Source organism: Streptacidiphilus neutrinimicus (assembly GCF_000787815.1).
Lineage (GTDB): Bacteria > Actinomycetota > Actinomycetes > Streptomycetales > Streptomycetaceae > Streptacidiphilus > Streptacidiphilus neutrinimicus.
Window position 1 is genome coordinate 1 of record NZ_BBPO01000037.1, and the last position, 50,534, is coordinate 50,534.

Below are 50,534 nucleotides of genomic sequence, written 5' to 3' on the forward strand. Positions count from 1 at the left end.
CCGGGCCACAAGGACATCCTCAACCCGGTCGACAGCATCATCGCCGGCGTCCGCTACGCCAACGACCGCTACGGCTCCTTCGAGACCATCGCCTTCGGCAAGCAGGGCTACTGATCGTTCCCCCACCCCAACCGATCCGCGCGCTCGTTCGTATGAGGTGATTGAGGGGTGACGGAGGGGGACGAGTGGCCGAGTGGTCCGAACTGCTCGCGGAGCTGGTGGAGGCCCGCGGGACCGAGCTGAACAGGTACGGCTTCCTGCTCTGCGGTGATCGCGGGGAGGGCGCCGACCTGTTGCAGGATGCGCTGGTCCGCGTCTTCACCCACCCGCGGGGCGGGTGGACGGTCCGGGACGTGGAGGGGTACGTCCGGCGGACGATGCTCAACCGCTACCTCGACCTGTATCGCAGGCAGCAGCGCCTGCGCCTGCTGCTGCCGCGGCTGGGCCACGCGCAGCCGGAGTCGGTGCCGGACCACGGCGAGGGCGCCGACCGGCGCCTGGACCTGCTGGCTGCGCTGGACGCGCTGACGCCGCGTCAACGCGCCTGTGTGGTGCTTCGGTTCTACGAGGATCTGCCGGTCGCCGAGGTGGCCCACCGGATGCGGCTGAGCCAGGGCACTGTCAAACGGCATCTGAGCGACGCCAACTCCCGCATGTCGGCGGCACTGGACAGCCCCGAGCAGGTCCGCACGGTCCGCGTGGCGCACATGGGAGGGAACCGGTGAACCAGCAACCCATCGAGACCGGACTACGGGACCTCGCCGAGCTCGCCGGCCCGCACCAGATCGACCTGGAGCACGTCGCCCACCGGATCCGCCGACGCCGCCGCACCCGTGTCGCGGTCGCGTCGGGCGCGGCCTGCGCGCTGGTCGCGGTCGGCGGCTGGCTGCTTCCCGCCTTGCTCTCCGGCGGCACGGCCACGGTTCCGGTTCCTCCGGCCGCCTCCCCGGCCGCGCCGGCGCCCACTGCGGCCGCCTCCTTCCCGGATCTGCCGCTGCCCACGCCCGAACCTCTGGATGCGGGTGCGCAGCAGGTGGCGGACATCCTGGGGCGGGTCCTGCCCTCGGGTCGGCTCACCGTCATGGGCGGCCGGGGCCTGCATGACAAGGGCATGGCCAGCCCCTTCGGCAGCGGCACGTACGAGCCGACCGCCTGGGGCCTCTACGACGACGGCCACGGGCTGTCCGAGGTCTCGGTGGACCTGACCCGGTGGGCGAACCCGGACACCACCCGGTTCCCGTACGTCTGCAAGCCCGACCCGGGCACGCCGGCGCTCGGACAGTGCCAGGTGGTCCACCTGTCGGGCGGCGGGGTGGTCGGCATCAACACGGTTCCCGCCGAGGGCTTCTCCGCCGCGTCATGGTGGGCGACGTACGCCGCGCCGGACGGCGCCCGCGTCGTGCTCGAGGAGGTCAACGCCCCGGAGGAGAAGGGCTACAAGCCCACCCGCCCACAACCGCCCTTCAGTTTCACGCAATTGGCACAGCTGGCGTCGAGTCCGCTGTGGAAGCCGCTGCTGGAGGCGATCCGCGCCTCGGGCGCGCAGGGCGCCGACGTCAACACGCCGTTCGGCCCGGACGGCATCGGCGCCATCTTCTACCGCCTCATCCCGTCCGGCTTCACCCGCTCCGGCTTCGCGGGCGACCCGTCGCTCGGCAACACGATGGTGCTGTCCGACGCCCAGGGGAAGGGCAGCGTCTACGGCGGCGGCATGTCCGGCGGGCCGACTCCGTCCGCGGCGCTCGCCGCCTTCCAGCGGGACTACCCGAACGCGACCCGCCTCCCGGACGGCTCCTGGCTCGGCACCGAGGAGGTCCCCGGCGAGGGCGGTCCGGGCACCGAGCAATACTGGGTCGCCGTCCAGCGGGGCGAAACCCGGGTGGTCGTCGTGGCCCTGAACAGTGTCGGACTGAAGGGCCCGAAGACGCGGCCCACGCCAGTTCTGACGATTGCTCAACTCACCGCCATCGCCGAGAGCCCGACTTGGAGGGGCGCGATGTGACCGCCCCGCCGCCCCGCCGCCCGGCGCCGGCTGCTCGCCGATGGCACCGCCGACGAGTCCGCGGTCGACGTCGGTCAGCGCGCCGGCGCCGATCAGGGCAGCCGTCCTCAGAGCGGTCGCACGTATGTCGCCACGCCGGGCTGGCCGGTCCAGGTGGGGCCGGCGTGGGGGTCGGCGCCGAGGTGCGCGAAGGGGAGGGAGGGCGGTCGGTCGGCCGAGCCCTCGTGGCGCAGGAGGTGGCGGCGGGCGTCGTATCCGTAGCCCGCGCCGCGCAGGGCGCGCAGGACCTGTCGGGCGGCGGAGCGGCCGTCGGGGAGCCGGAAGGAGTCCGGGTCCAGGTGGCCGACGAAGAGCCCGTCCGACCTCAGCCAGGTGGCGACGCGGGCGAGCAGGGCGAGCTTGTCGCCGAGGTAGTGGAGGCCGTGGACGCAGGTGATCAGGTCGTAGCGGCGGCCCGGCGGAGGCGTCCACGTGCTCAGGGAGGCGGTGACCAGCTCGGCCCCGGCCGGGCGGGGGAGCCGGGCCGTCGGCCCGACCAGATCGACCCCCGTCAGGACCGCCCCCGCGGGCAGCAGCCCCGCTGCCGTCCGCAGGGCGTGGCCCTCGCCACTGCACAGGTCCAGCCAGCTCGGCCGCTCGAGCCCCGCGAGCCGGGCGACCGGATCGAAGCCCAGCTCGCGGGCGTAGCTGTTGACCCCGCTGAGCCCGCGCTCGCGGTTCATGGTGTTGTTCGCGACGACCGAGGTGCGCTCCAACTCACTGTCCCGCAGCAACGGTTGCTGGTTCACGGCCACCTCAGGGCCGCCACCCCGACCCCCGGCTCACGCCCACGTGAGCTCACGGCCACATCAGGCAGTACAGCTGGTGTCCCGCCTCGTGCAGCCGGTTCGCGAAGTTTTGCCACTCGTGCAGCTATCCGCGCGGCCACTGCGCTGACCTGGGGAAACGCACGGAAAGTGCCCCTGAGCTGCAAGAATCACCTTTCATGATTTTCGCTGTTCGGGGGCGCTTTTCGGTGCCGTGTGCCCTGAAAGTGCCCTGTGGCCGACTCGCGGCTTCCTTGATCAGCCTTGCCCGGGGCATCGGCGGAAGGCACTGACCGATCGCTCGGGTGAGGGGCCTAGCAATCTGGACAGTCCGGCATGTCGGGGACGTCCGGGAAGGTCCGGTGTCCCTGGAGCCAGTCGGCGAGCCACTCGGCGAACGTGAACTTCTCCGGGAAGAGACGATGGCGCTCGCAGAGGGAGTTCGGGTCCCAGCCCCACATCCTGCCTTCGGGGGTGCTGAGGTCGATGCACCACCAGATCGCGCAACCCATAGTTGCGAGCGGCAGGATGTGGTTCGGGTAGAGGTCGAGTTGCTCCTGGGGCGTTGACCACTCCTGATGGATCTTGATGAGAGATTCCTCGTCGCTGAACCATCTGCCGTTGTCGGTGAGTGACACCACGTCGCCGTCGACTCCGAAGCCGCCGTTCGCGACCTCGCAGTAGAGCCTGCGAAGCAGGGACGGCATCGGGTGTCCCACGGCGGCCTCCAGTTCGGCGACCGCCTCGACCGGGGCGGGCGGGGGCAGCTGCTTGGAGTCGGCGTATGCGCGGATCTTGGCGATGATCTCTTCGTCGGTCCATTCGGTCACGGTGAACAAGCTAGAGGTCACCACTGACCGTGCCTGGCGGTTCGCCCGGCTGTGTGCCGGGGTGAGTCCTGCTGACTGGGCCCGGAGTCCCGCGACCGCGTCTGCGCAAACGGTGGGCTCAGACGTCGGCGTTCGGTGCCAGTTGGAGGCCGGCCATGGTGAGGAAGGCGGCGAGTTCGATGATGCCGCTGCCGGTTCCGTCGTCCCACAGTGTCCAGAGACGGGAGTCCTCGCCGTCCCACGTTTCGACGTCTTGGCTGGGATGCTGTTCGACGCTTCCTTCGCCGTGGCGGTAACGGAGGTAGAGGTACTGGCCGCTGGTCGTCCACGCGTTCCATTGGGACGGGTGACTCGCTGATGTTTGCACGACGCGGGCGAGTACCACGTCCTCGTGGAGGTAGGCCTCGACTGTGCCCAGGTGCTGATCGCTGGCGATGACGAGCTCGTCGTCGAGGGCGAGCAGGCGGATGCTTCTGGCTGGGAACTGGAGTGTCAGGCCGGCCGCGAAGTCGACGTGGGAGTCCTTGTAGCGAATCTCCCGTACTGAGCGGATCCGTTGGCCGACGAATTGCGCTACGGGAACGTCAGGCGGTCCGTCGGTGACCGTCACGTAGCCGTACTCGTCCATTGAGTACGGCTCGTGGGGCTGGTCCTTCTGTAGCAACAGGCCGGTGCCGGGCGTGTGGATCTGGACTGGGCCGAGGCTCTCCAGGTGGAGCCACAGGTGCAGCAGTGAGGGTTGGTGCCCGGGGTAGTGGTGCCAGGAGGTGGTCACATGCAGCAACTGCTTGCCGACCAGCTCGGTGGGGGAGAGCTCCTCGTCGTCGGTCACCTGGCGATGCTCGCACGGCCGGCGTGGGCACCCAACCCGGTTTTCGGGCCGGTTTTGGAAGTGCCCTGGAGGACAGGTCTCAGCTGCCCGTAGGCCATGCTCCATCAGCCAGACGGAGAGCGCTCTGGCCGGGGGCGAGCCAGGCGATGTTCTTGAGGTCCGGATGGTGTCCCACGAGGTGCCCCAGCGTAGTTGTCACCAGTTCTTCGCGTCCCTGGGCGGAAGGATCCCCCTCGAACGTCCACACGCCGGCCTCCGACCGCTCGGCGCGCATGACGGGATTGGATCCGTCGGCGACGGAGGCTGCCGCGCGCACCTCGTGGTAGGGCAGCGTGGTAGTGAAGGGCCAGTTGCGCTTGGGGTCCTCGTCGGCCCAGGGCCCGGACGAGTCCTCCCGAGGGATCCACAGAAGCGGCTGCGTCGTGCGGCACGCCTCGTCTACGCCCTCGTCCCAGGGGAAGCGGCCCTGCTTGTCCGGCCAGAACATCTGCGTGATGGGGAGGGGCGGACGCTGGTAGTAGTCCAGTCCGGCGCCGAAGAAGCTCTGGTACCAGCTGGGGTGGACCGGTCGGATGGCGACCGGATAGCCGGTGAGCACGTCGTGGCGGCGCTGGTCCGGTTCGAGGGGGTTGCCCTCGCGGATCGCATCCCCGAGTACGTTGAGGATGCGCATGCCCGTCTGTGCAGGGACTCCGAACACGGAGATCTCGGGGCTGCGCAGCGAGTGCCAGAGGCCGATGGTGTAGGACCAGTCGCCGGGCAGGTCCCCGCCGGCCACCCCGGACACGCTCCAGCCATGGCGGCCCACGTTGTCCGCGGTGCGCTGATCGCGGGAGTCCCAGGTGGAAGGGTCGCTCGATGCGTCGCAGAGCAGGCAGCCGCAGTCAGGTGTGGTCACGACGGCAGGGTACGGCTGCCCTACGTCGCGCCCTCGGCTGGGGTCTGATCCTCGGCCTTAGCCGTCGCAGTCGGCGTGTCGGTGGCGGGTGCCACACTGCCGTCAACGATCGGTGGATCTCGTCGACCGCGAGGCCGGCTGTTGCGGTGGAGGGCTCATGGAACATCTGACCGTGGCAGAGGCCGCCGAGAGGCGCTTCGCCTGGATCGACGAGTTGGAGGAGGACTACATCCTGCCCACCATCGCTGTGGTTGCGGGCATGGGCCGAGACGACGTGATCCGGCGTCTCCAGGGCGATCCCACCTCTCCCCGGCGTCTGACGGCCAGGCAGGCTGCAGACGAAGCGGTCAACCGTGATCGCGACGAGGATCTAGTCGGCGTGGGCACTGTCGGTGACCTCGTCTTCGTCGTGGAAGCGAGCGGCTACACCACGGCGATCCCGGGGATCGTCCGTGACCTCTCGCATGGGGGACGCTGCTTCAGCGTGAGCATCGACATCAACGGGGGAGACCGGGTCGGCTATGCCGTGGACGGCAGCCTGGTCGTCTTCGAGGAGCACTGGGGGCCCGTCCACCCGCTGAGAGAGGGCGATTCCCGATGGGATCCGGAGTGGTGCCGCGATCTCATCGACACGGAGGATGAGAGCGAGATCTGGGGCGTGAAGATCTTCGCCCTGATGGACCGCGTGATGGGCGGGTCCGCCGACCCCTCCTGGTTCACACAGCCGTTGGACACCTTTGCCATACCGTGTGCGGCCAGCTACATGAACACGCCCGCTTGGGATGTCCCCTGATCGGAACCTGGGGCGCCACCGGTAGTAGCGACAGCCGTCCCGGCAGTGACTAGTCCAGCGTGCCGGGCTGGGGCATCAGTGCAGGTCGGCAGCGAACTGGTGGGTGTGGTCGCTCGGGCAAGCGAAGATCCGCAGTTCGCCCCAACAGCCGAATGTCTTCGACGACGACCGTCACATCGTCGCTGGTGATCGTGAACAGGAGCGTGCTGGGGGCGGCGTCGGTTCCTACCGGGGTAGCGGGGCAGAGAGGTGGTCAAGGTCGATCTCCTCGCTGCGCAGAAACCGCTCGTAGGTGAATTCTTCGGCTGTTAGGACCTCCCAGGCGAAGCCACCGCCGACAACTGCGTCGCGGGCAGAGTCCGGTGCGCCAGACTTGACGCGGCAGGCAGCTGCCAGGGCGTGACCGAATGCGTCCCACCACCACATGCGCTCCCCGGCCGGAGCGTCGGCGGGGAGTGCCAACAGCTTCGTTGCGATTTCAGCTGCGCTGCGTCGGAGCGTTTCGCCATCCGCTTGGTACAGCCAGGAGCTGACCCCAGTGCTTGGCTCCATGGGCTCGACATCGTCCAGGATTGGTAGCAAGTCAGGGCGAACGATCACAACGAGCGTGAGACGCCAAGGCGCGGAGGAGTCCCAAGACGGGTCACATTCAAGGCGAAGAGACTCGACCATTTCATCCAGGACCAGCCCTAGATCGCTGTTCGCGTTCCCGACCTTGTCCAGGACCACCCCCTTCAACGACTGAAGCCAGTAGTTGATGTCGTCGGGGAACGCAAAACGGGAGAACTTCCGGCCCACCCGGGCACCGAAGCGCTTCAGTTCCATTGTCGTCAACGCTCCCCGCTTCGGGGCGAAGGTGGCGATGTAGCGCTTGTCGACGGTGGCTACATGCTCCAAGTCTGCGAATACGCCGTCGCCTGCCCCAGGCACCCCCACTCTGCCCGGGACGGCACCCTTGGAAGCTTGCCTGGCCTCGTTGCCTTCAAGGTGCACAAGCGGTGCGACTTGGACGAAATGCTTCGTATCGACGACGATGTCGCAAGTCTGCGTGATCAACGCCACACCCTGCGGCGTCTCAATCCACACCTCTTGGCCATTCGCACCCTGGACGGGTAGGCGAACAGACTCGACGATGTCGCCTTGCTGAAAGTCATCCATCTGGGGAGCTGGTCCGCGCTGGGCGTCATCCATGTGCGGAGCTGGTCCGCTGGGGGACCCTCCCTTCTCGGATGTGTCTTCCGCGCGCCCAAAGGCGTCGCGAATCTTCTGCAAGGCTCGAAACACCCCTGGCCGCCTCACGTCAACGCTCCACGCACTTCTCAGCCCCGAGCATCAACGCCTAAGGCCGCCCTCGCTCATCCGCCATGATCCTCAGTCGTCGCTGATGTTCATGCCGAGCATCCCGGCCGGCGTGTACCCAGTGCCGGAGGCAGTCTGCTGGCCGTTGCGACGGTGAGTCGCCATGAACTCTTCCAGTGGGGTCACCCCTTCCCGATCTGGCGAGAAGAGCCACGCTCGACGTTCTTGAGGGTTGCCACCAGGAGCCTTGGAAACCAACTTCTCCAAGGCGCTCAGCAGTTCAATGTTACGGGCATTCATCTGCTTGCCCGATGCCCATAGATGAACTGCTCGCCGACTCACGCCGAAAAGCCGACCCAACTGATCCCACGTCAACCCCGTGTCGGCACGCAGCTGAGTCACACCCGCTGCCGTGCTGGTACGCGGATTCGGCGCTTCAGGGCGGGCCTGCTCAGGTGTCGGAAGTTGCACATCGCGCATCTGCGGGTTGACGGTGCCTGCCTCCAGGGGCACCGCGAACGCGGGCTGGGTGGCTCCCAGGGTCAAGGTACCGACCATTGTCGCGGCCAGTGCGGCCCCCGCGACCCAGCAGCGTACGCGGGTTCCAGAATCGAGGGGCCCTAGGAGGGGCATTCCCGATGGTTCCGGGTTTAGTGGACTGGGGCCGGGCCGGGGAGTGACAGGTTGCGGAGGGGTCAGGAGCATGTTCATAGCTGTGCTCCAAACTCTTGAAGGTAGGCATCCGTGACTGCCCAGCGAAAGAAGGTGTGCGCGTGCTCCGCGCAAGCCTCGGCCGTCTTGCCAACCTGGTCGAGAAGGAGGGCAGCACTGGCATCTGGGTACTCGATGAAGGCGTCCATGTCGAGTAGCCAGCTTGGCTCGCTGATTGGTGCCAGCGACGGGTCAATCGACGCGCCCGCAGGCATGCTGCCCCACTGGGCCAGCAGTCGCTGAGCTCCAGGTTCGAAGGCAAACAAGCCCTGCGACAAGGAGTAGAGCATCTGAGCGTTGGTGCTGTCTGCGGCCCCGACCACCCCTAGGAGCTCAGGGTGGATCATGTTCTGCAATTGATCGGCGCCGAAGCCCGTCAGTCGGTTGGTGTACCGGACGCCCAAGCGGGTGAAGGCAGGGAGCTTTGTCGCTGCCACCAGTGCGGTCGCAATGTCCTTAAGCTCCGCACAGAACGCTTCTCGGCCCTTGTAATCGGTGGTCTCCAGGGCGATCGAACCGTCGGTCAACGCCACTGACGTCCGCTGATCGGCAGACCGCAAGCGCCAGACACGCCCGACGTGGGACTGCTGGATCGGTTGGCCGATCGAGAACTGGATAACGGTGTCGGCGCCCTGCTCGCTGTAGGGGTAGCGATCGGCGAGTGCGCCGATGAACGACTGTGCTGCCTGATCCCCGGCCTGGAGCACGCTGAGTGCGCCGAACCGCAGCTGGCCGATGACTCGAACGATGGGCGGATTCGTCAGACGCACGTCTGGATAGGTTCGGCTGAACAACGTCTCCCGCTGACCAGTCTCCACGCTTCACACTCTACTTCCCAGTTTCGACGACGCTCAAGAGTGTTACACCAACCAGCGGAAGGTCTGGCGCACATCGCCGCGGCCCTGCTAGCGACCACCCGCAAGGCCTTATCGATGACCTGCGAGGCCAGCGACGGACGCCCCGGGGCGCTGTGATCTGCGTTCGGCGTCCTGTGGATCTTTGTTCTGGCGGGCAGACGCCCACTGGGCACGTGGGTGGATTTCTTGCCGCGCTTCGAGGTGCCTGGCCAGCGGACCCCGGCTTTCGGAGCTGAACACCAGTGCTGCAGGATGGCCGCCCATGGGATACACCTTTACGGGCGAACGCCAGGTCCGCGCCTTCGAGTGTGGCTGTTGCAGGACCCAGGCAGACCGCACCTGGGCCTACCTCGACCGTGACGGCGAGCCATGTGCGGTCTTCTTCGCCTCCTGCTACCACCACCAAGGCAGCCCAGAGATCTACTTCGACGTCATCCTCGGCACCTGGGGCACTGACGACCAAAGCGACCACGTCACCTTCGGCGCCCGCTACGGTGCAGTGCAAGGACAGCGGGAACCGGCGTGCTCCCTGGTGACAGGCGGCGCGGTCGCACCCGACAGTGCCATCTATGGGACCAAGCTGGACCGGGAAGGGGCTCTCGCCCATCCCCGGCTTGCCGAGTTCTGGCAGATCGTCGACTTCCTCATCGAGCACGACCCGGTAGTGAGCGACTTCATCGCCGCCCATTGAGTCTCGACCCAGCTCAGGGCTTCCGGCCAAGCAGGATGCCTCCGAGGCATGTGACACGGAATGCCTTGTGCTCGGTGATCACCGCGTCAGCCAGTTCCTCGGCCCTCATGACAGTGGTGTTGAAGGGGACTCCGAGTTGGTCTGCCCAAGCCTCGTAGGAAGCCAGGTGCGCGACGATCGGCTGGGACGTGGTGACCTCGATCAAGCCCGGCAATTCTTGGACGCGAACTTCCGAGAATGCGTTGCCGAGCAGGCGTGGTGCCGCTTCCATCGAGAAGCGCGAGCTGAGTGAGACGCGCGATGGCCCTTCAGGAAGCCCAAGTACGTCAGCGGCGGCTTGCCTCCAGAGCTGGTCGAGCTCGCGCTTGTCGGTGTCGCTGTTGGTGGAGGCGATCACGAGCCCGCCGGGCTTGAGGACGCGTGCCAGCTCATTGATCGCGGCCGGGATGTTGGGCACGTGGTAGAGCATGTGCATCGCCAGTACGGCGTCCATGGAGGCGTCGGCGAAGGGGAGCGCCTGGGCGTCGGCGACCACGACGGGGCGGGGGACGTCGGCGAGGATGCCGGCGGAGATATCCATCCCGATGACGCGGAGGTCGGGCCGGTCGTGGTGGAGGCGGGTGACGAACTTGCCGTTGCCGCAGCCGACGTCGAGGACGGTACCCGTGATCTCGGCGAGTTGCCCGACGACGATGCCGGGCAGGTCGTAGCGCGGCTGCTGCCACTGGTAGATCGACTGCCGTGCGGCGAGGTGCCGCTCGTCGGCGTAGGCGCTGGTGGCCAGACGGGCCTTATCGGTTACTGCGGCGTCCTGCTGTGCGGTGTTGCTCGTCACGTGCTTGGCTCCGAGGTGGTCGTGAGGGCAGGGCGAGAGCAGGCTTCCTGGACATTCTTACGGAGGCTCAGGAGCGCGGGCGATCCAGCGAAGGGCTGCGAGGCGAGGCTGCTGTTCAGGGCCTGGAGGCGCTTGGCGATGCTGGCGGTGAGACGCTCTGGGCCAGCCTGCATCACGACGTTGAGCGCTTCCTGCGCGCCGTCGGTGTCTCGGCTGGCGAGGTGCGCCTTGGCGAGGTCGAGGTGGGCGGCAAGCAGGTCACCGGACGATTGGTCGGCCTCTGGAGCCGCTTGGTAGAGAGCGATGGCCAGATGCGATGCCTCGATCGCTTGGGGTACCCAGCGCGTGCTGTCGAGAGCGAGCAGCGCGGTGCCGGCGTAAGCCCACTGCTTGGCCTCGGGGAAGTCGAAGACGCCGGGTAGATCCACGACTGCCGAGCCGGTGCGGGCCTCAGCAGCGGACTCGATGGCGCGCAGCGTTGCGGCCTGGTCGCCGACCGCGGCACAGGCGCGGGCTTCGAGGCTGAGGAGGCGGGCGCCGACGGTGCCGCCGTCGCTGTACGGCATTCCTGCTCGGGCGAGGTCGGCGGCCCGGGCATAGTCACGCTGCCAGTAGGCGATCAGTGACTGGATGGAGCGGACCCAGGCGCGTAGCCCGTTGTGGCCCGCGTGTTCGGCGCAGAGCCAGGAGGTGCGAGCGTGAGTGGCGGCGACGGCGTAGTGGCCGAGGTCGAGGGCGATGTGGGTGGCGAGTCCGCCGAGGCGGCCTGCGGCGAGGTAGAGCCGGATGGTCTGCTGCGGGTGCTGGCGGCCCTGGAGGAGATCGAAGACGCTGCGGCGGAGGCAGCTGATCTCGTGGATCAGGTCGGGGACCGGCTTGCTGACGTACTCCACCGCGAGGCGGGCGATGTCCGCCTCCAACTGCTCCAGCAGGATGTCGTCGACGTTGGTGCTGCTGGCGAACCGCAGGAACAGGGCTGATTCGGCGGAGTCGGTCGCGATGGCGGCGACCATGTCCCGTGGGCTCGCGGATCGCCGAGCTTCGGGTAACTGCACGGGAACGGCGATAGGTCGGGCTGCCTCGGTGTCCGTTCCGTCGAGTAGGTCAGCGAGTTGATCGACGGTGACGTCGAGAGTCCCGGCCAGCTTGGGGCGCATCCACGGTTGGGGCGCGGCATGGCCGCTCTCCCACCGCCCGACGGTGGTCCGGTCGACCTCCATCGCCTCGGCCAGCGACTCCTGGGTGTGTCCGACCGCCTTGCGGCGCTCGATGAGCCTGGGCCTCCTGGTCGCCATGCACGTCCTCCTCGACGAGCCGGACTCGCCTGGAGTGCGACGTCCCAGCTCAGCGGTCGGTTTGCAGCACGGATGCGTCCTGTGCGCATCAATTCTGCCGTGGTTCCGTGCTCTTGAGAGCGGTTTGGTGGAGACACCCGGGAGCGCCCGGGGTGAGAGAAGGCCGGCGGAAGTCGGTGCACGCTCCTCCTCGAAAGGCCAGCCATGTCCGTTCTTGCCCCTCCGCCGAGTCAGCTCGGTCCGGGCTTCCGCGTGGAGCCCGCCGCCGACGCGGTGTCCGCTGCGCGCCGGACGATCTCGGACCTGGTGATCGGGCGCGAGCTGCCGCTGACCGATGCCGCCCGCCGAGACGTGGCCCTGCTCTCGGCGGAGGTCATCACCAACGCCGCCCGGCACACGGGTGGTGCCTGCGTGGTGCTGGTCCTGTGGACCGGTGAGCGCCTGCGCGTCGAGGTCACCGACACCGACCCCGAACTGCCCACACCGAGGGGCTTCGACCCCACCGTGCCGCACGGTCGCGGTCTGCTCCTGGTGGCGGCCCTCGCCGCCGACTGGGGAGCCGAACCCGACCCCGCCGGCAAGCGGGTCTGGTTCGAGGTCGGCCCAGACTCGCGCCTCGACGGCGAGGAACGGCTCACCGCACTCGTGCGCGTGGCCGCGCCGATGGCCGCCGGCTTCACCCCGAAAGGCAGCACCTGACCCCCGGCTCCTGGCCCGGTCGCGACGCGGGCCAGGGAACGGAGCCCGGCCCCGGCCTGGGTTCCCGCACCACGCGGTGGCTCCCGGTTTCACGCTCCCCCGCGACGGGGCCGCCGCACACAACCCGATGGACCGGGCAACCGGCCCGGTCCGCACTTCTCACGCAGGAGGTCTGCGATGCACGAGCACCTCACCAGCGCCACCGAGCAGGAGAGCGACGGCCTGCTCATCGCCCGCACCCGGGTCGCCGCCGCCCGCTCGCGTGCGGCCATGCAGGAGTCCGACGGCGGCTCCACCGGCGTCAGCGACAGCAACGACTGACGGCTGATCCGATGACCACCGAGCCCTTCTCGGTGGCCCAGCGCCTGGGCGGGGACGACTTCCTCGCCCAGGCGTTCGGCCGCAGCTACCTGGTCGCGCGCGGCGAAGCCGCGTCCGTCGCCTCTCTGATCAGCTGGGACGACCTGAACTCGATCCTGGCCCGGCACCGGCTCGACGCCCCACGGTTCCGCCTCGCCGCCGACGGAGAGCCCGTCCCCGCCTACCGCTACACCCAGCCCGTCGTCACCCGCCGCAGCACCGTCTGGCAGCGCCTGCAGCCCGACGCCCTGCACCAGCAACTGGCCGCCGGAGCGACGCTGGTACTCGACGCCGTCGACGAGCTCCACCCCGGTCTGCACCACCTCGCCGCCCAGCTGGAGCGCTGGCTGCGCACCTCCTGCCAGATCAACCTCTACGCCTCCTGGACCGGCACTGAGGGCTTCGGCACCCACTGGGACGACCACGACGTGGTCGTCGTCCAGCTCGATGGCGCCAAGCGCTGGCGTCTGTACGGCCCCACCCGCACCGCCCCCATGCACCGTGACGTCGAGGCGCCCGAGCCCCCGCCGTCCGAGCCTGTCGCGGACCTGGTCCTGTCCGCCGGCGATGTCCTCTACCTCCCACGTGGCTGGTGGCACGCGGTGGCCGCGTCCGAGGGCCAGCACTCCCTCCACGTCACCTGCGGCCTGCAGTCCCACAGCGGAGCCGACCTGATCACCTGGCTGTCCGAGACGCTCCGCGCCCACGAGGGAGTCCGGGCAGAGGTGCCCCGCCTGGCTGGTGACGCGGACCAGCGGGCCTTCGTCGACGAGTTGCGCAAGCTGCTCCTGGAGGAGCTGGACAGTCCCGACCTCGTCGCCCGCTTTGCAGCGGCCCGGGATGCGACCGAGTCCCCGCGGCTTGCACCCTCTCTCCCTTTCGTCAACGGGGCCCCGCCGCAGCCGGATCTGCCGGTCCGCCTGCTGCCGTCGCGCCCGGCCCTGTCCACGGACAGCGATGGGAACGTCCACCTGGTCGCCGGGGGAGAGGACTGGACGTTCGCCGCCCCCGTGCTGCCGCTCCTGGAGCAGCTCGCCGATGGCGGCCAGCATCGCCTCGCCCTCCTGGCCGACCGCGCAGGCCTCACCCTCACCCAGGCGGCCTCCGTGGTCACCGAGCTCGTCAAGGGCAACGCCGCCGCCCTCGGGGGCAACAGGTGAGAACTCGCATGGGGCTGGGTACCTACCGCTGCCCCGACGTCCGCCGGGCCGCCTCGATGGCGGCCCGGTGTGGCGCCGACTGGCTCGACACTGCCCCCAACTACGCCGCAGGCCAAGCAGAGACAGCCCTCGCCCCCGTCCTGGCCCGGCACTCCCGCGTCCGGGTCTCCACCAAGGTCGGCTTCATCGCTGAAACCGACCGGTCCGTCGCCGTCGCGGCAGGGGTCCTCACCGAGGTAGAAGCCACGGAAGGCCACAGCCTCAAGCCGGACTATCTGCGCTGGCAGATCGCACGCAGCCGCCGCCATCTCGGCCGGATGCCCGACCTTGTCTTCCTCCACAACCCCGAGCACCACTGCCCACCCGAGCACGTCAACGAGCTGCTGTACACGGCGTTCACCGTGCTGGAGGAAGCCTGCGCCGACGGTCAACTGCGTGCCTACGGCGTCGCCACCTGGAGCGGGTTCAGCGGCGGCCTGTTCGACATCCCCACCCTCCTGGGCGCCGCCTTCCGCGCTGGGGGAGCCGACCACCGCCTGCGTGCCGTCCAACTCCCGCTCTCCATCGTGCGCCTCGCCCCCATCGCCCAGGCGCTCGAAGGACGCGGTGTCCTCGCTGACGCCCGCGCCGCGGGCCTGGCCGTCTTCGCGTCCGCGCCGCTGCACGGCGGCCAGGTCCCCGAGCTGTTCACCCCGGAGCTGATCGACCTGATCGCGCCGGGAGGCACTCCGGCCCAGGCAGCGCTCGCCGTGATCGGGTCCGCGCCGGGCGTGCGCCGAGTCCTCATCAGCACCGGCAGCCAGGAACACTGGCACCAGGCCGTAACCGCGCTCGACGGCCCTGTGTTGAGCAGGGACCAACTCCAGAGGATCACGGATGTACTCGGAACCTGACACCGCCACTGCCGACCGCATGCGCAAAGCCCACGCCAACGCCGCGCGGACCTTCAGAGCCCGAGTCGTCGGCGAGGGTGAATCATGGGGCTGGCGCGGACGCACCCTCAGCAGGCGCGTCACCACCGAGGAAGGCGAGCGCTGGCTCCGCCTCGTCTCGGCACCGGCCGACAAGGCCGGCGGCAAGCTATGGGAGGGCCCCACCGAGGCGGAACTCGCAATGCCCGCGAGCGTCCCCCGCCCGCGACTACGCGCCTCTTCCGCCTGGACGGACGACACGGACGCCTACCTGGCCGAGCTCTATGACGTCGTCGCGGACACGACGATCGCCACGGACAGCCCCGTCCTGCGCTCTGCTCCGCGCCTCTCGGGAGAGTGGTGGGTCGGGCTGATGATCGCGCTCGACGCGGTCCGTGACGTCCCCACCGCCCGAGTCGCGCTGCGCCAGGAGTACCTGGAGCGGGCCATGCCGGAGTACCTGGGTTTCATGCCCGGTCAGGACGGAGTCGTCTGGGCCGCCGCTCACGGTGACCTGCACTGGGCCAATCTGACCGCTCCAGGGCTGCACATCCTCGACTGGGAGGGATGGGGCATGGCACCTGCGGGCTACGACGCCGCCATGCTCCACACCTACAGCCTCCTCGTCCCCGACGTTGCGGCGGACGTCCGGCACCACCTGTCCAACCAGCTCGACACGCCTTCGGGTCGCTTCGCCGAACTCGCGGTGATCACCCAGCTTCTGCAGACCAACAGGAGAGGTGACAACCTCGACCTCGCAGAGCCCCTCCGAGCCCGGCTGGCGATCCTGCGAGAGGCAGAGGACGTCGCGCTGGGGTAACCGTGTCCAGCCCGCTGTCCGGCCGGGCCGGACGTGCACGTACTCTCTCGGGCATGCGCCACCAGTACCACCCGGCTGAGCCCGTTGCCGAGGGCCTGTGCCCGTCCATATGTAAGGCCGACCTGGATGCGGTGCTCGCGGTGGGCTGGGTTGACCTTGGTCACCTCGCTCCTGGCGAGCGGCGCTTGGCCTCGCGTTTTTACGAGACGGCGGCTGTCGACCGCGCGCGTCTCCGGGCCGTGCAGGAGGTCGCGCGCTCCTCATATGAGGAGTGGACCGGGAGTCGCCCGCATCCGATGGGGTCGTCGTACGCGGGGACTGCGCTCGGGTGCTCGGATATCGATCTGTACGCCCCGATGCCCGAGGGCTGCGGGAGCCTGGGAGAGCTGGAGACGTTGCTGGCGGGGAGGGCGGTCTACCGCAAGACCCGCCCGGGGCCGACTGGTGAGGACCGGCATCTGTTCAGCTACCACGAGGGCGGAACCAGGGTAGACCTCAACTTCGTTCCGCCCTCCGACTACCGGCTCGCGCTGGCGGTCGTCCACGAGATCCGCAGGGGCCTGACCCGCGAGGACCGCGTCGCGCACACCTGGGTCAAGCACCTGCTCCAGGAGCGCGCGGCCGACGACAGCTACGACGCTTGGAAGACCGCCATGCGTCTGCGGTCCTCGGCGACGCTTCGGGCGCTGATGGCGACCGGCGCTGCTGACAGCCCGGGGTGGCTCCAGGACTGCGCTCCCCTTGGTTGTGGGTGAGTTGCCGGGGCTCGGCGGGCACCGCTGTTGGAGGGGCTTGGGGGTGGGAGCGAAAACACTCGTTGCACCCGTCGCACCGCAGGTCAGGTGGAGTACGGGTATCGAATCTGGGACGGGTGCAGCCGTCCCAGACCCGTCCGCCATGGTCGACACATGGACTGGTCGGCGGGCGCGGCACGTCAGCAGCGGCGGACCAGGAACACGCCGCGGCCCCACATCGCTCGGGTTGAGCGATGTGGGGCCGCCGTCGGCGGTGCGGCTCACGTTGGCGGCTACTCGTAGCGGAACTGGTCGTAGAGGTCGCCGAGGCGGTCGAGTTCGGCGCGGTCCTTGGCGCTCAGCCGGGACTCGACGAGGTCCAGGTCCGGCTTGCCGCCGTTGTTGCGCAGGTCGTCCGCGGTGATGTGACGGATGAGGATTTCCGCGATCTTGAGACTGATCTGCTCCTTGGTGCGGGTCTGCGCGCCACGGGTGTAGTCCTTGCGGATGCGGCGACCGCCAACGACGTCGGAGAGGTAGTCGTACTCGGCGCAGTCCTCGGCCGTCATGCGGGAGCGCATCATCGCCGGGGTGATGAGCGTGCCCGGCAGGTACACCTCGACGTAGGGGTCGATGAGGGTGTCGAGGCGGAGCTGGGCCTCGGGGCGGGTGATGTTGTCGCCCGGCTTCGCCCTGCGGGTCTTGATGTCCGCGATGGCCCCGTCGGTGGCGTCGTAGTCGCGCATGAGTCGGCTGGCGTTGTCGAACGCCTCCTTCTCGGCGCGCGTGGCGCTCTTGAGCAGCGCCATCTCGACCGGGGTGAACGCGCGGCCGTCGCGCAGGTGGGAGAAGGTTTCGGGGCCGCGCTGCTCGCGGGGGAGGAAGTCACAGTCGAAGAGCAGGTCGAGGACGTCGCGGCGGATGGCGGGCTTGGGCATGAGGGCTCCTTCGGGTGTGCGGCAGGGGTTCGGGGGCGGTGACGAGCTCGGGGGCCGACAGCGTGGAGGTGGTGATCGGGGCATGTGTTGATCCCTGCTGGTCATCGGTGACGGTTGCGGTCCGGGGTGATGCCCGGCGTCCGTGCACTGGACGCCGGCGTGCTGGGCCTAGTGGTGAGGCGGCTTCGGGTGAGGGCGCTGTGGGCGCGGCGGTGGTGCTGCTGGGCTTGCTGGTCGTGGATCCGCCACAGGAGCAGCGCGGCCGGGTTGTCGGCCTGGCCGAGGTCCTTTCGGTCGTCGTCCCCGAGGGCAACTGATCCGCTGCCGCTTGCGTCGGCGTGGTGGAGGGCGGTTGCCAGGGCGGGCCAGTGGGGGTCGGTGGTGATCCGCTCGGCCAGCCCGGGGGCATGGGCGTGGATCCAGGTCTGCCAGCGGGCGTTGACGCGCGGGTCGGGGGCCTGGCGCGTGAGGTGGGCCAGCGGCTGGGCGGCGGTCTGCTGGTAGGCGGCGCGCAGGTGGATGAGGGTCTGACGGGCGGCGTGTTCCTGCTGCTCGTGGCGGTGGGCCTGGTGCCAGCGAGCGGCGGCGAAGACGGCGTCGATGAGCACGCAGAGGAGCCAGGTGACGGCGTCGCCGGTGCCGTGGGTGTGGGTGAGCTGGTAGGCGAGTTCGCGTGTCGCTCGGCCGGCCTGGTAGTCGGCCTCCTTCCTGGAGCGGGTGGCGCGTTCGAACACGACGGTGGCGGCACGAAGTTCGTTGCGCACTGCCGCTGGTGCGGTGTGGGTGGTGGCGTCGAGGAGGGCGCCGAGGGCGTGTATGTGGTCGGCGGCCTCCTGGTCGGTGGCGTGGTCGAGTGTGCGCGGGTAGTGGTCGAGATGGCGGGCAGCGTGCCGCCACGGGTCGCCGGGCTGGTAGCCGCCTACGAAGTGCTCGGCCGCCGCGAGGCGGGTGAGGATCTTCGGGAGGGACAGGTCGGGAGCGAGGCGGCTGCCGGAGAACCACACCGGTTCGCGGCCGGGCTCGGGTTGGTGGGCGAAGGTGATGCCGCGGATGTCGCCGGACGGCTTGCGCGCCACGTTCGCGAGCACGCCCTGGACGGCGAGGTGGGCGACCAGCTCGTCCACCGAGGCGCTGGCCGTGAGGGCTTCGCGGACTGCGGTGCGCAGCCGGACGCTCGCGGCAGGCCGGTTCTGCCGGGTGGCCTTGAAGTGCTCCTTGTGTCCTGGGCGTTTTGCCGCGGTGCCGTCGCCGCGCCGCACCAACTGGAGGCCGAGGTCTTGCTCGATGCGGTCGACCTCGCGTCGCATCTCCTTGATCCAGTACTTGGGTTGTTCGGGGGCGCGGCCGTCCTGGCGGACCAGGCCGACCAGGAGGTGGATGTGGTCATCCGCGTGCCGCACCGCGATCCACCGCGGGCCTTTGGTGTCGCCGTCGACCAGTAGGCCGCCGGCCGTCAGGACGCGTCGGGCAACGCTCGCCCACTCGGCGTCGGTGAGCTGCCTGTCGCCGGGGGCGGTGCGGATGGGGATGTGCAGGTACTTCACCTTCGGTCGCTGGTCTGGGCGCAGGGCCTTGATGGGGATGTCGAGTCGGGCGGCGAGCTGGCCGACCGTGTGCTGGTCGGGGTGGCGGCCGGGGTCTGGGGCGCGGTCGATCCAGGCTGCGACCAGGTGCGGGTCGGTGTGCTCGTTGGAGCGGCCCGGCCCGAAGAGGTAAGCCACGGTGTTGTGGGCGTAGCTGCGGGTGGAGATGGGCTTGACGATCAAGTGCGGTTCTCCTCAGTCCCGCACGAGGCGGACGGCGGTGGTCTCGACGCGGTCGACGGCCTCGTCGATCCGTTCAAGCAGCCGCGCGTGCGCCTCGGTGAGCGTGCCGCCCTGGTGGAGGTAGCGGGTCCACTGGTTCAGCAGGTTGCCAATCTGGTCCAGGGCGGTGGTGGCCTCGTCGAGGCGCTGGATGCCGGCGCGGAAGTCAGCGACGGCGGCGCGTGGGTCGTCGTGTCCGGCGGCGAGGAGGGTGGCGAGCGCGGTGTACGTGCCCGGCATGCAGTCGTTGGCCTTGGCGGCGGCGGTGATCGCCGTCCACTCGGTGTCGTTGAAGCGCGGGTACGCGCGGTTCTCCCGCTGCTGCGGATCGCGCTTACGGCGGCGCACGCGTTCCAGGAACGGCACCCCCGGGCCGGACTCTCGCTCGGCCGTCCCGGTCGGGCGCGCCGCCCCCACCGGGGTGGCACCGGGATAGGGACGCCTTATCCCGCTACTTGCTCCCCCGTCAGGGGCCTCCCGGTCAGCCGACCAACCGTCACCATGACCGGTGACGGTCACCATCTCTGAACCGAGGTCAGTGCCCCGGTTGCCCTGGTTGGTCGGGTCGGTGCGGTCACTGGCGGAGGCCAGGGGAGTGCGGTCGGGCTGCTGGCCGGTGGGCATGGAGGTGCTCCAAATGTCGTGTGGAGGGGTGGGCCCGGCTCGGCGGCTGGCTGGCGATCTGACTGCGGGACGACTGCACTCGTCCCGGCTTGCGCTCGCGTAACGCTCCTGACCTGCGACGCGACGAGTGGGACGAGTACACGCGCAAGGAGGGGTAGCATCCGCAGTCCCGCGCGGTGCTCGGGGCGGGGGAGGGTTGCCGGGACGTCTGCACTCGTCCCGGCAGCCGCTCCCGTAACGGCCCTGACCTGCGATGCGACGGGTGCGACGGGTGTACGCGCAAGGAGGGTAGGCGGGGGGTCAGCGGCCCCGTCGGGGCCCGCCGTCGGCGGTCGGAGGCCGGTACCCCGCAGCAGGACCCGTGCCCGGCGTCCGGTTGATGGTGCCGATCGCCTCGCTCCGGCGGGTGGCGGCGGTGAGGCGCTCCCGGGTGGCGGCCATCTCAGCCGAGACTTCCCGCTCCCCGACCGACGCGCTCGCCTGCGGGGCCGGTTCGAGCTGCCGCTGCCCGGCGGCCTCCGGCTGCCCGGAGAGCTCCCCGCCGCGTGACAGATCGACCTCCTGCAGCTCCGAGTCGGCCGTCGCGGCAGAACCTGCCCTGGCCGTCCCGGCGGCCTTCAGGACGCTGGGGCAGTAGCGGGTCCAGGCGTCGAGGAACTGGGCGCGGGCGAATCCCTTGGCCTGACCCCGACCCTCGAAGCGGTAGTTCTTCGAGCTGATGTCGAAGTCCCGCAGCAGCATCTGCAGGTAGCGCGGCGTCAGCCCGCCACTGCGGGACCCGTAGGTGGGCCAGGGGCTCTCCTCGTCCGAGCACAGCAGCACGATCAGCTGCTTGGTCGGCATCAGCTCCGGGTGGCCCACGCTCGCGAACGCGCCATGGATGTCGACCAGGAGCTGCAGCGGATAGTCCTCCAGCCCCGGCCGCTCCGACTCGCGCGCCGTCATGACCCGGCACGCCTGCCGAGCCAGGTCCGGCCATGCCCCGCCGGCAAGGTCGGCGACGATGACCAGCGGTTCCCAGGTGTCCGCCGCGCGGTCCTCGACCGGCATCGCCGGATCCATGTCCTTCGCCCGCTCGGCGATCGTCGTCGCCCACGCGGCGAGGCGTTCGCGCAGCGGGGCGAGGGCGTCGGAGTCGCGGGTCCGGAACGACTCGACGGTTTCGGCGGCGGTGCGGCGCCGCATCCGGACCACGACCGAACGGTCCATGATCGTGTCGGGCAGGTCCCCAATCCCGGCCAGCGCGGCCATGGCGAACGTCTTGTGGGTCTCCAGCTCCATGCTCTTGCCGTTGATCCGCAAGGTGTCGCGCTTGCGCTGGTGGCCGCCGTTGAGGATGCCGCGAAGCGCCTCGGCGTCACCCGCGGCCTTGGGGCCGAAGATGGTGTCGGCCTCGTCCACCAGCAAGGTGGGCGGGTTCTCGCCGATGGAGCGGTAGATCGCCGCCACGGAGGCGTTGACCGTCATGATCGGACGGTGGCAGGTCGCCTCGACCACGTCCAGCAGCCGCGACTTGCCGCACCGCTTCTGCGGCCCGGTGATCGCCAACCGCGGTGCGTGCTGGAAGGCCGGCTGCAGGTGCGAAGCTGCGATCCACAGCGTGACCGCGTTCAGGGCGTGCTGGTCCGGTAGCACCACGTACCGGGCCACGATCGCGCGCAGCTCGTCCAGCATCACCGCTCCGTCCGGAACCTGATCCGGACCGGCGGCCGGGGCGGCCGGAACGTGGTCCGGGGATTCGGCGGCCAGACCGGAGGTTCCGGCGGGGATGAGGTCGAGCTGCCCGTCGAGGACGGGACGGGGCTGTTCGGCCTGCTTCAACAGGTCATCAGGGTTCAAGAGGGAGAACCACCTTCCGGTGATCGTGGCGTGTGCGGCGGCCACCGCGCATGCCAGTGAGGTGTCGCTTGCGAGAGAAGGGCGGTCCGCCCTGCGGCGTTGGTAGCGCCGGATTCAGGGCAGGACGGACCGCAGGTGGAGATAAGGCCCGCGGCTAGGGAGAGCTCGGCTGGTCCCGGCTCAGGTGATCAGGAGGCCGGCCGCCGGTGCAGCGGACGGACCACCGCGACCTCGGGACGGGGACAGCCCCCGGACAGTGATCTCCCGGCGGCCAGAGCGGAGAGTCGGTTGACCGCTTCGGTCTGGACCTCGGCAGGGTCGTGGCCGTGAACGGTGGCCTGGATCAGCCACTTGCCCAGGGCGTGCAGGCGCGCGGACCACGCCTGCTCGGCCACGATCGCCGCGTAGTGGTCCACCGCCGCGACCGAGTGGACCGCGCTCGCCAGCCCGGACACATAGGCCGGACCGCCCGCCTGGTGAAGCACGCCCTGGCGGCGCAGCTGATGCGTCACCAGCACCGGATCAACCGGGCAGTCCTCCTGGCGCAGGGCGAGCATCGCCGCCCACACCAGCCCGTGGGCTGGGGACGCGAAGTCCTCCGCCCCGAGCATCCCGCCAGCGGTGTCGAGGGCGGTGGGGCTGTGCAGGCACGCTGCCAGCACGGCGCGTTCAGCGTCCACAGCCTGTGGAGGCCGCGCCCACGACCAGGCCCCGGCATGGGCTTGGCGTTCGAGCGGCGGGGCCGTAGGGTGCACATGAACCTCTTCTCTTCCAGCGGGGCATGGCCGGCCAGCCACCCCGCCTGGGTGATCAGTGAGTTGTCGCTTGCTGGAGAGTTCTCGGGCCGTCGGTGTTGGTAGCACCGATGGCCTTCTCCATGTCCGGGGTCGCGGTCAGGCCGCGCGGTCGACCGCCTGGTCTTCCAGCCATGCCTCCACCTCCGCCCAGCGGTAGCGCAGGTGACGCCCGACCTTGTGGACGGGCGGCCCCTGGCGGCGGTGGTTCCACACGTAGACCGTGCTGATCGGCACCTGCAGGAACTCGGCGAGTTCCTGGGCGCTGAGCAGCGGACGATTGTCCGTGCTTGCGGTGGTGCGGCTGGTGCGGGCGGTGCTTCGGCCCAATGCGTGCTCCTTGGTGATGTGGCGTCAGCGGGGTGCGCTGCGTGGTTGGCATGTCGGCTGGGAGGGCAACGATCCCCGAAAACCGACTCGCGACCTAATTGGAAATGCCGGGCCGATGCGGCCTTTCGCGAGGGCCGGACCAATTAGGCCGCGAGTCGGAAGGCTCGTAGCGTGCTCCGGCATCGCGCTTGGCACGGCAGGTGGTTCGGCGCATCGGTTCATCCTTCGCGGATCGGCAGCAGGACCCTCTCGGCGACCGCCGCGAGGCGGTGATCACCGGTGGGACGCACACGATGCCCGAAGATTCCGGCAGCGCCAAACAGCGAAAACCGCTGACCAGAGCCCCGAAGATCCTGCATGTCCGAGTTGGCCCGATGTGACCGCTGGACTGGGCTGGACGATCCGACACTGGTGAGCACGATCGGGACCGTGTGGGACGATCCGACACTGGTGAAAGCTTTACCTTCCACCTGTCCCAACGTGCCCCGTGCGCCAGCCGATTTGGCGCGGCCGGGGGCCGATCGTAGGGTGCGACGTGCCCGCCTCGGCGGGGGCAGGCCGGCCAGCCCACCCCCTACCGACGGGACCTCAGGCCGCCGTTGGTAGCGCCCGGCCCACCCTGATCCCCACGACCGCCGCGCTCACGCGGCCCTGTCGACGGCCTGGTCTTCCAGCCATGCCTCCACCTCCGCCCAGCGGTAGCGCAGGTGACGCCCGACCTTGTGCGCGGGCGGCCCCTGGCGGCGGTGGTTCCACACGTAGACGGTGCTCAATGGCACCTGCAGGAACCCCGCCAGCTCCTCCGCGCTCAACAGCGGACGCCGGTCGGACTCCCCACGCAAACCTCCGCGGGAATGGGCGGCAGGACGAACCACGAACTCTCCCAACTACTCGCCGAACAGGAACAGGCGCCGCCGCAAAGCAATGCCGAAGACCACCTGGCGAAGACCATAAGCAGTGCGCAAGCGAAAGGGCAAGGGTTGTTGCCTTCCTTGGAATTATTTGCCAGATGCCTCTGAAGCGAGCATCATGTGCGGCCATCACCGCAGGTCAAGGCACACGTTCTGCACGCTGGTGCGCGGATTGCGCGACAGTACCCGGCATTCCCCGACGCATTCCGGCACGGCACTGCCGCCGCTGCTTAAAAGTTTTCATCCTTTGTAGGAGAACTGATTGACGCCGAGCGGCGTCTCGATTTAGATCAACCGCATGCCGACTGCTCGCCACGTGGGCAGTCGAGAGCCCCACTCTCACCCCAGTCGAAGGAGACACCCTTGGCGAACGTCTACGACCGCTGGCACAAGTCCCGTGCCAGCAAGGGGGATCAGCAGTGCCCCGAGCACAAGGGCAAGGTTGCCTCCTCGGAGCACGGTGTCGGCAAGCGCTGGCAGGTCCGCTACCGCGACCCCGCCGGCGAGCAGCGCAAGGAGAACTTCGAGCGAAAGGCCGACGCCGAACGCCGCGCGGCCGAGCTGCAGAGCAGCCTCGACGTCGGCACCTACGTCGACCCGGCCGCCGCCAAGGTCACGCTGGGCTCCTACGCCCAGCAGTGGCTCGCCTCGAACACGGCAGGGCCGACGACTGGCCTCCGGTACGAGGGCGTCGTCCGCAACCACATCGAGGCGCGGCTGGGCCATCACGAGCTGCGCGCGCTCAACCAGCCCTCGCTCATCCGGGCATGGATCAAGGAGCTGCAGGAGGTGCCCCTCGCTGCGTCAACGATCCTGGGCGTGGGCGACGTGCTCGCCGCCATCCTGGACGCCGCCGTTGACGACGGCAGGATGCCGCGCAATCCGTGCAAGGCGAAGACCGTCAAGTGGCCGACGACTCCCAAGAAGCCCGTCGTGCCGTGGACTCGCGAGCGCGTCGCCGCGGTGATCGAGGGGCTGCCCGACCGCTTCCAGGCCGGCGGCAAGGTCGGCATCGGCTGCGGCCTGCGCCAGGGTGAGATCTTCGCCCTGGCCGACGACAGCATCGACTTCAAGGGCGGCTGGATCCACGTCAACGCGCAGATACGTTTCGTCGGCAAGACCATGGTCTTCGCGCTCCCGAAAGGGCAGAAGATCCGCTCGGTCCCTATGTCACGCGGTCTGGCTCTCGCGCTCAAGGCGCACATGAAGGCGTTCCCGCCGGTGGAGGTCACGCTGCCGTGGGACGAGGCCGAGGGCGACCCGAGGACGCTGCGGCTGCTCTTCGTCGACCCGAAGGGCAACGCCTACAACCGAAGCGTGTTCAACCAGGGGGACTGGAAGCGTGCTCTGGTCCACGCCGGGGTGATCCCGCCCCGGACCACCGGCTCGCAGTATTTCCAGGCGGCCCCGGAGGACGGCATGCATGCCCTCCGTCACACCTACGCCTCGGCCCAGCTCGAAGGCGGGACGAACATCAAGGCCCTGGCCGTCTACCTCGGCCACTCGGACCCCGGCTTCACCCTCCGCACCTACACGCACCTCATGCCCAGCAGTGAAGGGCGGAGCCGTGACGCGGCCGACGCCTTCCTGCTCGGGACTGCGGGAGCCACGAGCCCGACGGGCGAGACGCAGGGCACAGCCGACCTCGCTTCCGAAGCCGTGTGCCCTCAATGTGCCCTGGCGGCCTGAGCGGGTGCTTCTGATGAAGCCTCAGCAGGCCCTCGCCTGATCCCGACGATCAAGCAAACACCCAGCTCAGGGCCACATCAGGCAGTACAGCTGGTGTCCCGCGTCGTGCAGGCGGTTCGCGAAGTCCTGCCACTCGTGCAGCATCTGGTAGATCACGAACGCGTCGCGGGGGCCCCGGCGGTCGGGGACCGTGGACCAGATGAAGGCCGCGGTGCCGAGGACGGCCTCGTCCGCCTTCAGCAGCGGCTCGACGACCGTCTGGGGGAGCTGGACCACGGCGTAGTCCGGGTGCAGGACCACCAGCTCCAGCGGGGGCACCTCGTTGAGGGGCATGCCGAGGATGCCGGTGAGGACCATCGCGCTGACGGTCTCCGGCTTGATCTTGGTGGAGAGGCTGCCGCTGATGGACTCCTCGGTGCCGCCGTCCAGGCCGAACAGCTCGCCGAGGCGGCCCAGGGTGGCCAGGTCACCGGCTTCGAGGCCGAGGCCGTCGCGACCCAGGGCGGTGGGGACGCGGGCGGCCGTGGCGCGGTCGGGTGCGCCGAAGTACTTGTAGGTCACCCCCACGCGGCCCGCACCTCCACCTCCGTCGCGCCGTCGCGACGTCGTCCCGTCCAACCCGCGCGCACGGCGCGCGGAGCGGCCACGCTCCGCGCCGCAGTCGGAGTCCTCACACTGCTCGGACACCCCGGACCATCCTTACCGTCCGTCGCCAATTTGCCAACAGGCCGCCGCGTACCTCCGCAGGACGGGCACACGCGTGCGCGCCGGGTGGCCAGATCATCGTCCCAGATGATCGGCGCGGACATGCCGTAAGTGAGGCTGCGATTTTGAAACGACGGCGATTTGAGACCATGTTCCCGTGAGCGATCCCGTGAGCAAGCACACCATCGGCAGTCCGTACCCGTACGAGGCACCCATCTCCCAGGCGTTGTTCGAACGCGCATCCGTCGTGACGCCCGGAGGGGTGAACTCCCCGGTCCGCGCCTTCAAGGCGGTCGGCGGCACCCCCCGCTTCATGGTCTCAGGCCAGGGGCCGTGGCTGACCGACGCCGACGGCCGAGAGTACGTCGACCTGGTGTGCAGCTGGGGTCCGATGATCCTCGGCCATGCCCACCCCGAGGTCATCGCCGCAGTTCAGGACGGTGTCGCGCGCGGCACCTCGTTCGGCACGCCCGGTCAGGGCGAGGTCGAGCTGGCCGAGGAGATCGTGGCGCGGATCACGCCGGTCGAGCAGGTCCGCCTGGTCTCCTCCGGCACCGAGGCGACCATGTCCGCGATCCGGCTGGCCCGCGGTTTCACCGGACGCGCCAAGGTCGTGAAGTTCGCCGGGTGTTACCACGGTCACGTCGACGCGCTGCTGGCCGCTGCCGGCTCCGGCGTCGCGACCTTCGCGCTCCCCGACACGCCCGGCGTCACCGGCGCCCAGGCCGGCGACACGATCGTGCTGCCCTACAACGACCTCGACGCCGTCCGGGCCGCCTTCGCCGCGCACCCCGGCGAGATCGCCTGTGTGATCACCGAGGCCTCCCCGGGGAACATGGGCGTCGTTCCGCCGCTGCCCGGCTTCAACAAGGGCCTGTTCGAACTCTGCCGCGAGAACGGCGCGCTGTTCGTCTCCGACGAGGTGATGACCGGCTTCCGCGTCTCCAAGGCCGGCTGGTACGGGTTCGAATCCGTGAACGAAGGGTGGTCCGCGGAGGTCAAGCCGGACCTGATGACCTTCGGCAAGGTCATGGGCGGCGGCTTCCCCGCCGCGGCCTTCGGCGGCCGCGCCGACGTGATGGCGTACCTCGCCCCCGCCGGCCCCGTCTACCAGGCGGGCACCCTCTCCGGGAACCCGGTCGCCACCGCCGCCGGCCTGGCCCAGCTGCGCGCCTGCACCGACGCCGTCTACGCGACCGTCGACCAGGTCGCCGCCGAGGTCGGCGCGCTGGTTGCCGAGGCGCTGCACAAGGAGGGCGTCGCGCACCGGCTGCAGACCGCCGGGAACATGTTCTCGGTCTTCTTCACCGAGCAGCCCGTCACCAACTACGACGAGGCGCGCGGCCAGGAGTCGTTCCGCTTCACCGCCTTCTTCCATGCCATGCTCAGCCAGGGCGTCTACCTGCCGCCCTCGGCCTTCGAGTCGTGGTTCGTCTCCGCCGCGCACGACGAGCGCGCGCTGGAGCGCATCGCCGCCGCCCTCCCCGTGGCCGCCCGCGCGGCGGCGGAAGCCACTGCCTAGGAGCACTGAGCTGTGAGCAAGAAGGACATCACCGTCGTCCACCTGATGCGGCACGGCGAGGTGCACAACCCGGAGGGCGTCCTGTACGGGCGGCTGCCCGACTACCACCTCTCCGAGCTGGGCCGGAAGATGGCCGACCGGGTCGCGGACCACCTCGCCGGACGTGACATCACGCACGTCGTCGCCTCCCCGCTGGACCGGGCGCAGGAGACCGCCGCGCCGATCGGCGCCGCGCACGGGCTGACCGTCGCCGCCGACGAGCGGCTGATCGAGGCCGCCAACATCTTCGAGGGCAAGACCTTCGGCGTCGGCGACGGCTCGCTGCGCAACCCGTCGCACTGGAAGTACCTGACCAATCCGTTCCGCCCGTCCTGGGGCGAGCCGTACATCGAGCAGGTCGTGCGGATGATGGGCGCGCTCGGCGCGGCCCGGGACGCCGCCCGCGGCCATGAGGCGGTCTGCGTCAGCCACCAGCTGCCGATCTGGGTCACCCGCTGCTTCGCCGAGCACCGTCGCCTGTGGCACGACCCGCGCCGCCGTCAGTGCTCGCTGGCGAGCCTGACGTCCTTCACCTACGAGGGCGACAAGATCGTCTCCATTGGCTACAGCGAGCCCGCCCGCGATCTTCTTCCGGCTCATCTGGCCGGGAAGAAGGGTCCGCTCACCAACAAGTCCTTCGGGGCGTAAAGATCAATTAAATATCCACTACACGAAGCGTCGTGGCAGGTCAAGGGCCTACCACGCCGCTTTCGTGGGGGTCGTGAAATCGGCCTAAACAAGCATGCGAAACTCTTCACATGACTCGCCGCCGCTCCGCGCTCGCACTCGCCGCCCTGAGCGGCGTTCTCATGCTGTCCGCCTGCAGCGGCACCAACACCGCCGAGACCGGCGGCGGCAGTGACAGCGGCTACGTCGCCGGCACCGGCGAGTCCGTGGCCGTCCCGGCGGCCCAGCGCGGCGCGGCGATCAACCTCACCGGCAAGGACCTGAACGGCAAGTCGCTCGACCTCGCGGCCTACCGCGGCAAGGTCGTCGTGCTCAACGTCTGGGGCTCCTGGTGCGGCCCGTGCCGCGCGGAGGCCGACGACTTCGAGAGCGTCTTCGCCGCCGACCAGGCCAAGGGCGTCGAGTTCGTGGGCATCAACACCCGCGACACCCAGATCGACCAGGCCCAGCAGTTCGTCGCGGCGCACAAGCTGACGTACCCGAGCTTCTACGACGAGGACGGCTCGCTGCTGCTGCAGTTCCCCAAGGGCAGCCTCAACCCGCAGGCCATCCCCTCCACGCTGATCCTGGACCGCCAGGGCCGCATCGCCGTGCGCGCGCTCCAGCCGCTGACCAGCGACCAGCTGAGCAAGATCCTCGATCCGGTGATTGCGGAGAAGTCGTGAGCGGGACGGTCCTGCACGGAGCCCTGCTGCTAGCGCTCCCAGTCGCGCTGCTCGCCGGACTGGTGTCGTTCTTCTCACCCTGCGTGCTGCCGCTGGTCCCCGGCTACCTCTCCTACGTCACCGGCTTCTCCGCCGCCGACCTCGCCGACGCCGACGGCCGCCGCCGCGGCCGGATGGCGCTCGGCGCGCTGCTGTTCGTGCTGGGCTTCACGGCCGTCTTCGTCTCGATGGGCGCGTTCTTCGGCTTCTTCGGCCAGACCGTCAAGCAGCACCAGACGCTGATCACGGAGATCTCCGGCGGGGTGATCATCCTGATGGGCCTGGCCTTCATGGGCCTGCTTCCCGGCTTCACCCAGCGTGAGCTGCGCAGCCACCGCAAGCCCACCATGGGGCTGATCGGCGCGCCGCTGCTGGGCGTCGTCTTCGGCCTCGGCTGGACGCCCTGCGTCGGCCCGACCCTGGGCGCGGTCCAGTTCCTGTCCTGGAACCAGTCCAGCGCCGGCCGCGGCGCGCTGCTGACTCTCGCCTACTGCCTGGGCCTCGGCCTGCCGTTCATCCTGGCCGCCCTCGCCTTCCGGCGGACGCTCTCCGCGTTCGGTTGGATCAAGCGGCACAACCAGTGGGTGATGCGGATCGGCGGCGGCATGCTCGTCGCCGTCGGCGTGCTGCTGGTCACGGGCCTGTGGACGGACGTGACGAACCAGCTGCAGTACTGGACCGACAACTACCAGGTGGGCATCTGATGACGACCGACCTCGACGCCGCAGAGCGGCTGAGCTCCGCCCCCGCGGACGACGACGGGGCCGGCGGCGAAGTCGGCATCGGCCTGCTCGGCTGGCTGCGCTGGGGCTGGCGGCAGCTCACGTCCATGCGCACCGCGCTGATCCTGCTGTTCCTGCTCTCGCTCGCGGCCATCCCCGGCTCGCTGGTGCCGCAGACCGCGGCGTCGCCGACCAGGGTCGCCCAGTTCGTCAGCAACCACACCACCCTCGCGCCGATCTACCAGAAGCTCGGGCTGTTCCACGTCTACAGCTCGTTCTGGTTCTCCGCGATCTACATCCTGCTCTTCGTCTCCCTCGCCGGCTGCATCATCCCGCGCACCTGGCAGTTCGTCGGCGTGCTGCGGGCTCAGCCGCCGGCCGCGCCCAGGCACCTGGTGCGGCTGCCCGTCTACGCCGCCTGGCGCTCCGGCGGCCAGGACGGCGAGGCCCGCGCGGAGAAGACCCTCGACGCCGCGGAGGCGCTGCTGCGCCGGCGCCGCTTCCGGGTCGCCCGCAACGGCGACGCGATCATGTCCGAGAAGGGCTACCTGCGCGAGGTCGGCAACCTGCTGTTCCACATCTCCCTGTTCGGCATGCTGATCACCTTCGCGGTCGGCAAGCTGTTCGGGGGGATGGGCACCGTCCTGGTCATCGAAGGCAAGGCGTTCAGCAACAACGTCGCCATGTACGACGACTTCATGCCGAGCACCTTCTACACGGCCGACAGCCTGGTGCCCTTCGGCTTCCGGCTGAACAAGCTCGACGCGTCGTACCAGACCAGCGGCACCCAGGTCGGCAACGCGCGCAACTTCCAGGCCAACGTCTCGTACTGGACCGGCAGCGACCCGAGCAAGGCCAAGCGGGCGTCCATCGAGGTCAACCACCCGCTCAGTATCGACAACAGCAACGTCTACCTGACCAACAACGGCTACGCGCCGATCATCAAGGTCACCGACGCCAAGGGTCAGGTCATCTTCGACGGGCCGACCCCGTGTCTGCCGCAGGACGGGAACAACACCTCGACCTGCGCGATCAAGGTCAACGACGGCTACGTCGACGACAAGGGCAACGCGACCCAGCTCGGCTTCTCGGCCCTGTTCACGCCGACCGCCGCGCCGCAGTCCGAGTTCAAGACGATGGGCCCGCACTCGATCTTCCCCGAGCTGCTCGACCCGCACCTGTACATCAACGTGTACCACGGTGACCTGGGCGACAACTCCGGTGCGCCGCAGAGCATCTACGAGCTCGACACCAAGCACATGAAGCAGTACATGCTGGACGGCCAGCCGCTGAAGTTCGACCGGACGCCGGGTCAGGGCTTCAAGCTGCCCGACGGCGGCACGGTGACCTTCACCGGGGTCGACCAGTGGGCCAACTTCACCGTCGCCCACAACCCGGGCACCGGCTGGGCGCTGGGCAGCGCGATGATGGCCGTCGTCGGCCTGATCGGCTCGCTGTTCGTGCAGCGCCGCCGCATCTGGGTGCGCGCCGTGGCCGGCCCGGACGGCACCACCACCGTCGAGGTCGCGGGCCTGGCCCGCAGCGAGTCGGCCCGCATCGCCGAGGAGCTCGCCGAGCTCGCCCTCGAACTCCAGGACACCGCGCCCGCCGACCAGCCGGACGACGACGCACCCGCCGACCAGCCGGACGACGACGCGGCCGCAGACGGCGCTCCCACAGGCGCCGCCGCCCCAGCAGACCCCGCCCCAGCAGACCCCGCAGCGGCCGACACCGCCGACACCGCCGACACCGCAGCCGAGAAGGAGTGAACGTGATCCTCGCCGAGGCGGCGATCGACACCAAGTTCGCCAATATCTCCAACATCCTGGTCTACTCCGCGATGGCGGTGTTCCTGCTGGCCTTCCTCGCCTACGCGGCCGAGTGGACCTTCGGCGGACGCAGCCGCGTCGCGCGGCAGTCCGCCGCGCTGGCGGCCAAGGCCGGCGCCTCCCTCGGGCAGGCCGTGGCCGACGCCGAGGCCGAGGGCAAGGCCGCGCGCACCGCGCCGACCGTCGCCGTCAAGGTCACCGGCGCGGGCGGCAGCACCACCACGCTGACCCGCACCGTCGCCGCCAAGGCCGGCAAGGTCGACGTCGTCACCCGCGGTGACGCCGCCCCGCCCGTCGACGGCGTGGGCGCCTCCGGCGGCGACGAGGGCGCGGACCGGATCGGCCGCATCGCCGTCTCGCTGACCACCCTCGCCGCGCTGCTCAACCTGTGCGCCGTCATCACCCGCGGCATCTCCGCGCACCGGCCGCCGTGGGGCAACCTCTACGAGTTCACCGTCGCCCTGACGATGATCGCCTCGCTGCTCTTCGTGGCGCTGCTCGCGGCCGGCAAGAACGTGCGCTGGATGGGCCTGCCGGTCACCCTCGGCGCGGTGCTCGGCCTCGGCATCGCCGTCACCGAGTTCTACGTGGACTCCGAGCAACTCGTCCCCGCGCTGCACTCGTACTGGCTGTGGATCCACGTCTCCGGGGCGATGGTCTGCGGCGGCGCCCTCTACGCGGGCGCGATCGCCGCGATCCTCTACGTCGCCAAGGACGTGTACGAGTCCCGCAAGGCCAAGGAGACGGTCAAGGCGGACGGCTGGTGGTCGGACGTCTTCGAGCGCCTGCCCGCCGCCGCGACGCTGGACAAGTGGTCCTACCGGATCAACGCCTTCGTCTTCCCGCTGTGGACCTTCACGATCATCGCGGGCGCGATCTGGGCCGAGGCCGCGTGGGGTCACTACTGGGAGTGGGACCCGACCGAGACCTGGGCGTTCATCACCTGGGTCGCCTACGCCTGCTACCTGCACGCCCGCGCCACCGCCGGGTGGAAGGGCCGCAAGGCGGCGATCCTGGTCTTCATCGCCTTCGCCTGCTACCTGTTCAACGCCTACGGCGTGAGCATCTTCATCAACGGCAAGCACAGCTACGCCGGGCTCTGAGGCCCGCGGGACGAGCCGAGGAAACGGGACGCCGGGTGACCACCCCGGCGTCCCGTTTTCGTCGCTGTCACCCGAACCGGGCAGAATGCGGCCACGGCTTTCTGCCACGGCTCTCTGCCGCGGCTCCAACGGGGACCGGGAGGACGGCATGACCGCCAGGACGGCTACGGACGCGTTCGGCACCGACGGCAGCGAGGGCGCCGACCCGTTCGGCACCGCCGCGCTGCGCAGGCGGGTGCTCGACGCGTGGGCGGCCGCGCCCGCCCGGTTCCGCGAGGACGCCAACGCCGAGGAGGAGCTGGCCCTCGGCGGCTACCGGGACCGGCTCGTCGTCGAGCTCGCCCAGAACGCCGCCGACGCCGCCAGGCGCGCCGGGGTGCCGGGCCGCCTCCGGCTGACGCTGCGCGGCGGCGTGCTGGCCGCCGCCAACACCGGCGCGCACCTGGACGCGGAGGGCGTCGAGTCCCTCTCCACGCTGCGCGCCTCCTCCAAGCGCGGGGACCGTGACGCCGGTTCCGTCGGCCGCTTCGGCGTCGGCTTCTCCGCCGTGCTGTCCGTCACCGACGAGCCGAGCATCATCGGCGTCCCGGGCGGGGTGCGCTGGTCGCTCGCCGAGGCGCGGCAGCTGGCCGCCGACGCGGCGCAGCGCCCCGGCGCGGACGCGGGCCTGACGGAGGAGCTGCGCCGCCGCGAGGGCCACGTCCCCCTGCTGCGCCTGCCGCTGCCCGCCGAGGGCACGCCGCCCGCCGGCTACGACACCGTCGTCCTGCTGCCCCTGCGCGACGCGGCCGCCCAGGACCTGACCCGGCGGCTCCTCGACGACACCGACGACGCGCTGCTGCTGGCCCTCCCCGGGCTGGCCGAGGTGGTCGTCGAGACCGAGGACGGGGTGCGCACCCTGGCCCGCCACGAGCCCGCGGGAGCCGCTGGAGCAGGCGGAACCCTCGGGGACGTGGACGAGGTCGTCATCGCCGACGACGGCTCCGAGACCCGCTGGCAGGTGCTCAGCCGCGGCGGCCCGCTCGACGCCGAGCTGCTGGCCGACCGCACCACCGAGGAGCGCCACCGCCCGTTCTGGTCGCTCACCTGGGCCGTCCCCGTCGACGGCGCGGGCGACCCGGTCCGCGTCCGCTCCGCCTACCTGCACGCGCCCACGCCCAGCGACGAGCCGCTCGGCCTGCCCGCGCTGTTGATCGCCAGCTTCCCTCTCGACTCCACCCGCCGCCACGTCGCGCCGGGCCGGCTCACCGACTTCCTCGTCGAGGAGGCCGCCGACGCCTACGCCGAACTGGTCCGCCGCCGCGGCGCGAGCCTCGGCTCGCTGCGCCTCGTCCCCGCCCCGCTCGGCAAGGGCGAGCTGGACGCCAAGCTGCGCCGCGCGATCCTGGCCCGGCTCCCCGAGACGCCCTTCCTGCCGGAGGCGGGACAAGGGCTCAGCCTGCCGGAGGCGGGACAAGGGCTCAGCCTGCCGGAGGCGGGACAAGGGCTCAGCCTGCCGGAGGCGGGACAGGAGCAAGCCCTGCCGGAGGCCGTCGAGGAGGAGCGGGAGGCGGCGCTGCGGCCGCGCGACGCCGTCCTGCTCGAGGGCGCCGACGCCGAGGTCGTCCGCGCGCTGGCCACCGTCCTGCCGGGCCTGCTGCCCGCCGGGCTGGAGCGCCGCCAGGAGCTGCGCTCGCTGGAGGTGCGTCGCGTCGCCCTCGCCGAGACCGTGGACCAGCTCGCCAACCTCGACCGCGAGCCCGAGTGGTGGCGCAACCTGTACGGCTCCCTTGCCGGCGCCGACCCGGAGGCGCTCGGCGCGCTGCCCGTCCCGCTCGCCGACGGTCGGATGGTCCGCGGCCCGCGCCGCGTCCTGGTGCCGGTGACCTGGAGCGGTCCCGCCGCGACGGGGGACGCGACGGGGGAGGAGGGCGCCGTCCGCGCCGAGGACCTGGAGATCCTCGGCCTGCGCCTGGCCCACCCCGACGCCGCCCACCCGCTGCTGGAGAAGCTCGGCGCGGGCGTCGCCACGCCCGCCGGTGTGCTGGAGACGCCGGAGGTACGGGCCGCCGTGGCCCGCTCCGCCGACCTCGACGACGACGAGGAGGCCGAGGAGCTGGCCGAGGCCGTCCTCCGCATCGTCCGATCCGCCCTCGCAGAAGGAGAGTTGGCGGAAGGTCAACATCCGTGGCTGGCGAGGCTGGCACTCGCGGACGAGGAGGGCGAGTGGGCCCCGGCCGGTGAACTCGTCTTGCCTGGCAGCCCGTTGGCCGCCCTCGTGCACGAGGACGACGCCGTCTTCCTCGACGAGGAGCTGGTCGAGCGCTGGGGCGCGGACGTGCTGCGCGCCGTCGGCGTCGCCCACACCTTCGGCCTGCTGCGCGCCGAGGAGGCCGTCCTCGACCCGGACGACCTGGAGCGCTTCGACCCCACCGCGGCTGCCGACCGCGCGCTCGGCGGCGAGCCCGCCACCCTCCTCGACGAGGCGCCCGACGGCCTCGCCGAGTGGGCCGAGGACGTCACCGACCCGCTGTTGCGCGGCGACGAGCTGCCGCCCGGCATCCCGCCCGTCCCGCCCGTCGCCGCCGAACTCCTCGCGGTGCGCGACCTCGACCTCGTCGACGACGACGCCTGGCCCCAGGCCCTCGCGCTGCTCGCCCAGCCGCCGCTGCGCAGCGCCGTCGTCGACAAGGTCCGGCTGCTGCTGCCCGACGGCGGCACCGCCGAGGTCGTCCCCTACGCCGCCTGGTGGCTGCGCGACCACCCCGTCCTCGACGGCCGCGCCCCGGCGGGCCTGCGCGCCGCCGGCGGCGACAAGCTGCTGCGCGGCCTCTACGACGAGGCCCGCACCGACCTCGACGAGACCTTCCTGCACGCGCTCGGCGTCCGCACCACGCTCGCCGCGCTGCTGGAGGACCCGGACGGCCCCGACGACGTCCTCGACCGACTCGCCGACGCGGAGCGACCCGTGGCGCACCGTCAGCTCCACGGCATCTACACCGCGCTGGCCACCGTCCCGCTGGACCGCGTGCCGCTGCCGGACGAGGTCCGCGCCCTGCCGCCGCTCGACCCGGCCACCCACCGGCGTCCCGCGCACACCGTCATCGTCGACGTCGCCGACGCGGTCGTCGCCGACGCGCCGGACCTGGTGCAGCTGCTGGACGACTTCCCGTTGATCACCGTCGCGCCCGCGCTGGCCACCGCGCTCGCCGAGCGCCTGCACGTCTCGCTCGCCAGCGAGATCGCGGGTGGACGCGTGCTCTCGGAGGGCACGGTCCGCGCCGTCCCCGAGGAGATCCGCGAGTTGCTGCCCGGCTGCCCCGCCGTCTACGAGGAGCACGAGGAGCTGCTCGTCGTCGGACCCGACGGCGAGGAGGCGCCGGTGGGTTGGCGCTGGGACGCCGAGACCGAGGCCCCGGCGCTGCCGGAGGGCGAGGAGGCCTCGGCGGACGAACCGGACGAGTTCGCGCCCGTCGTCCCCTACGGCACCCTGCACGCCGCCACCCCGGAGGGCCTGGCTGCCGGCCTCGCCTGGGCGGCGGGCGCCTGGCAGCGCCGCTTCGAGGTGCTGGCCCTGCTCGGTGACCCGGACCGGGCCTACGAGCTCGGCGCCGCACGGGACTTCGAGGGCTGAGCGGGCTGCGAGGGCTGAGGGTGCTTCGAGAGCCCCGGGGCGGCGCGCCCCCGGGGCTCAGCTCACCTGCTCCAGCACGGCGAACTGCATCTGGTCCGTCAGGACCCGGTAGCTGTGCCCGGGGTGCAGCTGCGCAGCGTAGGCGGGGAGGTCGGCGGGCGGTGACGGGGACCAGCCGTAGGAGAGGTCCAGCACCAGGTACTGCGGCCCGGCCGTCGCGCCGCCCAGCCAGTACAGGTCGGTGCGGGCGGCCAGGCGCGACATCCCGGTGATGTTGGACTCCACCACCGCGCCGTCCGGCACCAGCGCGAGCGCGCGCGAGATCGCGTCGCCGCGCGGCGTCGACGTGTACGTCGAGGGCCGCAGCACCGACGCCGCGGGCAGCGACAGCGTCGCGCACAGCGCGAGCGCGACCGCCGTCACCGCCGGGACGACGGCGCGGTCCGCGTAGGCGCGCAGCCAGCCGGGCGCGTCCTCACGGTCCCGCAGCCGGCGGACCGCGTCGACCAGGGCCAGGAAGAGCACCGGCATCAGCACCGCGTTGTAGTGCCAGGCGGTGCCCCAGTAGTCCGGATCGGAGGAGACGAAGCGCCAGCCCAGCGTCGGCAGCGCCACCAGCAGCAGCGGGGAGCGCAGCGCGAGGAAGCCGGTGACGCCCAGGAGCATGCCGAGCGTGGTCAGCTTGACGTCCGCCGGGCTGAGCAGGCCCGTCAGAAGGTGCGTCCAGCCGCCGCTGGGCAGCTTGTCCCGGTAGCCGTAGCGGCCCGACGAGTTGAAGTGCGGGATCACGCCCCACACCGTCAGCGCCGTCATCCCGAGGCCGAAGACCGCCAGCATCGCCCCGAGCACGCGCTCCCGCAGCAGGAACAGCAGCAGCCCGATCGCGGCGACGGTGACGCCCAGATCCTCCTTGACCATCGTCAGCGGCAGCGCCCAGAACGCCGCCCGGTGGAACCGGCGCAGCAGCACGTTGCGCAGCACCACCGCCAGGATCGGCACCGCGAAGGCGATCTCGTGCAAGTCGAAGTCGACCGCGCGCTGCAGCCCCCAGGAGAGCCCGTACGCCGTGCCCAGGCAGAGCGCCTTGGCGCGGGAGACGAACCGCCCGGCCGTCGCGGACACCACCGTCACCGAGCTCGCGAACAGCGCGGACTGGGCGAGCAGCAGCGTCGCCGTCGACGGGAGGAGCCACCAGAGCGGGGCCAGCAGGGCCATGATCGGGCTGAAGTGGTCGCCGAGGATGTTCGCGTCGGCGCCCTTGACGTGCACGATCGGCGCGTGGAAGTCCGCGTACTGCCGGACCTCCTCGACGAAGATCGCGGTGTCCCAGGACATCGAGCCGTCGTGCAGGTACCGGCTGAGCGAGACGACCGAGTAGCCGACGCAGAAGACCAGCCCGAGCAGCAGGTACGGCCAGGTGGTCCGCTTCGGCAGCAGTCGGTGTCGCGAGCGCCCGGCCCCGCGCTGGGCGGGGATCCTGGCGGTCGCGCGGTCGGCTGCGGTGGCGTCCTGGCTCACCCGCCGCACGGTACCGGTGCGGCAGGCTCCGCAGAAGGGTCTACTCCTGTGAGCGCACCGGTGGTTCCGGCTGCGAGTCGTGCGAACGCCGGGCCCGCACGCTCGACGGCTGTGGCAGGCCGATGTTGATCCACCTCCAGACGATCTCCAGCAGCACCCCGGCCACCAGCGCGATCGCCACCCCCGTCAACGGGTCGCGCCAGCCCTCCAGATGCAGCTGGAAGAAGGTCTGCGCCCACGGCACGGTCATCACCAGCACGAAGCCGAGGCCCATCGCCGCCACCAGGACCAGCTTCCACAGCGCGTAGGGCCGCGCGATGATCGCCAGCACCCACAGCGCCACGATGAACAGCGTCAGCGTCGCCGTCGAGGTGTCGGCCACCTGGCCCGTCGCGTGGTTCGCGCGCGCCAGCATGTACGCGGTGAACGCCGCCGCGCCCGCGATCACGCCCGCCGGGATCGCGAAGCGCAGTACCCGGCGCACGAACCCCGGCCGCGCCCGCTCGTTGTTGGGCGCGAGCGCCAGGAAGAAGGCCGGGATGCCGATGGTCAGCCCGCTCAGCACGGTGGAGTGCCGCGGCAGGAACGGGTACGGCACCCGGCAGACGATCGTCGCCAGCGCCAGCAGCACCGCGTAGACCGTCTTCACCAGGAACAGGTTGGCGACGCGCTCGATGTTGCCGATCACCCGCCGGCCCTCGGCGACGACCAGCGGGAGCGTCGAGAACCGGTTGTCCAGCAGCACGATCTGCGCCACGGCCCGGGTCGCCTCGCTGCCCGAGCCCATCGCCACGCCGATGTCGGCGTCCTTCAGCGCCAGCACGTCGTTGACGCCGTCGCCGGTCATCGCCACGTGGTGGCCGCGCGACTGCAGCGCGCCGACCATGTCCCGCTTCTGCTGAGGCGAGACCCGGCCGAAGACCGAGTGGCCCTCCACCGCCGCCGCGAGGTCCTCCGGGTCCATCGCGGCCTTCGGCAGCCGCCGCGCGTCCATCGGGTCCTGCGCGCCCGGCAGCCCGAGGGAGTTCGCGACCGCGCCGACCGACAACGCGTTGTCGCCGGAGATCACCTTGGCGGAGACGTTCTGCCGCGCGAAGTAGCGCAGCGTGTCCGCCGCGTCCGGTCGCACCCGCTGCCGCAGCACCACCAGGGCCCGGGGCGCGAGGCCCACGGCCGGGTCCGGCGCGTCCAGCGGCGTCGGCGTCCGCGCCAGCAGCAGCACCCGCAGCCCCTGCGCCCCGAGCCGGTCCACCTCAGCCAGCGCCGGGCTCTCCGCGGGCAGCAGTACGTCCGGCGCGCCCAGCAGCCATGTCCCGACGCCGCCGTCGTCCTCCCGCAGTTCCGCCCCGGACCACTTGCGGGCCGAGGAGAACGCAGCCGCCTGCTCCACGGCCCAGCCCGCCCGCTCGTCGTCGGTCGCGGCCGGGTGCACGTCGATGATCGCCTGGAGGCTGGCATTGGGACGCGGGTCCGCCGTGCCGAGCGCGGTGAGCGCCCGCGCGATCTCCTCGGGGCCCGCGCCGTCGAGGGGACGGATCTCCTCGACGTCCATGCCGCCCTCGGTGAGCGTGCCGGTCTTGTCCAGGCACACCGTGTCGACGCGGGCCAGCCCCTCGATCGCGGGCAGCTCCTGCACCAGACACTGCCTGCGGCCCAGCCGGATCACGCCGATCGCGAAGGCCACCGAGGTCAGCAGCACCAGGCCCTCCGGCACCATCGGCACGATGCCCGCCACCATGCGCCGGATCGCCTCACGCAGATCGCTGCCCGAGACGTAGAGCTGGCTGAGGATCAGCCCGATCGCCGTCGGGATCAGCAGGTAGGTGATGAAGCGCAGGATGGTGTCGATGCCGGTGCGCAGCTCCGACTCGACCAGGGTGAACCGGCTCGCCTCCTCGGCCAGCTGTGCGGCGTACGCCTCGCGCCCGACCTTCGTGGTGGCGAACGAACCGCCGCCGGCCACCACGAAGCTGCCCGAGAGCACCGGGTCGCCCGGGTGCTTGAGCACCGGGTCCGCCTCGCCGGTCAGCAGCGACTCGTCGACCTCCAGCCCGTCGGCCTCGGCCACCTGCCCGTCGACGGTGATCTTGTCCCCGGATCCCAGCTCGACCAGGTCGCCGAGCACGATCTCGCTGTTGCTGACCGCGACGCTCGTCCCGTTGCGCCGCACCCGGGGCTTGGCCTCGCCGATCACGGCCAGGTTGTCGAGCGTCTGCTTGGCCCGCAGCTCCTGCACGATCCCGATGCCGGTGTTGGCGACGATGATGAAGCCGAACAGCCCGTCCTGGATCGGCCCGACCACGAGGATCACCACGAAAAGCGAGCCGATGATCGCGTTGAAGCGGGTGAAGACATTGGCCCGGACGATCTCGGCGGTCGACCGGCTGGACCGCAGCGGGACGTCGTTCACCTGACCCGCGGCGACACGCTGCGCCACCTCGGCGTCCGTCAGTCCGGTGAGGGTCGGCAGCGTGCTGGTCATACGGCCGACCCTAGGTTGGCTACTGCTCGGGCGCCCGCTGGGCACGCCGGGCCTCGTCGCGGCGCGCCGTGTCACGGCGGATCGCGTCGCGCCGGGCGCGGCAGTACCAGATGCCGATCAGCCCGAGCCCGAATCCGGCCAGGCAGATCCACTGCCAGTCGCCCCGGCCGTGGGCGGCCATGGAGGAGTGGAAGGGCAGCAGCACGAGGAAGCCGATCAACCACACCACTGTGCCGCCGGTCACGATGGCGACGTCGTTCGCCTCCATCGGCGGGGCGGAGGGCAGCTTGGTCGTCTGCTTCATCAGGCCGGGCATCTTCACCTTCACGTCGCTGAGCGTACCGCGACGCCTCGGAGCGCCCTTTGTTTAGAGGTTTGTACAGTCTACGCGCGCAGATGGCTAAAACCTTTTGTTTATTTGATACTGGACGCGCTCGAACCCCGCCCCAAATCAGGAAAGCCCCCTCCATGACCTCGGCCGCCCCTGCCACGACCGCGCCCGCCGATCCCGGACCCCACACGCCTCGCAACGGCCTGGACCGGTACTTCAAGATCTCCGAGCGGGGCTCCAGCTTCGGCCGTGAGATCCGCGGCGGCGCCGCGACCTTCTTCGCGATGGCCTACATCATCGTGCTGAACCCGATCATCCTTTCCTCGGCGACGGACAAATTCGGCCACCACCTGAACAGCGGTCAGCTGGTCACCGCCACGGTCATCACCGCCGGGTTCACCACGCTGCTGATGGGCGTCTTCGCCAACGTCCCGATCGCGCTCGCCGCCGGCCTCGGCGTCAACAGCGTCGTCGCGCTCCAGCTCGCGCCGAAGATGACCTGGCCGGACGCGATGGGCATGGTGGTCCTCGCCGGTATCGCGATCATGGTCCTGGTCGCCACGGGCCTGCGCGAGCGCGTCATGGCGGCGGTGCCGCTGAGCCTGCGCAAGGCCATCGCCATCGGCATCGGCCTCTTCATCGCCCTGATCGGCATGGTCGACGGCGGCTTCGTCACCCGCATCCCGGACGCCGCCCACACCACCGTCCCGCTCCAGCTCGGCGGCAACGGTCACCTCAACGGCTGGCCGACCCTGGTCTTCATCCTGGGCACGCTGCTCACCCTGATCCTGATCGTCCGCAAGGTCCCGGGCGCGATCCTGATCTCCATCGTGGTCGCCACGGTCTTCGCGATGATCGTCGACAAGGTCGCCACGATCCCCGCCGACAGCTGGGGCCTGACCGTCCCCGCCCTCCCGCACAGCGCCGTCGCCACCCCGGACTTCGGCCTGCTCGGCAAGGTCTCCCTCTTCGGCGGCTTCGGTCAGGTCGGCGTGCTGACCGGCGTCCTCTTCGTCTTCACCGTGCTGCTGTCCTGCTTCTTCGACGCCATGGGCACCGTCCTGGGCGTCGCCGAGGAGGCCCACCTCCTCGACAAGCAGGGCAACCTGCCGGGCATGAACAAGGTCCTGATGATCGACGGCATCGCGACCCTCACCGGCGGCGCGACCTCCAGCTCCGCCGGCACCTGCTTCGCCGAGTCCACCACCGGCGTCGGCGAGGGCGCCCGCACCGGCCTCGCCTCCGTCGTCACCGGCCTCCTCTTCGTCGCGGCGCTCTTCCTGACCCCCCTGGCCACCATGGTCCCCAGCCAGGCGGCCACCCCGGCCCTCCTGGTCGTCGGCTTCCTGATCATGGCCAGCGGGATCAAGGAGATCGACTGGTCGGACTACACGATCGCCATCCCGGCGTTCCTGACCATGATCATCATGCCGTTCACGTACTCAATCACTAACGGAATAGGGATTGGTTTTATCGTCTTCTGCATCCTGCGCATCGCGACGGGGCGTTGGCGTGAGGTGCCGGTGGCGCTGTACGTGGTGGCGGGCGTGTTCGCCTTCTACTACCTGATGCCGGCGCTGGGGATCGGGCAGTGACCTGCGGCTGAGCAAGCCAAAGGGCCCGCCCACCGGTGTCGAATCTGGTGGGCGGGCCCCGTCGCTGTTCGGCGTCGGGCAGCAGCGCTCAGGGGGTGGCTCCGATCGGTACCGCCATGGCTGCGGCTTCGGTGGCGTCGGTGGGCACTGCGGCCTCGGGGCGGCGCAGGTCGAGCACGATGAGGACGAGCCCTGCGGCGCCGAGGTAGATGAGCAGGTTGATCAGTTCCTGGCTGGTTCCGTGTCCGTCGAAGTAGATCGATTGGTGCAGCAGGATGTAGGCGTTGCGGGGCGGGAGGTAGGGCCCGAGGTCGCGCCAGAACGTGGGGAGGTAGGGCACTCCGCTCGCCCCGCCGGAGGACGGGTTGCCGAGCAGGATCACTACGATGACGGTGATCAGCGTGCCGATGGGCCCGAGCAGTTTTTGCAGGACCGCCGCGACGAAGGCGACCACGGCGACGATCAGTGAGCAGATGATCCAGAACCTGCTGCTGGGGAACGCCTGCAGCCAGTAGCACACGACCAGGTCGACGATCAGGCCGCTGACGATGGCGAATCCGGCGAGCTGTGCGGCGCGCCAGCGGCCGGCGGCCTTGCCGGTGGCGGCCATGAGCAGGGTCGAGCTCATGTATCCGCCGATAAGCAGGGGAACGAGCATGAGCCCTTGGACCAGGCCGAAGGGGTCCTTGGCGGCCAAGGGGAGCGGAGCGTACTGCTGCACCGCCAGCGTCTGGCCGGTGGTCTTGGCCGCCGCTTCGAATCGCACCGCGAGGTCGAGCGGTGCCAGGTCGCTCATGGACGGCACCACGATCAGCGTGGTGGTACCGCCGGACGAGACCAGCGCGCCGAAGAGTCGGGCCTGATCGATGGCGGTTTTCGCGGCCGACTCGCTGGGGTACTGGGTGACCTTCAGTGAGATGGTCTTCTCGGCTTCGGCCAGCATGGGCGAGGCTCCGACGACGCCGATGGGCAGGTTCGATGCCTTGGGCGCGTGCTCGGCGTCCATGTAGGTGGTCGCGAAGAGGCATTGCATGACGGCGCAGATGCCCAGCGCGACGAGCATCCCGATCGCGGCCCGCCGCCGGCCTGCAGGCTTGGCCGCGGGTGTGCCCTGGTCCGGCGCGTCGGCCTGGGCGCCGCCCGTCGGGGTGGCGCTCCTGGCGGGACGGATGCGACCGAACCAGGCGATGACGGCTGTACCGGCGGCCGCGTAGAGCAGCAGGACGATCAGCGGGGTCGTGATGCCGTTCCCGCCGAAGTACAGCACGCGGTTGATCAGAGTGATCGCACTCTGGGGCGGCAAGATCACGCCGATGTTGCGCCAGTAGACCGGCAGCAGGTAGGTGCCCAGCCCCCCAGCGGGTGGGCCGCCGACGACGATGAACAGCACCGCTACCAGCAGCGTGCCCATTTTGCCCACCAGAGCCTGCAGCGCGGCGGCGGCCAGCGCCACCGCGGAGGTCACGAGCCAGAAGCAGGGCAAGAGTGGCCAGAAGTGGCTGCTGGAGAACGCCGCGATTCCCAGCCCGGCGATCAAGTCGGTCAGCAGGGCGCCGGCCAGGGCGTATCCGGCAAGGATGGCCGCTCGCCAGGGCGCGGCGGCGACGCCGTGGGCTGCCTTGAAGACCAGCACAGCGGCCAGATAGCCGCCGATGAGCAACGGCAGCAGCAGCAACGACGTCACCGCGGCGACGGGGTCGCTGGCCGGAAGCGGCTTGACGTTCTGCACCGTGACGGGTCTGTCCAGCTTGTGTGCGGCGTCCAGAAACGCCGGCTCCAGCTCGGTCTGGGCGAAGAAGCTCTTCGGGGGGACCACGATCAGCGTGTCGGTGGAGCCACCGCTGATGTAAGCGCCGTACAGCTCGCCGCGGTCGGCCGCATTCGTCGCCGCCGACGCGTTCGGATACTCGGTCAGTGCGAGTCCCGCTCTCGACGCCACTGCGGCGACCACGGGTGAGGGCGGCCCGGACACGCCGAAGGGCATGTTCCGCGGCACCAGTAGCTGCTGGGCGCTGACCAGGCATAGGGCGAACAATGCCTGTGCGAAGAGCACCAATCCGAGGGAGATGACGATCTTCATCGTGATGCGCCGCCGCACGCCCCCAGCCGAAGCGGGATGTGCCGTCCGACTCGCCATCGCCGTCCTCCCAATGCACTCCGTGGCGACATCTGAGCTGTGAAAGGACTAGGCAGGGGTCGCCTGAGCCGTCATCAGCCCGACGCCTCTTCCGTGCAATCACCACACGGCGACGGAGCGTTGGCGCGAGGTGCCGGTGGCGCTGTACGTGGTGGCGGGCGTGTTCACGTTCTACTACCTGATGCCGGCGCTGGGGATCGGGCAGTAGAGTCTGGCGGCCTGAACGAGCAGAGGTGGCGGACCTTTGACCGGTCCGCGGCCTGTTGCGATCTCAGGCAGATCCCGGTCAGGTTCACTAGGGCTTCGATCGTGGCCGGGGTGGGGCGACCGCCGCGACCCCGCTTGTGTGGGGTAGCCACGGAACGCCCGTATTGATCGACGCGCGGCCAGGGCCCCTGTCGTAGCGCGTTGCGCGGCCGTCACTTGCAGGCCCTCGATACCTCGGGCGGTGCCGCATCCCTGGACCGCTTGGTGAACGCCTGCCAGGATGATGTTCAGGTCGGAGTTATCGGGGGGTACACATGGCCGGAGTGACGCAGCGCGTGACTGCAGATCAAGTGCTCCAAGCGATACGCCTACTTGGCATCGACATGCATCCCGATCCGGAAGTCCTGCCGAACGGGCCGACTGACGAGCACATCCCGAGTCTTCTGGGTGCCCTGAGCGCGACCGTGGATCAAAAGATCGCAGCCCTTGGCCCGGGGCAAGAGGTCCGCGAAAAGGTCATAGGAGCTTACCTGAGCCGTTTTGTGGACCCCGCCACGGAAGGAGTATTGGTCGGGGACTTCCTGACGGCGCAAGCGGCTGTTGTGTTCCGCGTCGCTGAACTGCTGGTGGCTTTGGAGGGCCACCGCGTCGGAGAGGCGGCCAACTACTTGGCAGCAGCCTTGTTCCGGTCACTCGTACTGATGTCGAGAATGGTGCGGCGACATGGGCCCGACTTCTCGCAGGACGCCCGAGCGCTCGAAGTCATCGAGGGGGAGATTCGGGCATCCCTGGATGCCATCGAGAGCAGCATCAGCATGCTGCGCGAAGGCGGCGCTGGCGCCTGAGTGCCTCGTGGCTGGGTGTCCTCTTCAGCGCGGTGACGGGGCGTTGGCGTGAGGTGCCGGTGGCGCTGTGCGTGGTGGCGGGCGTGTTCGCGTTCTACCTGATGCCGGCGCTGGAGATCGGCCAGTGACCTGCGCCTGGGCAAGTCAAAGGGCCCGCCTACCAGTCTCGAACCTGGTGGGCGGGCCCTCCTGTTGCCTGGTCTCAAGCAGCGGAGAGCAGGTCGCGGGCCCGCTCGTTGAAGTCGGCCACGAGCTGGTGTTTGCCGTAGGGGACCATCCGGCGCTTGAGGTCCTGCACCGCCTCGATGCAGCGGGAGGACTTCACCTGCCGAGAGAGCTTGATCGTCCGGATCCCGGCGGCGTGGGCCGCTTCTAGATCCCGGTTCTGGAGGTGGGATCCGGCGAGAGCGGCTTGGGACATCGCGCCACGACGGGCCCGCTGCTGAGAGGCGGCATGGGCGATCGAACGGCGGGCGAACTCGGCTGCCCGCTCGTTGTCGCCGACGTCCCGGAGCGTGTTCGCGTGCTCGCCGTTGAGGTACGCCGGGTCGATGAAGCGGGCCCATTCCGGCTCGGCATCCGGGTTGACGTTCTCGTAGATGCGCTCGCCCTCGGCCACGGCGTGTGCGGCGGCGCGCCTGTCGCCAAGGCGAGCCAGTGCGCGGCCTTCGAGAGTCCACAGGTCGGCCAGGCACGCCCTGGACTCGGGGTTGGTCTTGGACAGGCCGTTGCGCCCGGCCTGGGCCAGACGGCGACCCTCCTCGGGGTGCCCCAAGAGCGTCGCCTGATCTGCCATGCCGGCGAGCACGTGCGCGCCGAGAGCCGGATTGTGTGACTCCTCCGCGAGCCGCAGGGACTGGATCAGGTAGCGCTGTGCCGTGCCGTGCTCGCCGTTGTCGTAAGCCATCCAGCCGAGGAGATAGGTCTGCTCCGCGGCGGCCTCGCACAGGGCGCGTCGAACCTCCTCGGTGTGCGACTGGCGCAGCAGCGGGTAGACGTGCTCGTTCATGTAGGCGGCCAGTGCGAGGCGGCCGGAACCCCCGCCCTGGAAGATGTCCATCTGCTGGAACGCACCGAACATGTTCTTCACGGCGGTCACGTCTTCAAGCCGGACCTGTCGACCGGGCTCGGGCATCTGGTCCAGCGTCTGCAAGAGCCAATCGCGTGATGGCCCAACGGCAGCCGCAATGGCGAAAGTTGATCCTGTCAGGAACTTGCGACGGTCCACGTCAGCCCTCCCAAGGTCAGCGACCGCTTCCACGGTATCTGCGTAGGACTGGCTGTAGACGAGCGACCTGTCAGCCACCGATTCGCTCTCGAAGCCGAGATCGTAGGCCGTGACGCGGTAACCGAAGTGTCCGGAGAAGACATCGGCCAAGAGCTCCGGAACCGGCCACCGGGGGTTCTCCCCGCTCAGCCAGCGCCGGACGGTCGACGCGTCGGCGAACACATGGACCTGGCCACGCTCGACAGCGCGGGCCCGCACTCTGCGCGCGAGCTCGCTGCGAGACCAGCCAGTTCGCTTCAACCAGTCGTCTAACAAGCTATTCGCTGTGGCCATCTCGGCACCCTCGGATCTTGACCTGGCGGCCGTTCAACAGGCTTCAACACCCCAATAGACCGTACTCCCATATGCCGCACGGGTGTTGTCTGAATGTCAAGAACCCCAGCTGGGACCACATGTCGGCTCCAGCGGTCCGGAGGATGTGATGACGATCGAATCCGCTGAGATCCCGATGGCCGAGATAGGGCGCGTTCGGGTTGTCCTGTCCGAGATGGATTGGAGGGAGGTGCTCCGACAGAGCCACCGGTACCGCTGCTGGGCCTGGTCGACTTCGCAGGTTGCGGCGGAGGGTCTCGCCATCGCGGGCGTGGCACGGGGGCTCGTGGCTGAGGCGCTGGCCGACTGGCGTCTCGGTCCCATGGTGGATGACGTGGCCTTATGTGCCGACGAGCTGATCGGTAACGCCGTGACGCATGGGCGGGAGGCGGGGCATCCCGCTCTGTCGCTGGGGCTGCGCTACTTCCCGACCTCTTGCCTCTTCGTGGAGGTCGGGGATCCGAGCCCGGAAGCCCCGCTGCTGACCTGGCTTGACCCGGAGGTTGACCCGGCGGCGGTTCTCTTCACTGATGGTCGTGGGTTGATGATCGTGCGGGAGTTGGCGGATCACATGTGGTGGTCGCGCCAAAGTACGGGCGGAAAGATCGTTTACGCCCGGCTGGACGTCGCGCGGCACTTCGCACCGTTGGCGGGCGGTCGTCGTGGCTGAGGAGAGGCATTGGAAGCCGAGTCCGCTGGCTGGCTACACGTGGAGTACCTGGCTGGCTCCTGCGTACGAGCCGAGGCCCGCGGCTGCTTCTCCGGCTGATCCGCCACCGGATGCTGAGCCCGCGAGGGACGGCGAGTCGCACGGCTGGGAGGAGATCGACCTTGCAGAGGCAGGGGAGGAGAACTGATGTTCCGCTGGGTTGATCGCAGTTCGCGGGCGAGCCGGGCGCAGGTGTTCCGCTGTGGCTACTGCCACGGGAAGGTGCGCGCTGACAGGGCCCGCATCGAGAAGGTGCGCGGCGTGCAGCAGTACGTGCATGCGTGGCATCCGTCGCGGGGGCAGCAGTGATGGCTGCGTTCTGACGGCCCCCCGCTCCCGGCCGCACCTGGACCGCCGGTCGGGAGCCTCTCGCTTGTAGCAATCGAAGATTGTGCCGGACCACCCTCAGACCTTGGCGGGGAGTGGGTGGTCCGGTGGGTTTGCACCCGGTGCCAATGGTACTCGGGTGATCACGCATGTCTGGGCATATGCCCGTCAACTCCGGTCGTTTTTGGTCGGATTGGTCGCCGGAGTGGTGGTGCCGCAGGGTCAGCACTGGGACGTGGAACCTGGGGACGGGATGGCCATGGACGACGGCGGGGCACGCGCCGATGACGGAATGGAGGGGTACGAACTGGAGCTGGACGGCGGGGCTTTGGTGCATGGCGTGGACTACGAAGGGGAGTGGCTCCGTGCGCGGGCGGCCGCGTGCAAGCTGAATGCCGCGCTGGGGCGGCTCGGGGTCGCGCGTGAGCGGCTGCGGGCGCAGGCCGGTTGGGCGGATGACGGTTCCGGCGTGGTGCACGTACGCCTGGATACGGGGACGGCCACATGCCTGGCGCGGCTCCTGGAGCTGGCGGCGGGGCACGGTACGGCGGCTTGATGGTGTCGCCCTGCGCTTCTGCGCATGCCGGGGGCCTGAGCGGTGTGGTCCCTCGTCGATCGGGCAGCTTCGCCGAGCCGGGGTTCTTCGGGGGCCGCCAAGGCTCACGGGTGACCCTTGGGCTTGGCCTTGGCGGGCCCCGGAGGTTCCCGGTACGCCTCCGGTGTCCGGTCGGCGAGGGGGCGCGCCGCGACCCGGCCCACCACTCACTCGTTCGCTGCTGTCGCTGATGGGCGGTCCCTCGGAGGAGGGCCGGGGGCTCGGGGGCAGCGCCCCCGAAGAGTCGGTGTGGTGGTCGTTCCTGCTGCATGGCGCAGCTTGGGTCTGGGGCGGGTTGCCGCTCGGCCGGGACCGGCCGGAGGCCGCAGCCCGGCCGAGGGCGGCAGGTCCGCCCGGCGGCGCGAACGCGCCGCCGCTTGAGACAGTAAATGAACTCTCCAACAGCCTTTCCGGCGCGCTCCCCGCCCCCGCCCCCGTCCCCGGCCCCCGGTCATTGCGGCGGGGCGCCGCGGGTGGGGCAGGCACCGGAGCTGGTGGAGGGTGCTCGGTACAGCCGACTAGGGGAAGCTGGGCCGGTCTGGTCGACGAGTCAGAGCACGGCAGCGCGCGGTGTACGCGGGACCGTCCGCACGCCTGTCGGTCAGATGGTGAGCCTCGGCCGATATCTGCGTGCTGTCATCCGGAGCCCTGGAGCAGGCCCGAGGCTGCGTTCTGGCAGCTCATGTCGGGTCCGTCACGGTTCGGGGCCCGGGCAGATCCTTGCACTGGCTGGGCGCCTGGCGATGCTGGAGGAAGCGTCGCCCGATGCCCGTGACGCGGAGAAGAGCGTGATCGGGAAGGAAGACGGCGTCGGCGATGATCATCGCACCGGAGAAGACCGGTAGCCCGAGGAGGACGGCGATCCCGATGTGCATGCCGATCAAAAGGCTGAGGAGGACGTATTTGAGCCTGCTGAACAGGGCGAACGGAAACGCCACCTGGACCAGGACAGTCGCGTAGCCGGCGAGTGCGATCAGGAGCTGGTGGTCGTCGGCGAGGTGCGAGAGCGTGGGCCAGGGTCGGAACAGGTCGAGATTGACCACGTAGTGCAGCGCGGTGCCGTCCTGCCACAGGCCTCCTTGCACTTTGTAGAGGCCGGCCGACCCGTAGAGGATGCACACCTGAGCCGCGATCACGAACATGCCGCAGTTGTGCACAAGCGTGGTCAGCTGCGTCCGGACCACTGCCGCCTGCTGCCAGGCGGGCCGCGACCGGAGGCTGGCCGACTCGCGACCACGCTCGTGGGCGGACGCGCGGAGTCGTCGCCTGCGGGCGTCCAGGGACCAGCGGTGGCCACATGCCGTGAACATCAGGTAGATGGCCATCAAGACGATCAGGTTGTCCCCACCGTCGGTCATGAAGATGGCGCGGCCGTGGAACGAGGTCACCACGAGGGCGAACAGAACGGATGTCACCCTGGTGTGCCAGCCCAGCATGAACACGGTGCACGTGAGCAGGGCCAGGACGTAGCAGGCCTCGAAGTACGTACCGTTGTCGGAGAGTGTGAGCAGGCTGAACCAGCCGTTTTGGCGGAACAGCTCGCGGGCCAGATTCGGGGTCCAGGGGGATCCCGGTCCCCAGATCTCGTCGCGGTGGGGGAACTCCCGCAATAGAAACGTCAGGTAGAGCAGTCCGTAGCCGATGCGCAGCACGGCTGCCGCGTGGAGCGAGACCGCGTGTTCGGTCAGGAAGGTGAACGCCCTGGTGACGGGGTCGGGGCGCCTCGTTGCGCTGCAGGGGGCGAGCGGCGGCCGGCCCTCGTGACGGGTTTCGGTGTGGGATGTCCGGTCAGTGATCACGG

The 50,534-nt window shown here is 70.0% G+C and carries 46 protein-coding genes; 23 read left to right on the plus strand and 23 right to left on the minus strand.

What is annotated here, in order from left to right:
* The first annotated feature begins 185 nt into the window (after positions 1-185).
* Both TR48_RS22580 and TR48_RS22585 read left to right on the plus strand, forming a co-directional pair.
* Entirely contained in the window at positions 186-725 is a 540-nt protein-coding gene (locus TR48_RS22580; RefSeq protein WP_042370252.1) for a sigma-70 family RNA polymerase sigma factor, read from the plus strand.
* Complete coding sequence (locus TR48_RS22585; RefSeq protein WP_042370253.1) at positions 722-2,002, plus strand: hypothetical protein; 1,281 nt, start codon at positions 722-724, stop codon at positions 2,000-2,002. The genes TR48_RS22580 and TR48_RS22585 overlap by 4 nt, the downstream gene beginning before the upstream one ends.
* Before the next feature lie 107 nt (positions 2,003-2,109).
* Here TR48_RS22585 and TR48_RS22590 read toward each other — a convergent pair whose 3' ends face one another.
* From TR48_RS22590 to TR48_RS39130, 4 genes are all read right to left on the minus strand, one after another.
* Positions 2,110-2,790, minus strand: coding sequence for a class I SAM-dependent methyltransferase (locus TR48_RS22590; protein ID WP_236652270.1), 681 nt, complete (start codon positions 2,788-2,790; stop codon positions 2,110-2,112).
* Positions 2,791-3,122: 332 nt separating this feature from the next.
* Positions 3,123-3,638 (minus strand): SMI1/KNR4 family protein, encoded by a 516-nt coding sequence (locus TR48_RS22595; RefSeq protein ID WP_063771041.1) that lies wholly within the window; start codon positions 3,636-3,638, stop codon positions 3,123-3,125.
* A 118-nt stretch (positions 3,639-3,756) separates the two neighbouring features.
* Positions 3,757-4,470 (minus strand): hypothetical protein, encoded by a 714-nt coding sequence (locus TR48_RS45695; RefSeq protein ID WP_236652271.1) that lies wholly within the window; start codon positions 4,468-4,470, stop codon positions 3,757-3,759.
* A gap of 79 nt (positions 4,471-4,549) precedes the next feature.
* Entirely contained in the window at positions 4,550-5,368 is an 819-nt protein-coding gene (locus TR48_RS39130) for a DUF4262 domain-containing protein (RefSeq protein ID WP_084729659.1), read from the minus strand.
* Positions 5,369-5,480: 112 nt separating this feature from the next.
* On the opposite strand from TR48_RS39130, the gene TR48_RS22615 reads away from it, so the two are divergent.
* Complete coding sequence (locus TR48_RS22615; protein ID WP_152628110.1) at positions 5,481-6,161, plus strand: DUF6461 domain-containing protein; 681 nt, start codon at positions 5,481-5,483, stop codon at positions 6,159-6,161.
* Between the two features lie 225 nt (positions 6,162-6,386).
* Here the strand turns inward: TR48_RS22615 and TR48_RS22620 are convergent, their stop codons facing one another.
* The 3 genes from TR48_RS22620 to TR48_RS22625 all read right to left on the minus strand — a co-directional run bounded on the left by TR48_RS22620 (position 6,387) and on the right by TR48_RS22625 (position 8,989).
* Positions 6,387-7,319 carry a hypothetical protein gene (locus TR48_RS22620; RefSeq protein ID WP_042370256.1) on the minus strand — a complete coding sequence of 311 codons (933 nt, stop codon included), beginning with the start codon at positions 7,317-7,319 and terminating at the stop codon, positions 6,387-6,389.
* Between the two features lie 213 nt (positions 7,320-7,532).
* Positions 7,533-8,006 carry a helix-turn-helix domain-containing protein gene (locus TR48_RS42160; RefSeq protein WP_152628111.1) on the minus strand — a complete coding sequence of 158 codons (474 nt, stop codon included), beginning with the start codon at positions 8,004-8,006 and terminating at the stop codon, positions 7,533-7,535.
* A gap of 161 nt (positions 8,007-8,167) precedes the next feature.
* On the minus strand, positions 8,168-8,989 hold the full coding sequence (locus tag TR48_RS22625; protein WP_042370257.1) for a TIGR04255 family protein: 822 nt from the start codon (positions 8,987-8,989) through the stop codon (positions 8,168-8,170).
* A 301-nt stretch (positions 8,990-9,290) separates the two neighbouring features.
* Between TR48_RS22625 and TR48_RS39135 the strand changes: the two genes are divergently transcribed.
* Positions 9,291-9,719: a hypothetical protein gene (locus tag TR48_RS39135; protein WP_052442896.1), complete on the plus strand. Its 429-nt coding sequence runs from the start codon at positions 9,291-9,293 to the stop codon at positions 9,717-9,719.
* A gap of 13 nt (positions 9,720-9,732) precedes the next feature.
* Here the strand turns inward: TR48_RS39135 and TR48_RS22635 are convergent, their stop codons facing one another.
* Positions 9,733-10,554, minus strand: coding sequence for a class I SAM-dependent methyltransferase (locus TR48_RS22635; RefSeq protein ID WP_042370258.1), 822 nt, complete (start codon positions 10,552-10,554; stop codon positions 9,733-9,735).
* Positions 10,551-11,849 (minus strand): helix-turn-helix domain-containing protein, encoded by a 1,299-nt coding sequence (locus tag TR48_RS22640; protein WP_052442897.1) that lies wholly within the window; start codon positions 11,847-11,849, stop codon positions 10,551-10,553. The genes TR48_RS22635 and TR48_RS22640 overlap by 4 nt, the downstream gene beginning before the upstream one ends.
* 204 nt (positions 11,850-12,053) lie before the next feature.
* Here TR48_RS22640 and TR48_RS22645 point away from each other — a divergent pair, with 204 nt between their 5' ends.
* The 6 genes from TR48_RS22645 to TR48_RS22665 all read left to right on the plus strand — a co-directional run bounded on the left by TR48_RS22645 (position 12,054) and on the right by TR48_RS22665 (position 16,554).
* Positions 12,054-12,548 (plus strand): ATP-binding protein, encoded by a 495-nt coding sequence (locus TR48_RS22645; RefSeq protein ID WP_152628112.1) that lies wholly within the window; start codon positions 12,054-12,056, stop codon positions 12,546-12,548.
* 177 nt (positions 12,549-12,725) lie between these two features.
* Positions 12,726-12,869: a hypothetical protein gene (locus TR48_RS44455; RefSeq protein WP_170183555.1), complete on the plus strand. Its 144-nt coding sequence runs from the start codon at positions 12,726-12,728 to the stop codon at positions 12,867-12,869.
* An 11-nt stretch (positions 12,870-12,880) separates the two neighbouring features.
* A complete protein-coding gene (locus tag TR48_RS22650; protein WP_042370259.1) occupies positions 12,881-14,068 on the plus strand; it encodes a cupin domain-containing protein in 1,188 nt (395 codons plus the stop codon).
* 8 nt (positions 14,069-14,076) lie between these two features.
* Complete coding sequence (locus tag TR48_RS22655) at positions 14,077-14,961, plus strand: aldo/keto reductase (RefSeq protein ID WP_042370260.1); 885 nt, start codon at positions 14,077-14,079, stop codon at positions 14,959-14,961.
* Positions 14,945-15,799, plus strand: a complete 855-nt coding sequence (locus tag TR48_RS22660; RefSeq protein ID WP_042370261.1) for a hypothetical protein — start codon at positions 14,945-14,947, stop codon at positions 15,797-15,799. Before TR48_RS22655 ends, TR48_RS22660 begins: the two co-directional genes overlap by 17 nt.
* A gap of 53 nt (positions 15,800-15,852) precedes the next feature.
* A complete protein-coding gene (locus TR48_RS22665; protein ID WP_042370262.1) occupies positions 15,853-16,554 on the plus strand; it encodes a hypothetical protein in 702 nt (233 codons plus the stop codon).
* A gap of 272 nt (positions 16,555-16,826) precedes the next feature.
* On the opposite strand, the gene TR48_RS22670 is transcribed toward TR48_RS22665, so the two are convergent.
* The 7 genes from TR48_RS22670 to TR48_RS22700 all read right to left on the minus strand — a co-directional run bounded on the left by TR48_RS22670 (position 16,827) and on the right by TR48_RS22700 (position 23,675).
* Complete coding sequence (locus TR48_RS22670; RefSeq protein ID WP_037602354.1) at positions 16,827-17,471, minus strand: hypothetical protein; 645 nt, start codon at positions 17,469-17,471, stop codon at positions 16,827-16,829.
* A gap of 101 nt (positions 17,472-17,572) precedes the next feature.
* Positions 17,573-19,237 carry a relaxase/mobilization nuclease domain-containing protein gene (locus tag TR48_RS22675; protein WP_042370263.1) on the minus strand — a complete coding sequence of 555 codons (1,665 nt, stop codon included), beginning with the start codon at positions 19,235-19,237 and terminating at the stop codon, positions 17,573-17,575.
* Positions 19,238-19,249: 12 nt separating this feature from the next.
* Positions 19,250-19,900 (minus strand): hypothetical protein, encoded by a 651-nt coding sequence (locus TR48_RS42165; protein ID WP_152628114.1) that lies wholly within the window; start codon positions 19,898-19,900, stop codon positions 19,250-19,252.
* Positions 19,901-20,200: 300 nt separating this feature from the next.
* Complete coding sequence (locus tag TR48_RS22685; protein ID WP_236652272.1) at positions 20,201-21,739, minus strand: DUF3631 domain-containing protein; 1,539 nt, start codon at positions 21,737-21,739, stop codon at positions 20,201-20,203.
* Positions 21,740-21,927: 188 nt separating this feature from the next.
* Positions 21,928-22,419 (minus strand): DnaB-like helicase N-terminal domain-containing protein, encoded by a 492-nt coding sequence (locus TR48_RS22690; protein ID WP_161789885.1) that lies wholly within the window; start codon positions 22,417-22,419, stop codon positions 21,928-21,930.
* 213 nt (positions 22,420-22,632) lie between these two features.
* On the minus strand, positions 22,633-22,863 hold the full coding sequence (locus TR48_RS22695) for a helix-turn-helix transcriptional regulator (RefSeq protein ID WP_042370266.1): 231 nt from the start codon (positions 22,861-22,863) through the stop codon (positions 22,633-22,635).
* A 641-nt stretch (positions 22,864-23,504) separates the two neighbouring features.
* Entirely contained in the window at positions 23,505-23,675 is a 171-nt protein-coding gene (locus TR48_RS22700; RefSeq protein ID WP_369405602.1) for a helix-turn-helix transcriptional regulator, read from the minus strand.
* 462 nt (positions 23,676-24,137) lie between these two features.
* Here TR48_RS22700 and TR48_RS22705 point away from each other — a divergent pair, with 462 nt between their 5' ends.
* The gene (locus tag TR48_RS22705; protein ID WP_042370268.1) at positions 24,138-25,463 is read left to right on the plus strand and encodes a tyrosine-type recombinase/integrase; all 1,326 of its coding nucleotides are present in this window, start codon (positions 24,138-24,140) and stop codon (positions 25,461-25,463) included.
* A 66-nt stretch (positions 25,464-25,529) separates the two neighbouring features.
* Here TR48_RS22705 and TR48_RS22710 read toward each other — a convergent pair whose 3' ends face one another.
* A complete protein-coding gene (locus TR48_RS22710; protein ID WP_439654490.1) occupies positions 25,530-26,150 on the minus strand; it encodes a hypothetical protein in 621 nt (206 codons plus the stop codon).
* A 175-nt stretch (positions 26,151-26,325) separates the two neighbouring features.
* On the opposite strand from TR48_RS22710, the gene hemL reads away from it, so the two are divergent.
* The 7 genes from hemL to TR48_RS22745 all read left to right on the plus strand — a co-directional run bounded on the left by hemL (position 26,326) and on the right by TR48_RS22745 (position 36,387).
* The gene (gene hemL, locus TR48_RS22715; protein ID WP_236652273.1) at positions 26,326-27,690 is read left to right on the plus strand and encodes a glutamate-1-semialdehyde 2,1-aminomutase; all 1,365 of its coding nucleotides are present in this window, start codon (positions 26,326-26,328) and stop codon (positions 27,688-27,690) included.
* Positions 27,691-27,735: 45 nt separating this feature from the next.
* Entirely contained in the window at positions 27,736-28,377 is a 642-nt protein-coding gene (locus tag TR48_RS22720) for a histidine phosphatase family protein (protein ID WP_042370336.1), read from the plus strand.
* 110 nt (positions 28,378-28,487) lie between these two features.
* The gene (locus tag TR48_RS22725) at positions 28,488-29,081 is read left to right on the plus strand and encodes a TlpA family protein disulfide reductase (RefSeq protein ID WP_042370272.1); all 594 of its coding nucleotides are present in this window, start codon (positions 28,488-28,490) and stop codon (positions 29,079-29,081) included.
* Positions 29,078-29,824: a cytochrome c biogenesis CcdA family protein gene (locus TR48_RS22730; protein ID WP_042370275.1), complete on the plus strand. Its 747-nt coding sequence runs from the start codon at positions 29,078-29,080 to the stop codon at positions 29,822-29,824. The genes TR48_RS22725 and TR48_RS22730 overlap by 4 nt, the downstream gene beginning before the upstream one ends.
* Positions 29,824-31,611, plus strand: a complete 1,788-nt coding sequence (resB, locus tag TR48_RS22735; RefSeq protein ID WP_042370277.1) for a cytochrome c biogenesis protein ResB — start codon at positions 29,824-29,826, stop codon at positions 31,609-31,611. The genes TR48_RS22730 and resB overlap by 1 nt, the downstream gene beginning before the upstream one ends.
* Before the next feature lie 5 nt (positions 31,612-31,616).
* Positions 31,617-32,774, plus strand: a complete 1,158-nt coding sequence (ccsB, locus tag TR48_RS22740; RefSeq protein ID WP_042370337.1) for a c-type cytochrome biogenesis protein CcsB — start codon at positions 31,617-31,619, stop codon at positions 32,772-32,774.
* Between the two features lie 148 nt (positions 32,775-32,922).
* Positions 32,923-36,387, plus strand: coding sequence for a sacsin N-terminal ATP-binding-like domain-containing protein (locus TR48_RS22745; RefSeq protein WP_042370278.1), 3,465 nt, complete (start codon positions 32,923-32,925; stop codon positions 36,385-36,387).
* A gap of 57 nt (positions 36,388-36,444) precedes the next feature.
* Here the strand turns inward: TR48_RS22745 and TR48_RS22750 are convergent, their stop codons facing one another.
* Genes TR48_RS22750 through TR48_RS22760 form a run of 3 tightly spaced genes read right to left on the minus strand, consistent with a single transcriptional unit; the run spans position 36,445 to position 40,715 of the window.
* The gene (locus TR48_RS22750) at positions 36,445-37,905 is read right to left on the minus strand and encodes a DUF2079 domain-containing protein (RefSeq protein ID WP_152628115.1); all 1,461 of its coding nucleotides are present in this window, start codon (positions 37,903-37,905) and stop codon (positions 36,445-36,447) included.
* A gap of 40 nt (positions 37,906-37,945) precedes the next feature.
* The gene (locus TR48_RS22755) at positions 37,946-40,387 is read right to left on the minus strand and encodes a cation-translocating P-type ATPase (protein ID WP_084729661.1); all 2,442 of its coding nucleotides are present in this window, start codon (positions 40,385-40,387) and stop codon (positions 37,946-37,948) included.
* A gap of 19 nt (positions 40,388-40,406) precedes the next feature.
* A complete protein-coding gene (locus TR48_RS22760; protein ID WP_369405603.1) occupies positions 40,407-40,715 on the minus strand; it encodes a DUF2530 domain-containing protein in 309 nt (102 codons plus the stop codon).
* Between the two features lie 140 nt (positions 40,716-40,855).
* Here TR48_RS22760 and TR48_RS22765 point away from each other — a divergent pair, with 140 nt between their 5' ends.
* Entirely contained in the window at positions 40,856-42,313 is a 1,458-nt protein-coding gene (locus tag TR48_RS22765; protein WP_042370280.1) for an NCS2 family permease, read from the plus strand.
* Positions 42,314-42,401: 88 nt separating this feature from the next.
* On the opposite strand, the gene TR48_RS22770 is transcribed toward TR48_RS22765, so the two are convergent.
* Complete coding sequence (locus tag TR48_RS22770) at positions 42,402-44,393, minus strand: hypothetical protein (RefSeq protein WP_152628116.1); 1,992 nt, start codon at positions 44,391-44,393, stop codon at positions 42,402-42,404.
* Between the two features lie 578 nt (positions 44,394-44,971).
* Here TR48_RS22770 and TR48_RS22775 point away from each other — a divergent pair.
* Positions 44,972-45,502, plus strand: coding sequence for a hypothetical protein (locus tag TR48_RS22775; RefSeq protein ID WP_042370284.1), 531 nt, complete (start codon positions 44,972-44,974; stop codon positions 45,500-45,502).
* Between the two features lie 202 nt (positions 45,503-45,704).
* Here the strand turns inward: TR48_RS22775 and TR48_RS22780 are convergent, their stop codons facing one another.
* Positions 45,705-47,063: an NsdA family TPR-like regulatory protein gene (locus TR48_RS22780; RefSeq protein ID WP_042370285.1), complete on the minus strand. Its 1,359-nt coding sequence runs from the start codon at positions 47,061-47,063 to the stop codon at positions 45,705-45,707.
* A gap of 148 nt (positions 47,064-47,211) precedes the next feature.
* Here TR48_RS22780 and TR48_RS22785 point away from each other — a divergent pair, with 148 nt between their 5' ends.
* The 3 genes from TR48_RS22785 (at position 47,212) to TR48_RS39140 (ending at position 48,694) form a co-directional block, all read left to right on the plus strand.
* Positions 47,212-47,772: an ATP-binding protein gene (locus tag TR48_RS22785; RefSeq protein WP_052442900.1), complete on the plus strand. Its 561-nt coding sequence runs from the start codon at positions 47,212-47,214 to the stop codon at positions 47,770-47,772.
* Between the two features lie 186 nt (positions 47,773-47,958).
* Complete coding sequence (locus TR48_RS43455; RefSeq protein ID WP_161789886.1) at positions 47,959-48,120, plus strand: hypothetical protein; 162 nt, start codon at positions 47,959-47,961, stop codon at positions 48,118-48,120.
* Between the two features lie 157 nt (positions 48,121-48,277).
* On the plus strand, positions 48,278-48,694 hold the full coding sequence (locus tag TR48_RS39140; RefSeq protein ID WP_152628117.1) for a hypothetical protein: 417 nt from the start codon (positions 48,278-48,280) through the stop codon (positions 48,692-48,694).
* Positions 48,695-49,413: 719 nt separating this feature from the next.
* Here TR48_RS39140 and TR48_RS22795 read toward each other — a convergent pair.
* Positions 49,414-50,421 (minus strand): HTTM domain-containing protein, encoded by a 1,008-nt coding sequence (locus TR48_RS22795; RefSeq protein WP_084729670.1) that lies wholly within the window; start codon positions 50,419-50,421, stop codon positions 49,414-49,416.
* Between the last annotated feature and the right edge of the window lie 113 nt (positions 50,422-50,534).

Coding starts and splice junctions, on each gene's coding strand:
- TR48_RS22620 (WP_042370256.1), bottom strand. CDS start 7,319: ATGGATGACTTTCAGCAAGGCGACATCGTCGAGTCTGTTCGCCTACCC.
- TR48_RS39135 (WP_052442896.1), top strand. CDS start 9,291: ATGGGATACACCTTTACGGGCGAACGCCAGGTCCGCGCCTTCGAGTGT.
- TR48_RS22640 (WP_052442897.1), bottom strand. CDS start 11,849: ATGGCGACCAGGAGGCCCAGGCTCATCGAGCGCCGCAAGGCGGTCGGA.
- TR48_RS22645 (WP_152628112.1), top strand. CDS start 12,054: ATGTCCGTTCTTGCCCCTCCGCCGAGTCAGCTCGGTCCGGGCTTCCGC.
- TR48_RS44455 (WP_170183555.1), top strand. CDS start 12,726: ATGCACGAGCACCTCACCAGCGCCACCGAGCAGGAGAGCGACGGCCTG.
- TR48_RS22650 (WP_042370259.1), top strand. CDS start 12,881: ATGACCACCGAGCCCTTCTCGGTGGCCCAGCGCCTGGGCGGGGACGAC.
- TR48_RS22655 (WP_042370260.1), top strand. CDS start 14,077: ATGGGGCTGGGTACCTACCGCTGCCCCGACGTCCGCCGGGCCGCCTCG.
- TR48_RS22660 (WP_042370261.1), top strand. CDS start 14,945: ATGTACTCGGAACCTGACACCGCCACTGCCGACCGCATGCGCAAAGCC.
- TR48_RS22665 (WP_042370262.1), top strand. CDS start 15,853: ATGCGCCACCAGTACCACCCGGCTGAGCCCGTTGCCGAGGGCCTGTGC.
- TR48_RS22670 (WP_037602354.1), bottom strand. CDS start 17,471: ATGCCCAAGCCCGCCATCCGCCGCGACGTCCTCGACCTGCTCTTCGAC.
- TR48_RS42165 (WP_152628114.1), bottom strand. CDS start 19,900: ATGCCCACCGGCCAGCAGCCCGACCGCACTCCCCTGGCCTCCGCCAGT.
- TR48_RS22720 (WP_042370336.1), top strand. CDS start 27,736: ATGCGGCACGGCGAGGTGCACAACCCGGAGGGCGTCCTGTACGGGCGG.
- TR48_RS22725 (WP_042370272.1), top strand. CDS start 28,488: ATGACTCGCCGCCGCTCCGCGCTCGCACTCGCCGCCCTGAGCGGCGTT.
- resB (WP_042370277.1), top strand. CDS start 29,824: ATGACGACCGACCTCGACGCCGCAGAGCGGCTGAGCTCCGCCCCCGCG.
- TR48_RS22745 (WP_042370278.1), top strand. CDS start 32,923: ATGACCGCCAGGACGGCTACGGACGCGTTCGGCACCGACGGCAGCGAG.
- TR48_RS22755 (WP_084729661.1), bottom strand. CDS start 40,387: ATGACCAGCACGCTGCCGACCCTCACCGGACTGACGGACGCCGAGGTG.
- TR48_RS22765 (WP_042370280.1), top strand. CDS start 40,856: ATGACCTCGGCCGCCCCTGCCACGACCGCGCCCGCCGATCCCGGACCC.
- TR48_RS22770 (WP_152628116.1), bottom strand. CDS start 44,393: ATGAAGATCGTCATCTCCCTCGGATTGGTGCTCTTCGCACAGGCATTG.
- TR48_RS22775 (WP_042370284.1), top strand. CDS start 44,972: ATGGCCGGAGTGACGCAGCGCGTGACTGCAGATCAAGTGCTCCAAGCG.
- TR48_RS22780 (WP_042370285.1), bottom strand. CDS start 47,063: ATGGCCACAGCGAATAGCTTGTTAGACGACTGGTTGAAGCGAACTGGC.
- TR48_RS22785 (WP_052442900.1), top strand. CDS start 47,212: ATGACGATCGAATCCGCTGAGATCCCGATGGCCGAGATAGGGCGCGTT.
- TR48_RS43455 (WP_161789886.1), top strand. CDS start 47,959: ATGTTCCGCTGGGTTGATCGCAGTTCGCGGGCGAGCCGGGCGCAGGTG.